Raw genomic sequence first — 55,690 nt, 5'->3', positions numbered from 1 at the left:
CCCTGTGCGGGTACGCCGCCGGATGGGCCTACGAGGGCACGGGGGGACGGGCCGACCTGCCCGAGCCGGCCGACTTCCCCGGCATCCTCGTGCCGTACGCCGCGGCGACGGTCGTCTTCGTGGCCGTCAACTTCGCGCTGACCGCGGTCATCCTGCGACTGGCGTCCGCGGTGCACAAAGACCAGGTCTCGCTCCGCGCGATGGTGCAGTTCCTGAGCTCCTACGTCGGCTTCGCCACCTTCGGCCTGCTGATCGCGGCCCTGTGGTCGACGGTGCAGTCGATCTCGGCCGTGCTCGTGCTGCTGCCGCTGTTCGTGGCCCGGTGGGCCTTGGGGCACTACCACGCCGAGCATCGGGCGTACGACGCGACGATCGCGGCGCTGTGCCAGGCGGTGGAGACGAAGGACTACTACACGCGCGGGCACTGCACGCGGGTCTCCGCGGCCTCGTCCATGATCGCTGAGGAGATCGGGATGGGCACCGAGCGGCTGCGCGCGATCCGGTACGCGGGCATGCTCCACGATGTGGGCAAACTCGGCGTGCCGACCAAGGTGCTGCAGAAGGACGGCCGCCTGACCGAGGAGGAGTACGCCGCGATCCAGCTCCACCCGATGCGCGGGCTGGAGATCGTGCGGGGCATCGACTTCCTCGACGAGGCGTTCGCCGGGATCATGCACCACCATGAACGACATGACGGGAAGGGCTACCCGATGGGCCTGGCCGGCTCGGAGATCCCCGAGTTCGCCCGGATCATCGCGGTGGCCGACGCGTTCGACTCCATGACCTCCGACCGCTCCTACCGCAAGGCCAAGTCGATCGAGTTCGCGGTGGCCGAGCTGCGCAAGAACGCCGGAACCCAGTTCGACCCCGACATGGTGTGCGCGTTCGTCAAGGCGCTCGACCGGCACGGCTGGGACCTGGCGCAGCCGGTGCCCGTCCCGCCGGACGACGCCGCCGTGGAAACCACGGTGAAGGACCACGACGACCCGACGACGCCCATCCAGGTGGTGTCGGAGCGGTGAGGGAGCGTCGGTTGACGGCCAGGCCGGTGGGGCTCGACTCGGGCCAGCTCCTGCTCATCTGCGCCGCCGGGATGCTGACCGTGGCGGGGATCGCCCACACCACGGCGGAGGGCCTGACCGATCCGCGGGTCGCCATCGGGTTCGGCGCGCTCATCGCCGCAGGAGAGCTGGCCCGGCTCACGATGCCCGGCAACCGCGAGGTAGCTCCGATCTCCACCGCCGCCTCCCTCGGGTACGCCCTGCTGCTCGACGTGGGCGGACGGCCGGCGCACCATTCGGCCCTGCAGGTCGTGGCGGTGATGTCGGTCGGCATGATCGCGGGCGGGCTGCCGCACCTGGCGGTCGGCCGGCCGCCGCGTCTCGACGCGATGGCCCGGCGGCTGCTCGCCGGGTCGCTGCTCGCCTTCGCCTACCGGCCGCTCGCCGGCCCGCTGGGGGAGCTCGCACGCGACACGGCCGACCGGCACGGGAACTGGTGGCCGGCGCTCGGCGTGATGGCGGTGCTCGTCACGGTCATGCTCGCGGCCGACGTGGTGATCGCGGCCATGCTCAGGGCCGACCAGGTTAGGACCGCGTTCGTCGTGGCCGTACGGGACGAGATCAGGATGGCCGCGCCGCTCGGCGCCGCCGTCGCGGCGTCCGGCATCCTGCTCGCGCTCGCCTCGCACAGCATGGACATGACCGCGCTGCCCGCGTTCGCCGCGCCGCTGCTCGTCACGCAGGTGGCGTTCCGCAAGTACGCCGGCATCCGGGCGACCTACCTGCAGACCGTGCGCGCGCTGAGCCGGGTCACCGAGGTCGGCGGCTACGTCGAGCCGGGCCACTCGCGCCGCGTCAGCCAGCTGTCGGTCGCCATCGGGCGGGAGCTGGGCATGGCGGAGCCGCAGCTGCTGGAGCTGGAGTACGCCGCGCTCATGCACGACATCGGCCAGCTCTCGCTGCGCGACCCGATCCCCGGCGGCGCGACCGTGCTGGCCGACCCCGCGCAGGCGCGGCGGATCGCCGAGCTGGGCGCCGAGGTGATCAGGAAGACCGGCGTCCTCCACGGCGTCGCGGAGATCGTCCGGCGGCAGTGCGACACGCTCGCCGAGTCCCCGCCGATGGCCAGCCGCATCATCAAGGCCGCCAACGCCTACGACGACCTCGTGGGCGGTTCGACCGACAGGGACCGCGCGGCGGCGGCTCTGGAGCGGCTGCGTCTCGACGGCGGGTCGGCCTACGACCCCGGAGCGGTGGAGGCGATGGCGCGCGTCGTCGACCGGCTCGTGCTCGTAACGCGCTTGTAGCAGACGTAGCATCGGAACGCCTTCAACGGCACGCCGGGTCCGTCGGTGTTGTGGCGACCCTACAGATTCGGCCCCCGCGTTCAGTCGGAACGGGCGGGGGGACGGAGCGGGGGATCATCCTAGAGTTGGGTGCGTGTTCGACTCAGTTCTCGTAGCCAACCGCGGTGAAATCGCCCGCCGGATCATCCGTACGGTGCGGGGCATGGGGCTGCGCGCCGTCGCGGTCCACTCCGAGGCGGACGCCGACCTGCCGTTCGTACGTGAGGCCGACGACGCCGTGCTCCTCGGCCCCGCGAACCCGGCCCAAAGCTACCTCGACATCGACAAGGTCCTCCAGGCCGCCCGTGCGACGGGAGCGCGGGCGGTCCACCCCGGATACGGCTTCCTGGCGGAGAACGCCGCGTTCGCCCGTGCGGTGATCGAGGCCGGGCTCGTCTGGATCGGCCCGAACCCCAAGGCCATCGAGCAGATGGGCGACAAGATCAACGCCCGCAACCTGATGGAGGCCGCGGGCGTGCCGGTCGCCGCCGGGACCAGGGAGCCGGTCTCCGACCTCGCGCAGGCCCGGCGGGCCGCCGAGGAGATCGGGTTCCCCGTGATGGTGAAGGCGGCCGGCGGGGGCGGCGGCATCGGCATGGGCGTGGCGCGCGACGACGAGTCGCTGGCCAAGGCGTTCGAGCAGGCCTGCCGCGCGGCCGCCCGCTTCGGCGGCGAGCCGGCCATCCTGCTCGAGCGCTACATCGAGCGGGCCAGGCACGTCGAGGTGCAGATCCTCGGCCTCGCCGACGGCACCGTGGTCGCCCTGGGCGAGCGCGACTGCTCGGTCCAGCGGCGCCACCAGAAGGTCGTGGAGGAGAGCCCGTCTCCCGGCGTGACCCCGGAGCTGCGCGAGCGGATGCTCGCGGCGGCCGTACGGGCGGGGGAGGCCGTGTCCTATCGCGGCGCGGGCACGGTGGAGTGCCTGGTGGACGCCGACGCCCAGGACTTCGTCTTCCTGGAGATGAACACCCGGCTCCAGGTGGAGCACCCCGTCACCGAACTGGTCACCGGCCTCGACCTCGTGGAGCACCAGATCCGTGTCGCGGCCGGCGAGGTCTACTCCGTCGAGCCGCGGGTGACCGGCCACGCGATCGAGTTCCGCGTTTACGCCGAGGACCCCCGCAGGTTCCTGCCCGGCCCTGGCAAGATCGGTGTATGGGAGGAGCCGGCGGGCGAGGGGGTGCGCATCGATTCGGGGTACGCGGCGGGCAACACCGTCACGCCGTTCTATGATCCGCTGATGGCCAAGCTCTGCGTCACCGGTGCCACCCGCGAGGAGGCGCTGGAGCGGGGCCGGGAGGCCGTCGCCGGGTTCCGCATCGAGGGCCCGAAGCACAACCTGCCGTTCTGCGCCGAGTTGCTCGACCATCCCGAGTTCGTGAGCGGGAACTATGACACCGGGCTGGTCTCCCGGATGAGAAAAGCCTGATCTGCTGGATTATTTGAGGGGAGTTCCCGGGTGGCCGAGGTGCGCGCCGAGATGGTGGCGAACGTCTGGAAGATCGTCGTGAGCGAGGGCGAGGTCGTCGAGGAGGGCGACACCCTTGTGATCCTGGAGTCGATGAAGATGGAGATTCCCGTCCTCGCCGAGGACGCCGGGACCATCTCGAAGCTTCACGTGCAGGAGGGCGACGTCGTCCAGGAGGGAGACGTCATCGCCGTCATCGAGTAGAGCGGGCCGGATGTTCAAAGACGGGAGAGGAACCGTTCCCGGTCGACGACGACCCGCTCGATCGTGCCCGTGGCGACCAGGGCTCCGGTCTTGTCGACGGCCCTGACGGAGAAGACGAGCCGCCTGCCGTCCACCTCCGTGAGCTCGACGCCGATCTCGACGTGCATCCCGACCGGGCTGGGCAGACGGTGCTCGATCAGCACCCTGGTCCCCACCGTGGTCTGCCCCGGCTCCAGGTGATGCTGCACGGCCTTGACCGTGGCTCCCTCGGCGAACGACAGCAGCCGCGGCGTGCCCAGCACCGGCACGTCGCCGCTGCCGACCCGGATCGCCGTGTCCTCGCGCTCCACCATGATGAGGACCTCGGCGCGCAGACCTGGAGCAACACTCATGCGGGTCAGCCTATTGGTTCGTCATTCCCCGACGCCCGTGGAGATTGCCAGGCAACTAAAAGGGGCCGGGAAGCGTCTTAATTGGCAGCGGGGACTCCATGATGCTTTCCAGGCGGCGGAGGCGGGCAGCGGTTAGGGTGGTGCACTGTGGACCTCTACTGCGATCACTGCGGCCGTTCGGCCGGGAACGGTGATCACGCGGCCTGCCTGGCCGCCAGGGTGATGGAGCCACCGCGTTACTGCCCGCACTGCCGCCGCCGCATGGTCGTCCAGATCACGCCCAGGAACTGGACGGCACGGTGCTCGGTGCACGGTAGTACGGGCGGATAACAGGTAGGCTCGACCTTCGATCCCCGAGCCTGGATCCCTTTCGCGTACAGGGTTCCGTTAACTTGTCGTTATCTACCCGCGACACGAACCTGCTTTGTTGGACACCTTCGGGGGTCGATTCACTTAGGGGGTACGGGGCGCAAATGGTGGCCCAAGGCATGACCCTGGCTGGGCGTTACCGGTTGGACGCCCGGCTCGGCGCCGGGGGCATGGGCGAGGTATGGCGCGGCGAGGACACCGTCCTCGCGCGCACCGTCGCCGTCAAGGTGCTTCTCCCCGGTCGTCTCGACGACCCCGGATTCGCCGTCCGCTTCCAGGGCGAGGCCCGGGCGATGGCGACCGTCAACCACCCCGGCGTCGTCGACGTCTACGACTACGGGGTCACCGAGGTCCCCGGCGACGGCTCCACCGCGTACCTGGTCATGCGGTTCGTCGACGGCGAGCCTCTCGACCGCCTGCTGACCCGCCTCGGCCGCATCGGCGCCGAGCCCGCAATGGAGCTCATCGCGCAGGCGGCCTCCGCCCTCCAGGCCGTGCACGAGCGGGGGATCGTGCACCGGGACGTCAAACCGGGCAACCTGCTGGTGCGGTCCGATGGCACGCTGGTGCTGACCGACTTCGGGATCGCCCGCGCCGACCAGGGCAGCCGGCTCACCGACGCCGGAATGGTGCTCGGCACCGCGGCCTACTGCGCGCCGGAGCAGGCCGAGGGCGCTCCGGTCACGCCCGCCGTCGACATCTACGCGCTGGGCGTGGTGGCGTACGAGTGCCTGGCCGGGCAGCGTCCCTTCGACGGCGACTCGCCGGTGACGATCGCGCTCAAGCACATCCGCGAGGAGCCGCCGCCGCTGCCGCCCGACGTGCCGCCCGCCGTCCGGGCCATCGTCGAGCGGGCCATGTCGAAGGACCCGGCCCGCCGCTGGCCGTCCGCCGCCGCGATGAGCCAGGCTGCCCGGCAGTCGGTGCTGCCTCCCGCTCCTGGGGTGCCCGGCACCGTGGCCCTGGACGCCGCGCCCAGCTATGGCCCGCAGGGCCTGGCCGGAGGGGGGTACGGCCCGCAGGGCGCCACCGGGGCCCCGGCCACCATGGGCATGGGATCCCCGCCCGCGCCCACGGGCGCGACCACCCAGGCAGGCCCCTACCAGGGCGGGCCTGAGGCCCTCCCGGCCACCGGCGCCACCTACCGTGTCACACGAGAGTCCTGGAACGACGCCCCGGCCGTGCCGCCGGCGACCGTCGCCTCCCCGCAGCAGGGCTCCCGTACGGCGCGGCGCGCGGCGCAGCGGTCCAAGAGGGGACGGGGGATGCCGGTCGCGGCCGGGGTGGCGGGCTTCGCCGTCGTCGGCGGTCTGGCCGTCCTCGGCATCAACATGGCCTCGGCCGGGTCCACAACCCCCGAGTCGCCTGCTCCGTCCCTGACGTTGATCACTCCGTCGCCGACCCCGTCGCCGACGCGGGCCGTCTCGCGGCCCTCCACGAAGCCCTCCCAGGATGTGTCGGTGTCGCGGCCGAGCCCGACCAAGAGGAAGCCGAGCCCCACGCCGAGCCCGACTCCCAGCCCGTCGCCGAGCCGCACCGCCTCCCCGACGCCCTCGCCGAGCTCGACCGAGGGCATGATCAAGGTGCCCCAGCTCAAGGGCCTGCCCGAGAGCTCCGCGCTGGCGCGGCTCAACATGCTGGGTCTCACCCCGAAACCCGCCTACGAGGGCCCGGAGGAGTGCAAGGGAGTGGTCGTCAGCCAGAAACCGGCGGCGAACACGCTCGTGAAGGAGGGCACGACGGTCACGTTCACGGTGAAGAAGACGTGCCCGTCCCCCTCGCCCAGTCCGTCACCCAGCCCGGCCCTGACCCGCACTCCCGCGACGTCCTGAGGCAGGCGAGGCGGGCCTTCGCGGGTGGACGTCACCGGGCTGTCCGGCGGCTCGTCATGCGTGGCCGTACGGGGCGCGGGGGCGGTAGTGCTCCTCCAGCCTGGATTTCTCCTCCAGGGTGAGCGCCACGTCGACGGCGGCGACGGCATCGTCCACATGACCGGTTCTGGTGGCTCCCACCATCGACGCGGAAACCGCCGGGTGGGCGAGCGTCCACGCCAGCGCGATCTGGGCGGGTGGCAGGCCACGCTCGGCGGCGATCGCGCGCAGCACGCCGATGACGGCGTCGTCGCCGTCGGTCAAGCGGGACCTGCCGCGCTCCGCCGCCGCCCGGTCGGTGTCGCGGGGGCCGGTGGCGGCCAGGACGCCCCGGGCCAGCGGGCTGTAGGGCAGGACACCCACCCGCTGATCCGCGCACAGCGGCAGCATCTCGCGTTCCTCCTCTCGATACAGGAGGTTGAAGCGAGTCTGCATGGACACGAACCGGGTGAGACCGTGACGTTCGGCGGCGTGCTGGGCCTTGGCGAACTGCCAGGCGTACATCAGGGAGGCGCCGGCATAGCGCACCTTGCCCGCTCGGACCAGGTCGTCGAGGGCCGCCATCGTCTCCTCGATCGGGGTTTCCGCGTCCCACCGGTGGACCTGGTAGAGGTCGATATGATCGGTGCCGAGACGGATGAGCGAGGCGTCGACGGCCGACATGATGTGCTTGCGCGACAGCCCGCCGTCGTTGGGGCCCGGCCCCATGGGGTAGTAGACCTTGGTGGCCAGCACGTAGTCGTCGCGCCTGGCGAACAGTGCGCGCAGCAGGCGGCCGGTCACCTCCTCGCTGGCGCCGTCGCCGTACATGTCGGCCGTGTCGAAGAAGGTGACGCCGGCCTCGACCGCGCGCCGGACGATCGGCTCGGCGCGGTCCCGGTCGAGGCTCCACGAGAGTGCCGAGGGGGCGCCGTAGCTCATCATGCCCAGCGCGACTCTCGACACCTTCAGGCCTGAAGATCCCAGGCGCACGTATCGCACTCATCCGTCCTAGCACAATCGGCGGACAGGGTGATCACGATGCGGTCGTCAAGCCGTCTACGGGTTGTACGGGATCGGAGGGATGACCGCCGGGCTCCGCCCGGGTGTCACGGGCGGAGCCGTACGCGCGGTCACACCCCGGTCGTGTTGCGCGGGTAGGCGATGGCCGGGTCGGTGGCGATGTTCACCAGATAGGGCACGCCGGAGTCGAAGGCGCGGCGCAGCGCAGGGCCGATCTCGCCCGGCGACGTGACGAGCTCCCCGCCGCCGCCGAGCGCGGTGACGACCTGGTCGTAGCGGCACTGCGGCTGGAGCTCGGCCGCCACGTCGTAGCCGTACAGCATCTGCATGGGGTGCTTCTCCAGGCCCCACATGCCGTTGTTGCCGCAGATCATGACGACCGGCAGGCGGTGGCGGACCAGCGTGTCGACGTCCATCAGCGAAAAGCCCGCCGCGCCGTCGCCGAGCAGCAGCACGACCTGTGACGACGGCCTCGCCAGACGGGCCGCGATGGAGTAGCCGAGCCCGGTGCCGAGGCAGCCGTACGGGCCGGGGTCGAGCCAGTTGCCGGGCCGGCGCGGCTCGACGTACTTGCCGGCGTAGGAGACGAAGTCGCCGCCGTCGCCGATGACGACCGCGTCGTCGGCGAGCACCTTGTTCAGCTCGCCGTAGATGCGCATCGGGTGGATCGGGTCGGCGTCGGACTCCAGCAGGGCCGCGTCCCCGGCGGTCGCCGCCGCCGCGGCCTCGCTCAGCCCGCTCACCCACGGCTCATACGCCTTGGGGTTCACTCCGGCCGTCCCGCAGGCCGCGGACAGCCCCCAGAAGATGACCGACAGGTCGCCGGCGGCCGACCCGGACAGACCGGTGTGCGTCGCGAGCTGGGAGGGCGCGTCGGCGATGTGGACGACCCTGGCGAGCGGCGCGTCCTCCTTGCCGCCGAACCAGCCGTACGCGAGGCGGAAGTCGAGCGGAGTGCCGACCACGATGACGAGGTCGGCCTGGCCGAAGGCGACGCCCCGGGCGCGGGTGACCAGCAGCTCGTGCCCGGCGGGCAGGATGCCCCGGCCCTGGCCGTTGGGGACGACGGGCAGGCGCCACTCCTCGGCGAAGTCCCGCGCGGCCTCCTCGGCGCGCTCCATCCAGACGTCCGAGCCGAGCACCAGCACCGGGCGCTCGGCCTCGGCGAGCAGCCTCGCGATGCCGGCGAGCGCCTCGGGGTCGGGCTCCAGGGGCGACGGGGTCAGCGTCTCGGAGACGTACTCGGGCGACGGGGAGAACAGATCGTCCATGTGGAAGTCCAGGAACACCGGGCCGCGATGCGGGGCCAGGGCGGTGCGGAAGGCCATCTCGACGTCCTGCCCGATGGAGTCCGCGCCCGACCCGGTGAAGGCGAGCTTGGTGATGGGCTCGAACAGCGGCGGATGGTCCATCTCCTGCAGGGCCCCGGAGCCCCACCGTGAGCGCGGGGCGCGCCCGCCGAGCACGACGACCGGGGAGCCGTTGAAGTGAGCGGTGGCGACCCCCGAGACGCCGTTGGTGACGCCGGGGCCGGCCGTGAGCACGGCGAGGCCGGGCTGCCGGGTCAGCCGGGCCGTCGCCTCGGCCGCGAACACCGCGCTCTGCTCATGGCGCACGTCCAGAATGCGCATGTTCTGATGGACGGCCCCGTCGTACAAGGGGAAGACGTGCCCACCGGACAGCGTGAACATCGTGTCCACGCCGTAGGCCTGGGAGACGGCGACGGCGATGTCGCCTGCGTGTTTGGGGGACTCCATAGGGTGAAACCTACCAGTCGGTCAGTAACCGGAACAGATGGGCGGCCAATGCCCTCCAGCCACAGGAGAACCTCGGTCACTCCCGCTGATGCCCGGTGTCGCCGCGCCTACTCCGCCCTCGCGGACTGGGATTCCATCCGGTCGCCCGCCGACGGCGTCAGAGGGTCTGGGAGAGCGCCTTGACGGGCATCTTGAGGTCGGCGAGCAGCTCCAGGTCACGCTCGGGCGCGCGGCCCAGGGTGGTCAGGTAGTTGCCGACGATGATGGCGTTGACGCCGCCCAGCATGCCGTCCCTCGTGCCGAGGTCGCCCAGGGTCAGCTCGCGGCCCCCGGCGTACCGCAGGATCGTGCGCGGCAGGGCGAGGCGGAACGTGCCGATCGTCTTCAGCGCCTCGGTGCCCTCGACGAGGGGCTGGTCGGCGAACGGCGTGCCCGGCCGGGGGTTGAGGAAGTTGAGCGGCACCTCGTCGGGCTCCAGCTCGCCGAGCTGGGCGGCGAACTCGGCCCGCTGCTCCAGGGTCTCTCCCATGCCGACGATGCCACCGCAGCACAGCTCCATCCCCGCCTCCCGGATCATGAGGCAGGTGTCCCAGCGCTCCTCCCAGGTGTGCGTGGTGACCACGTGGGGGAAGTGCGACCGGGCGGTCTCCAGGTTGTGGTTGTAGCGGTGGACCCCCATCTCGGCCAGTTCGTCCACCTGTGTCTGGGTGAGCATGCCGAGCGAGCAGGCCACGTTGATGTCGACCGCCTCGCGGATCGCCTTCACGCCCTCGCGGACCTGGTCCATCAGCCGCCGGTCGGGCCCGCGTACGGCCGCGACGATGCAGAACTCCGTCGCCCCGGTCGCGGCCGTCTCGACGGCCGCCCGGACGAGCGAGGCGATGTCGAGCCAGGCCGCGCGCACCGGAGAGGAGAACTGGCCGGACTGCGAGCAGAAGTGGCAGTCCTCCGGGCAGCCGCCGGTCTTGAGCGAGACGATCCCCTCCACCTCGACCTCGGGACCGCACCACTTCATCCGCACCTCGTGCGCCAGCGCGAGCAGGTCGGGCAGGCGCTCGTCCGGCAGCGTCAGGCACTCGAGCGCCTGGGCCGCGTCGAGGCCCCTGCCCTCGTCCAGAACCCGAACGCGGGCGATCTCCAGGATGTCGGTCCTCACGCGGCACTCCCGTCGGTCCTCGGCGGCACTCCTGTCACAGGGGCAGCTTAAGGGTCGAGCGGAATCGGGCCGGGTCGAACATGCCGCCGAGGGCGGGAGCGAGTCCGGCGCGGGCGGCCCGGGCGAACGCCTCCCGATCGAGCGCGTCCGCGCCCTCCGGCAGCGCGCCCGACAGCGGCCGGGCGGCGAGCATCTCCAGATCGGCGACGTTCGACCGCTCGGCGAGCCCAGGATCGGCCGGCCACGACCCGATCACCACGCCCGCCAGATCGAGGCCCCGGCCCGCCACGGCCTCGAGCGTCAGCGCCGTGTGGTTGAGCGTGCCCAGCGCGGCGCGCGCCACCACGAGGACGGGGGCGTGCAGCCGCCGCGCCAGGTCCGCGAGGGTGCCGCCCTCCTCGTCGTAGCGGACCAGCAGGCCCCCGGCGCCCTCGACGAGCACCAGCCGGTGCGACTCGGCCAGCTCCTCGATCCGCGCCGCCGCCGATGCGAGCGACAGCGGCGGCATGCCCGAGACGCGGGCAGCCGCGGCGGGCGAGAGCGGATCGGGATACCGCGTCATCTCGAAGGTCGTCGTCACCCCCGACAGGCGGATCACCTCGTCGAGGTCTCCGGGCTCCCCGGCCGCCACCCCGGTCTGCGCCGGCTTCACCACCGCGACCGTCGCGTCCCGCTCCCTGGCCAGAACGGCGAGCGCGGCCGTCACCACCGTCTTGCCGACCCCGGTGTCCGTCCCGGTCACGACGAGAATGCTCACTGTGTTCCCCGCTTCGCTGTCGGGGCGCTCCAACCCGCCAAGTCGTGCCGGAGGCGCGCCATGGGCACTTCCCTCGTCGCGCTCTGGTCGCTGTGTTCCTTCGCCTCGCTCCGCTCGGCTGCTCGGGGCGCCTTCAGGCCGTGTCTTCCCTCGTCGCGCTTGGTCGCTTCGCTCCCGCGCGCTCCTCAGTCCAGATTGGCGGCGCGCACCTCGGCTCGCTCGGTGTTTTTCCGCTTCCTCTCGGAGCCATGGGCCCTCAGGGGCGGCGGAGGCGGGTGACGAACTTGTAGCGGTCGCCGCGGTAGAGCGACTGGGCGTACTCGACGGGGTTGCCGTCGGCGTCGAAGGCGTGCCGGGTCAGCAGCAGCATGGGCAGGCCGACGTCCACTCCCAGCACCTGCGCGTCGTACGGCGTGGCGAGCACGGTCTCGATGACCTCCTCGGCGTCGGTCAGCCGCACGTTGTAGGCGTTGTGCAGGGTCTCATACAGCGAGGAGTGCACCTCCAGCTCGCGCCGCAGGCGGGGGAACCGGCGGGCGGACAGGTGCGTGGTGTCGATGGACATCGGCTCGCCGTTGGCCAGGCGCAGGCGGTGGATCCGCAGGACCCGGCCGCCGGGGTTGATGGCCAGCCGCCGTCCGAGCGCCTCGTCGGCGGTGATGTAGCTGATGTCGAGGATCTTGGTGTCCGGCTCCAGGCCGACCGTGCGCAGATCACCCGTGTAGGAGGTGAGCTGGAGGACCTGGGCGACCTTGGGCTGGGCGACGAACGTGCCCTTGCCCTGGATGCGCAGCAGCCTCCCCTCGACCACGAGCTCCGACAGCGCCTGCCGGACCGTCGTCCGGGAGGTCTCGAAGCGCACCGCCAAGGTGCGCTCGGGCGGGAGCGCGCTGCCCGCGGGCAGGCTCTTGGTGAGCTCAAGAAGACTGCGCTTCACGTCGTAGTACTTCGGAACCCGGGGAGAGTCCTCGCTGTGCTCCGTCACCTGTCCACCCTCAACTCGCCCAACTCAGGCAACATCGTCAACTCGGCCACAGCGGTGAGCGCACCCCGGACCACCGCGAGATCATCGGACCTCAGATCGGCCCTCGCGGTCAACCGCAGACAGGACCGGCCCCGAGGCACCGATGGTGGGCGGAAGCATCCCACGCGGACCCCGAGTTCCGCACACAGGGCTCCCGCTGACAGGGCGAGCCTGGGCGAGCCGAGCACGACCGGCACCACGGCGGCCGCCGGATCGGCCGTCTCCAAGCCGAGCCCGCGGGCCAGCGCGGCCAGCTCCCTGGCTCTCAGCCGAGCGCGTCCGGGCAGGTCAGCGGCGCTTTCCAGGATATCGAGAGCGGCCAGGGCGGCACCGGCACAGGCCGGTGCGAGGCCGGTGTCGAAGATGAACGACCGGCCGGTGTCCACGAGCGTGCCGATCACCTCGGGGGCCCCCAGGACGGCGCCGCCCTGGGAGCCCAGGGACTTCGACAACGTGACGGTTCTCACAATGTCCGCACATCCGGCGAGGCCCGCCGCGTGCACCGCGCCCCTGCCGTGGTCGCCCACCACGCCGAGCGCGTGGGCCTCGTCCACCACCAGCAGCGCGCCGTGCCGTACGGCCGCCTCGTGCAGGGCGCGCAGCGGCGCCAGGTCGCCGTCGACGGAGAAGACGGCGTCGGTGACGACGAGGGCGTGCTCCTCGGCACGCTCGGCGAGGGCCTTGTCCACCGCCTCCGCGTCCCCGTGCGGCGTGACCACGACCCGCGACCGCGACAGCCGGCAGGCGTCCACGATCGAGGCGTGGTTGCCCGCGTCCGAGACGATCAGGCCGCCCCGGCCGAGGGCGGCGACCGCGGCGAGGTTGGCGAGGTAGCCCGAGGAGAACACCAGGGCCCCGGCCGCTCCGGCGAACGCCGCGAGCCGGTTCTCCAGCTCGGCGTGGAGCCGGGTGGAGCCGGTGACCAGACGCGAGCCCGTCGAGCCCGCCCCCCACTCCCGGGTGGCCCGTACGGCCGCCTCGACGAGCCGCTCGTCCCGCGAGAGCCCCAGGTAGTCGTTGGAGGCCAGGTCGAGCAGGCCGTCGTGGTCGGGCGTGCGCGGGCGGAGGGTGCGGCGCAGGCCCGCCGCCTCCCGTTCGGCGGCGGCCGCGCGCAGTCTGTCCAGCGGCCCTGTCATGAGGTGCATCTTGCCAGGTGGCGATGGTCGATTCGCTTTCGACCCGGACGGCGGCGCATCATGCACTCGTGCCGACTCTCAGCGACCTGGTGTCGCGCCACACCGCACTCGATTCCGCCGGCGTCGACTGGATCCACTCACTGGTCTCGGACTGGCAGTTGCTCGCCGATCTGTCGTTCGCCGACCTCATACTGTGGGTTCCCGACCAGAGCGGCACGAGGTGGGTGGCGGTGGCCCAGATGCGGCCTACGACCGGCCCCACCGTCTACCACGACGACGTCGTGGGCATGTCCATCCCCACCGGGGAGCGGCCGCTGATCGACGTGGCCTGGGCCGAGCACCGCATCTGCAGGGAGGGCGATCCCGACTGGTCCAGCGGCGTCCCGGTGCGCGAGGAGACGATCCCGGTGCGGCGGGGCAAGGACGGCCCGATCATCGGGGTCATCCAGCGCTCGACCAACCTGTCGTCGGCGCGCACCCCGTCCCGCCTGGAGCTGACCTACCTGCAGAGCGCGTCCGATCTGGCGCAGATGGTGGCCGAGGGCAGGTTCCCCTTCGCGGAGGAGGAGCCGATCCTGGTCAGGTCGCCCCGGGTGGGCGACGGCCTGCTCCGCCTGGACAAGGCCGGGCGGGTCACCTACGCCTCGCCCAACGCGCTGTCGGCCTACCGCAGGCTCGGCCTGCACGCCGACCTCGTGGGGGCGGACCTGGGGAAGACGACCGCCGACCTGTGCTACTCCGACGAGCCGATCAACGAGGACCTGATGGTCGTCGCCAGCGGGCGGGCCCCCCGGGAGACCGAGGTGGAGAACGGCGGCACGGTCGTGCAGCTACGGGCGATCCCGCTGATCGTCGGCGGTGGCCGCATCGGTGCGCTGGTGCTGATCCGCGACGTGACCGAGCTGCGGCGGCGCGAGCGGGAGTTGCTCACCAAGGACGCGACGATCCGCGAGATCCACCACCGGGTCAAGAACAACCTGCAGACGGTGGCCGCACTGCTGCGGCTCCAGGCGCGCCGGCTGAACAACCCGGAGGGCCAGGAGGCGCTGAACGAGGCCGTACGGCGGGTCGGCTCGATCGCGATCGTCCACGAGATCCTCGCTCAGATGCCGGAGGAGATGGTCGAGTTCGACGACATCGCCGACCGGGTCATCGCGATGACGGCGGAGGTGGCGCTCGCGCAGGTGGCGATCAAGCGGGTCGGCAGCTTCGGCGTGCTGCCCGCCGCGGTCGCGACCCCCATCGCCATGGTGCTGACGGAGTTGCTGCAGAACGCCGTCGAGCACGGGTTCGCCCACTCCTCCGGGAACGTCCAGATCCTCGTCTCCCGCGACGCCGACCGGCTGGAGTTCACGGTGGCCGACGACGGCAAGGGCCTGCCCGAGGACTTCGACCTGGAAGCCACGGGAAGCCTCGGTCTTCAGATCGTCCGTACGCTGGTCGTCGGCGAACTGTCGGGCCGCCTGGGCGTGGCCAGGAGAGACAGCGGCGGCACCGAGGTCAGCCTCAGCATCCCGGTGCAGTCGGGCTGATCTCCCGCAGGGGCCTCGGTCTCCCGCAGGGCCTGTGTTCCCACAGGGCATCGGTCTCCCGCAGGGCCTTGGGCTCGCGGGACGCTCCACAGGGGGTCCCGCTGTGCGAGACCGGTGTGGGGGATGCCATAGTGGACGCGATGCGTTGGTGGACAGACGGCCCTATGGGCGGGAGGCTACGCGGCCGTCCCGGCCTTGCTCCGATGCCCCGCGAATCGGTGAATGCCATGGCAGGCATCCACCGAAGGCGTTCGCGTGCGGCGGGGGAGTCAGACGGCGGCGCGGGCGCGGGCGCGAGCCGTACGGCGCTTGAGGGCGCGACGCTCATCCTCGCTGAGCCCGCCCCAGACTCCGGCGTCCTGGCCCGACTCGAGGGCCCACTTGAGACAGGACTCGACGACCGTGCATCGCCGGCATACCTGCTTGGCCTCTTCGATCTGCATGAGCGCCGGACCAGTGTTCCCGATCGGGAAGAACAGTTCGGGGTCCACGTCACGGCAGGCAGCGCGGTGGCGCCAGTCCATGCGTTCCACTCCTTCGTCAAATGGAGCCTCCGTGGCTCCTCTGGCCGTCAACTTTGTGAACTCTTTCACTAGCTGATGCGAACGATCACCCGGATCCTGGGTGGGGGCCGGGCTCGTCCGCGTGATCGCCGGGGCTCCTTACGGAGGCGGTGGTCTCCGTAAAGGTCCTACGTTCCGACGTCGTGTTCAGCTTTTCAGCCGTTCCAACACCACACAAGAGGTTTGGGACAAGGTTTTGCCCGTCGTGGCTGTCGGATGCGTCACACTATGACTACATGTAACAGGCTAGACGAGGACTTGTAACGCGTCCGGGATTGCACGGAAGATCACCCACTCGTGTTCTCCCAGGTAGTCGCCGTCGAGCTGGAAGGCGACCGGGCGGGAGGAGCGGAGGGTGAACTCGGCCTCGTCATGGATCTGAACGAGGTGTTTACCGCGCGGCAATCCCCGGTGTTCGCCGATGATCTGCCGGACGAACGCGAGCACGGTCGGCAGGGTCATCTTCCGGAGCCCGATCATGTCGAGCCCCGTCTCGAAACCGGCCCACGGCGTCGGGTTGATCGGACGTGTGCCGGCGTATGTCCACGGCGACGTGTTGGACACGATCGCCATGAAGATCCCATCCTCTGTCGGCCGGCCGGGACGCGTCAGCCGGAGCGCCGGCCGTCGGCGGTCCGTCACGAAGAAGTGGCGGACCGTCGTGTTCACGTAGAGAGCGGGCAGCGCGCGATGCCCCGCGCTCCGCAGGCCCTCCACGGCTCGGACGACCTCGGCGTCGTATCCCAGCCCAGCACAAAATGTGAAATATCTAGACCTTTTCTGGTCAGGTGGCGCATCTGCCCCCGGGTCGGGGCCCGAAACCTCGTCGTGCCAAATTGCCTGTCCCAAGCCGATGGTCCGGCGACGTCCTTCACGTAGCGCCTCCAGAACGGCGCCGGTCGCCTCGACCGGGTTGTTGGGCAGCCCGAGGGCGCGGGCGAAGACGTTGGCGCTGCCCCCGGGGATCACGATGAGCGCGGGCCGTTCGCTCGCGCCGCCGGTGGGCCGGGCGTCCAGCAGGCCGTTGACGGTTTCGTTGATCGTGCCGTCGCCGCCGAGGACCGCGACGGCGTCGAAGCCCTTCGCGTGCGCGGTGGCGGCGAGCGCGGTCGCGTGGCCGCGGTAGGCGGTCTCCTCGACCGACAGGTCGACGGCGGCGCCGAGCGCCCGGATCAGCACGTCCCGGGTACGCCGGTGTGTCGAGGTCGCCTTGGGATTGACGAGGAGGAGTGCCCGCATGCCTGAAGGTTAACGAACGGTTTACCGCTCGTGCCGGGTGACGCCTACTCGAGGAGGCGACCGTATCTGCGGGTAGGGTTGGGCGGTGTGATCAGCAGTTCCGTCGGCCGCCCCGGCACACTGACCGTGGCCGCCGCCGTCCTGGCCGCGGAGGGCCTGCTCGCCCTCGTCTTGGGCGGTTATGTCGGCGTCGAGACCGTGATCGGCAAACCCACCGACATGGTCACCAGCATCGCGGTGGCCGGGTTCGGCGTGCTCGGCGGCGCCCTGCTGCTCTGGGTCGCCTGGGGCGTGTGGCAGGTGCTGCGCTGGAGCCGGGGCCCGGCCGTGGTGACGCAGATATTCGCGCTTCCGGTGGCGATCAGCCTCATCCAGTCCGCGCAGTACGCGTTCGGCATCCCGCTCATCGCCGCGGCGGCGGTCGCCCTGGTCGCGCTGCTCGCGCCGGCCTCCACCCACGCCCTGATGGGCGAGGACGGCGCGCGCTGAGCAGAAGGCACCGGGGCAGGCACCGGCCAATGACCGGGCGCCGCCGGGGGGAGCGCGGCGTCGCGGTCGTCCGTCACTGATCGTCCCGCCGTCCGGGCCGGACGATCAGTCCTCGGCGGTGAGGCCCTCGCGGAGCTGGGCCAGGGTCCGGGCGAGCAGCCGGGACACGTGCATCTGCGAGATTCCCAGTTCGGTGGCGATCTGCGACTGCGTCATGTTGCCGAAGAAACGCAGCAGCAGGATCCGCTTCTCACGTGGAGGCAGGCGCTCGAGCAGCGGCTTGAGCGACTCGCGATACTCCACGCCCTCCAGCGACTCGTCCACGATGCCGAGCGAGTCGGACACGGCGGGAGCGTCGTCGTCGCCGGAGTCCGGCGCGTCGAGCGACACGGTGGAGTAGGCGTTGGCCGACTCCAGGCCCTCCAGGACCTCCTCCTCGCTCATGCCCAGGTGGGCGGCGAGCTCGGCGACCGTGGGCGCCCGGCTCTCCCGCTGCGACAGCTCGCTTATCGCCTTGGTGAGCGAGAGCTTCAGCTCCTGCAGCCGGCGCGGCACGCGGACCGCCCAGCCCTTGTCGCGGAAGTGCCGCTTGATCTCGCCGACGATGGTCGGGGTGGCGTACGTGGAGAACTCAACGCCGCGTGCGAGGTCGAAACGGTCGATCGACTTGATCAGCCCGATCGTGGCGACCTGCGTGAGGTCGTCGAGCCACTCGCCCCGGTTGCGGAAGCGGCGGGCCAGGTACTCCACCAGTGGCAGGTGGAGCTCGACCAGCTCGTCGCGGATGCGCTGGCGCCTCGGGTCGTCCGGCGGGAGCTCCGACAGCTCGGCGAAGAGTGTGCGCGCGCGTACGCGGTCCGGCACCGCCGAGTCGCCGGAGGTCATCGCACTCGTCCTTTCCGTCATCACGACGGCCTCGCCGTGCTCCGGCGCTTACGCAGCACGATCGCCAGGTGGTCGGCGTGATCGGAGATGGCGTCCACGTCGTCGGCCAGCGCGGTCAGCACCATCCAGGCGAAGTCCTCCCGGTTGGGCGAGCTGACGCCGAGCGTGTTGACCTCGACGCGAACCGTCATCTCCTGGCCCGTGAGCTCGAACTCCGCGAGGAGGTCCGTTCCGGGCACGGCGTGCCGCAGCAACATGGCGCACGCCTCGTCGACGGCGATGCGCAGGTCCTCGATCTGGTCGAGGGTGAAGTCGAGCCGTGCGGCGAGCCCGGCGGTTGCCGTGCGCAGCACGGACAGGTAGGCGCTCACGGCGGGCAGCCGGACACTCACAGCATCGCGAATCCCGGTCAGATCCACCGCAGGCGTCTCGGTTTCCTCGGTCACGTTCCTCCTCGCCCCTTCAGCTGGCTGAGTGCCGCTGACTGCAACTTACCGCCACTCGCGCGGTGCTGCCCCGGCTGGACGCGCTGATTGTGGCGTTCCTTGGAGGTAACTGCACGTAAATTCCGTACTACCGAATATGGAGTTTGTATGGGCCTTGGGATGATCTGGCCCCGCGCGGCCGTGGAGGCCGTGCGGGGCCCGAGATCCCGAGGCTCAGGCGGCCTTGGTCTCCCAGAAGATCTTGGCGATCTCGTCGATCTTCGCGAGCAGGTCGTCGGCCAGGGAGGGGTCGACGGTGCCCTTGGCGCCGGCGGCGCCGGCGAGCTTCGTTGCGTCCCAGAAGAGCTGGTGGAGCTGCGGGTACTGCTCCAGGTGCGGGGGCTTGAAGTAGTCGGTCCACAGCACCCACAGGTGATGCTTGACCAGCTCGGCCCGCTGTTCCTTGATGATCAGCGCGCGGGTCCTGAAGACCGGGTCGTCGTTGTCGGCGTACTTCTTAATGATCGCCTTCACCGACTCGGCCTCGATGCGGGCCTGCGCCGGGTCGTAGACCCCGCACGGCAGGTCGCAGTGGGCGGACACCTCGTGCCGGGGTCGCAGCAGTCGTGCGAGCATCGGAATCCTTCCTTAGGAATGCTGGTGACAGCACTGTTCCAGGACCGACCTTACTCGTCTCGAAATCACTGTGCGGAGGGGGATGTGCTCACCGCCGTGTGTGTCTCCGGCGACTCGATGCTGCCCGCGTTGCGGCCGGGAGACTGGCTGCTGGTACGGCTCGGCGCCCCCGTCCGCCCGGGTGACGTGGTGGTCGCCAGGCGGCCGCACGGGCTGATCGTCAAGCGGGCCTTCCGGCTCACCGGCGACGGCTGGTGGCTGGAGAGCGACAACCAGTCGGCCCCCGGGCGCCGCGACAGCTGGGACTTCGGCGCCGTGCCCGAGGAGGACGTCGTCGGCAGGGTCGTGCTGCGTTACTGGCCCCGGCCCGCGCTGCGCTTCCCCGCGCCGGCCGCCTGACCGCGCCCCCGCAGGCCGCCCGGCACCGGAATCGGGCGCCCCGCTTGCGCGCCCGGGTCAGGCGCCGCGCTTGCGCGCGCGATAGGCGGCCACGTTGGCCCGGCTGGCGCACCGCTCCGAGCAGTAGCGGCGTGACCGGTTGGAGGAGGTGTCGAGGTAGGCGTTGCGGCACGGCGTCGCCTGGCAGATGCCGAGCCGGTCCACGCCGAGCCGGGTCACGACGCTGGCCAGGCCCATGACCGACCCGACCGCGAGGGCGTCGGCGACCCGGCCGCCCTCGGTCAGGTGCAGGTGCCAGGGCTGCCCGTCGTGCCCCGAGATCTGCGGATGCACGGGATGGCGGACCAGCAGCCCGTTGAGCCGCTCGACCACATCCACGTCGTCGCCCTCGGCGGCGGACGCGAAGACTCCCGCGAGCTCGTCGCGCAGCTCGCACAGCGCGTCGATGTCACGGCGGGTCAGGCGGGCGGCCGCCTCCGTGCGGCCCGTCTCCTCCAGCAGGGCTCGCAGGGAGAAGGGGTTTTTGAGTTCGTCGCCCATGTTGACCAGCTGAACGGCCAGCTCGGCGTAAGACGTCAAGTCCACTGGGGCGCCCAAATAGGTAAGAGATCACCGGCAAAGCCGAGTATTACACGCCCGATGGCCTGGGGGAACACCTGGGCGTGCACCGATATGTGACCCGATCGGGCAGGGGCGGTTGTCACTTCGTGTGGCACAATCAGGGAACGGGTGACCCCCGTACCCCCCTCAAGAGACGACCGTCAACGACGACGGCCTCCGGCGGCTACCGAAGCCAGGGCTCTCGTTCTCTTGACGGCGTCTACCGAAGGAACTCGTCCTTTCGACACTGGGGTCGCTGTGACCGTTACACCTGTCTCCTTGGAATCTCTCGACCTGGATCCCGCTTTCGCGCTGCACCGCGGCGGCAAGCTGGAGGTCCGCTCCACCGTCCCGGTCCGCAACGCCGACGACCTGTCGCTCGCGTACACGCCGGGGGTCGCCCGCGTCTGCACCGCCATCGCCGACAACCCGGACCTGGTCAACGACTACACCTGGGTCTCCAACGTCGTGGCCGTGGTCTCCGACGGCACCGCCGTACTGGGGCTCGGCGACATCGGGCCGGCCGCGGCCATGCCCGTGATGGAGGGCAAGGCCCTGCTGTTCAAGCAGTTCGCCGACGTCGACGCGGTGCCGATCTGCATCGACTGCACCGACGTGGACGCGATCGTCGAGACCGTGGTCAGGCTCGCGCCGTCGTTCGGCGGCATCAACCTGGAGGACATCAGCGCCCCCCGCTGCTTCGAGGTGGAGGAGCGCCTGCGGGCGCTTCTCGACATCCCCGTCTTCCACGACGACCAGCACGGCACCGCGATCGTGGTCCTCGCCGCGCTGCGCAACGCGGCCCGCCTCACCGGGCGGTCCCTCGGCGACCTGCGCGCGGTGGTGGCCGGCGCCGGCGCCTCCGGCGTCGCGGTGTCGCGAATCCTGCTGAACGCCGGGATCGGCGACATCGCGGTCTCCGACTCCAAGGGCGTAATCCACGCCGGCCGCGAGGACCTGAACCCGGTCAAGCGGGCGCTGGCCCGCGACACCAACAAGGCCGGCCTGTCCGGGTCGACCGAGCAGGCGCTCGCCGGCGCCGACGTGTTCGTCGGCCTGTCCGGCTCGACGGTCTCGGAGCGGGCCATCGCGGCGATGGCGGCGGACTCGATCGTGTTCGCGCTGTCCAACCCCACCCCGGAGGTGGACCCCGCGGTGGCGGCCCGGCACGCCCGGGTGGTCGCCACCGGCCGGTCCGACTACCCCAACCAGATCAACAACGTGCTGGCCTTCCCCGGGGTCTTCCGCGGCGCGCTCGACGTCCGCGCCACGACGATCACGGAGAACATGAAGGTGGCGGCGGCGGACGCGCTGGCGGCCGTGGTCGGGGACGACCTCGCCGAGAGCTACGTCATCCCCTCGCCGTTCGACGCCCGGGTCGCGCCCGCGGTGATCTCCGCCGTGGCGCGGCAGGCCCGGGAGGACGGCGTCGCCCGCAAGTAGCCGTCCTGCACGCCCGGACGTAGGCACGGACCCGGAAGGGCCGCGCACCGCGTGACACGCGTGGTGTGCGGCCCTTCGTCTTTCCTCGTCAGCCTCTCCTTGTCAAGACCGTCAAACATTTGGGAATCCCTTTAGGTCCTCACGGTTAGTGCTATAAAGAAAGCTCTCCGTAACCAACTCGGCTATTGCCTGTCCCGGTTGGAGAGCGATGCGACGTGACCCCAACCGCCTGCTCCAGCAGCACCTCACCGAAGCCGGACTGTCCCGCAAGGGCCTGGCCCGGCGGCTCAACGGTCTCGGCTCGGCCCGGGGGCTGCGGGGAATGCGGTACGACCACGGTTCCGTGCTGCGCTGGATCGGCGGACGCCGCCCGCGCGAACCGGTTCCCGGCCTGCTGGCCGAGATCTTCTCGCTGCGGCTGGGGCGGCAGGTGTCCAGGGAGGACATCGGCATGCCGCGCGGAACGGTCCCCGCCGATCTGGGACAGGAGTTCCCCCATTCGTGGGAGGAGGGTGTGGCAAGCGTGACAGCACTGTGGAGGGCCGACGTCGAGCGGCGCAGGTTCCTGCTCGACTCCACCTTCGCCCTGGGAGCGGGCTCGGCGGGCATGTTCCGCTGGCTGGGGGCGCCCGACGGGGAACGGCTCTCCGCGAACGGGCCGCGCCGGGTCGGGCCCTCTGACGTGGCCGCGATCCGTGAGGTCACCCGGTCGTTCAGCGAGCTGGACAACCGGTTCGGCGGCGGCAGCATCCGCGGCCCGGTCGTGCGCTACCTGCACACCGCCGTGACGCCGCTGCTGCGCGAGGGCGCGTACGGCGAGGCCACCGGGCGCTCGCTGGCGACCGCGGCGGCCGAGCTGACCCGGCTGGCGGGATGGATGGCCTACGACCTGGAGCAGCACGGGCTGGCCCAGCGCTACCTGATCCAGGCGCTCGGCCTGGCGCGCGGCGCGGGCGACCACGCCCTGTGCGGTGAGATCCTGGCCGGGATGAGCCATCAGGCCGTCTACATCGGGCATTCCCGGCACGCGCTGGAGCTGGCCAGGGCGGCCGTCGCGGCGGCCCGGCGCTCGGGGGTCGGCACGCTGCTGGCCGAGGCCCGGGTGCTTGAGGCGCACGCCCTGGCCCTGCTCGGGGAGCGCACGGCCTGCGGCGGCGCGCTGCACGAGGCGGAGGTCGCCTTCGACCAGCGCAAACCCCAGAACGAGCCCGGCTGGATCGGCTACTTCGACGAGGCCTACCTGGCCGCGAAGTCGGCCCACTGCCTGCGCGACCTCGGTGACGGGGCGCGGGCCGTACGGCAGGCCCGGCGCTCGCTGGTGATGGACGGGCGCTATGTGCGCGGCAAGATGTTCAACCTGTCGCTGCTCGCCACGGCGCTCATCCAGGAGGGCGAACTGGAGGAGGCGTGCCAGGCGGCGTCGTCGGCTCTCGATCTGGCCGACGGCATCCAGTCGGCGCGCACCCGGACGTACGTGGCGGACATGTGCCGCCGGTTCGCGCCGTACGCCGCGGAGCCGCGGGTGGCGGAGCTGCTGGAGCGCGGCCGGGGCCGCGCGGCGAGTAGGGAAAGCACGGGCGGGGAGAGCGCGGGCAGGCGCAGCGCGAGCAGGGAGGCGGTCGGCGTCTGAACAGGCGCCGGCCGCCTCAGCCGGCGCGCCGGGCCGCGTTGTAGACCTGGAACAGTTCTCCGTCGAAGTACGGCGACAGGCCGGTCGCCGGGCCGGAGAGGCCGATCGTCAGGCCGTTCAGGTACCCCAGGCCGCGTACGCCGCGGTAGGCGGCCAGCCACGGCGACCCGGAGGCGGCGGTGAAGGCCGAGCGCACGGCGACCAGCTCGTTCGCCCTCCTGGACAGGTCCTGGGCCAGGAAGGGCCTGCCGTACGCACGGGTGAGCCGGGTGCGCCCGCTCGCGGGGCCCTCGGCGGTCCGCATCGGGTAGCCGAAGATGGCGAGCGGCCGGTCGACCGGCAGGTTGTAGGCGAGGCCCTGCCCGCCGACCTTGTCGCCGAGACGCCCCGCGGGAAGCAGCCTGACGCCGGTGTAGCCGGAGGCCGTGCGGTACTTCGGCCCGGCGGAGAACGCCGCGTACTGCGCCGCGTCCCGCAGCGTGACGCGCTTGGGCAGCACACCGGCGTGGACGCTGACGAACGCGTAGTCGCGGTCCAGGTCGCCATACCTGGTGAAGTCGCTGTGGGCGAAGGCCCGGTCGCCGGCGTAGACGCCCCACGGCGTGCCGCCGCCGGCGAACCCCGGAATGAAGATCCAGTAGCGGTAGGGCGTCGCGGTGGACTCCGCTGTGGCCTCTGCCGCGGGCCTCGTGGCGTACACGCAGTGCCCGGCCGTCGCCACGAGATTGCGGTGATCGGACTGTACGGACGTGCCCGCGCACCAGTGGGGGCGGCCGTCCGAACCGACGAAGAAGACCTTGCCCGTCGTCCTCGGCAGGTTGACGTTCCTCGACGGGCCGGTGGCCCGCTTGACCCCGGCGGAGGCCGGCACCACACCCCGTACGCCGCCGGGAGCGGTGTCCCCGGCCGTGACGCGGGTGGCGTCGATCCCGGCCGGCGCGGAAGCGGGAGTGGCCCCCGCGAGCGAGCGCCCGCCGTCCCTGAGCCAGTAGGCGATCACCGCCGTCACCTTCGCGCCGGAGACGAGGGGCGTCGTCACGGTGATCTCGTAGGCGTGAGCGGGCACCGCCGTCCCGCCGACGAGCAACGCGGCCGTCGCCGCCGCACCCCACAGCGGGGGGAGGAGGATGCGCTTCAACCGGATCTCCTTGCTGTGGAACGTCTCCCGCGCCCCACGCGTGAATGGGCTGCGAGGAACATACAGCGATGGGGATCAAGTCGGGAAAACAACGCGGACGGAGCGTGGTTCTCCCCGGAGCGCCGAAGTGCCCCGCCGCGGTGCGGCGGGGCACTTCCAGGGGGGTGCTCAGGCCTGTGTGGTGAGACTCGGGGCCTCCTGGGCGAAGGTGATGACGATGTCCCGGCCGTTGGCGTAGCTGACCACCGGCCGCTGCAGCGTCTCACCCACCCTGCGGGCGACCGTCTGCCACAGATCCACCATTTCCGGGCTGTCGGCGGTGATCCTGAACCGCCCCTGCGTGACGAGGTGTCCGGCCACGAGCTGCGAGAAGGTGATCTCGCTACGCGCCCGTTCCTCCGCGTTCAGGGGGGTGCGCCGGAAGGCGGGCTGCGTACCGGAAGGGTGGGTCATCGCTGGTCTCCTCGTGATCGCCGTCCACTCAGCATGCCACTCGCGGACAGGCTCCGAGGCGTCCGCGACTCAGGCGATGGAGCCGGACCAGTTGTTGGCGGCGGCCTTGTAGACGCCGTAGGTCTCGCCGTCGAAGTACGGGGAGACGCTGGTGTCGATCCGCTGGTTGCCGTCGGTGTCGGAGACGCCGCTGGTGACGCCGTTCAGGTAGCCGAGCCGCTTGGCGCTGCTGTACCTCAGCAGCCACGACGAGCCCGAGGAGCCCTCACCGGTGAAGGACGACTTGACGCCCACGAGCTCCTCGCCCTTGACCGAGGGGGCCTTGGCGGCGAAGGTCTTGCCGTACGACCACTTGAGGGTCTGGCCGGTGAAGGCGTGGTTGCCGTCCGGGTGCGACCCGCTCGGGTAGCCGAACACGTAGACCGAGCTGCCGACCTTCTGGTTGTAGGCCAGGCCCTGCGCGCCGACGTTGCTCTCGAGCCGGCCGGCGTCGGTGAACTTGATGACGTAGTACTTGCCGCCCCTGCTCTTGCGGAGGAAGCGGTCGTAGCCGGCGTAGGTCCTCCTGTCGACCTGCTTCCAGCTCCACTCGGCGACGTTGCGCAGGTCGCCGCCGCGCCCCGCCTTGATGCCGTTGTAGACGGTCACGAAGGCGTAGTCGCGGTCGCCGTCCTCGTAGACGTCGAAGTCGTAGTGGGTGTAGGCCGTCTTGCCGACGTAGATGCCCCACGGCGCCTTGCCCTGGTAGTAGCCGGGGATGAAGACCCAGCGGTCCATGGTGGCCCGGTTCGTCTTGGTGTCGTAGACGCAGTGCCCGGCGGTGGCGACCAGGTTGCCGTACTTCGAGTGGACGGAGGTCGCGCTGCACCAGTGCGGCCTGCCGTCGCCGCCGCGGAAGAAGACCTTGCCGGTGGTGCGCGGCAGGTTCACGTTCTTCAGGCTGCCGGCGGACTTCCCGCCGCCGGTGGCGGAGACGGTGCCGGGCCTGCTGTCGGCGGACGGCCCGCCGGTCGAGATGTGCTTGGCGCTGACCTGGCTCTCGTACCCGTACGGGGTGGCGTTGACCAGGTTGGAGGCTCTCTGGTTGAGCCAGTAGGCGATGACGTTCTTCGCGGCGATGCCGCTGCCGGCCAGGGTGTCGTGGGCCGTGTCACCGGCGGCCTGAGCGGGGACCGCCATCGTGGCCCCGACGAGGCCGGCGACGGCCACGCCCCCGATGGGGAGGATCAGGCGCTTGACTCGCGTGTTCATGAATCTCCAGGTGCTGTCGTGGCACGCCACATGCGTCCCACCCGTCAGTAAAGGGCTAGTAAAGACAGTACCTCTCGCCTTTATCCGTGTTTTGCCTGCTTTCGGGCACACCGCCCACGTGACTTTTCCGTGATCGTCAACACCGCTTGTCAAGATTGAGGGCGCGTCGGGCGATCAGTGCAGGTCCACTCGGACGCCTTCCGTGTCAAATCGAGCACTCGGCGCAGCCGGGGAGAGGGGGCCAGTGTGATGGAGATCACATCGGAGGCTCACTGGTCCGCGGAGATCAGCCCGTGCCCTGCTTGCTCGCCTGGGTGTACACCCGCTGAGTCAAGTGGTTGAAGTAGGGCGTGGAGACGGCGTCGAGGCGTCCGCCGCCGTTGAGGTTCCAGGTCAGGCTGGTGATCCCGGTGAGGTAGCCGGTCCGCGTGGTGGCGTTGTAGCCGATCACCCAGGGGCCGCCGCTCGCGCCGGCGGTGAACGGGCAGCCCGGCAGCCGCACCCCGTGTTCGAGCTGCCAGGTCGGCGCGCTGACGAACTTCTTCTCGGTGGTGCCGTCGCAGGACTTCACCGTCTGGCCGGTGTACGGGCGGCTGCCGTCGGGGTTGGCCCCCGCGGGATAGCCGAAAACGTACGTCGGTCGTCCGAGCGGCTTGCCGGAGGCGAAGTGGAAGGCGCTGACCTTGTCCTCCAGCCGGCCCACGTCGACGGACCGGTACTTGAGCCTTCCGCTCTCCACGTACGGCTGCCAGGAGAAGCCCCGGTGCACGGTCACGAAGGCGTAGTCGCGGTCGAAGTCGCCCTGGCCGGCGAAGTCCTCCTGCATGTAGAGCGTGTGGCCGACGAAGATGCCGGAAGGGGCGACGCCGTCGTGATAGCCGGGGATGAAGACCCAGTTCTGCACCGGCTTGTCCTGCGACAGCGCGTACGCGCAGTGCCCGGCGGTGGCGACGAGGTTGCGGCGGGCGGAGTGCACCGCGGAGGCGGAGCACCAGTACTCCTTGTCGCCGACCTTGAAGAACACCTTGCCCACCATCGGCGGGGAGGCCACGGGCGGGGGCGCCACGGCGTGCGGGGCCCCCGTGTGCGTCTTCGCGTCTCCCGGGGCCGCCGTGTGCGTCTTCGCGTCTCCCGGCCCCACCTCCGCCGCGGAGGTCGTGCTCTTGGTCGAGGGCGACGGCTTCGTGCTCGGCACGTAGCTGCTCGCCTGCTTGAGCCGCTCCGGGCTCCAGTAGGCCGCCACCCGCTGCTCGTCCGCCTGGCTGGGAGCGAGAGGAAAGGCGCTGACCCCGTTCTTGTCGACGCCGGAGACGGCGGAGACGGCGGAGACCGGCGTGATGGCCGCGCGGGACGCGGCGGTCGCGGGAACGGCCGGTCCCTGGCTCCACAGCACGGCGACCGCACTCGCGGCGGCGACGACGCCACCGGCGGCGAGTGCGAGCTTCCTGGTCACCGTGAGCCTCTCGGGGCGGAGATATGGACTGTAAGGGGTGATTTTTCCAGATCCATACGGTTGTGGCACACCTTCTTGTCCAGCTCGTTATGAATCGAGCGGAACAGATGTGATCTGTGGTACACCACGTTTCCGGTGGGATCCGGAGTGGACGCTTGCCCTGGAGGTCTCCCGTGAGAACGCTGGTCACCAGCGGAAACGGGGGGATCGCATGAAACCGCTGCTTGTCCTACTGGCCGGTGCGGCGCTGGCCGCCGGCCCCTCTGCCCAGGCCTGGGCCCAACCAGGCGCCTCCGGCGACGCCGGGACGGCCGTCCCGGCGCGGGCGGACACCTTGCCGGCTCCGCCGCCGCCCGAGGTCGCCCTGCGGGCGTCCCGGCCGCCGGCCTCCGGGGTGCGGGCGGTGATCCTGACCGTCGCGGACGGCGAGCAGGCGGAGCCGCCGACTCGGTCGGTCTTCCTGAACTGCGCTCCGGTGGGCGGCTCGCATCCGTCGGCGCAGAAGGCGTGCGCGTGGCTGAACAGGACGGGCCTCGACCCGGGCGCTCTGCGGGTGAACGCGGCCGAGCCCTGCACGATGATCTACGCACCTGTCACGGTCACCGCCAGCGGCATCTGGGACGGGAAGTACTTCCAGTTCCGGCGCACCTTCGGCAACGACTGTGAGCTGCGGTCGGCCGCCGGGGCGCTGTTCGACTTCTGACAGAGACAGTCGACCGTACACGGCGTACAGGGAACGTAAAGGTGAACCGGGGAGCCGTGACACGAGGGGGCCCGGCGGGACGTCCCGCCGGGCCCCCTGCCTGACCGAACGGCCGTGCGGTCAGACGTTCGCGGTCACTGTGTCCACCGGTTGGCGGCCACCCTGTAGACGTCGTAGGTCTCGCCGTTGAAGTACGGCGAGGAGATCCGGTCGTACCGGTCGTTGCCGTCGGTGTCCCACGCCACGCTGCTGATGCCGTTCAGGTAGCCCATGCGGGTCGCGCTCTTGTAGCCCATCAGCCAGGGGCCGCCGCTGGCGCCGGAGGTCATGCCGCAGGAGAACCCGAGGTGCTCCTGGATGTCGTACTTCGGCACGGCCGGCATCGGAGCCGACAGGCCGTAGCACCACTTCATCGTCCGCCCGGTGAAGGGGCGGTCGCCGTCGGGGTGCGGCCCGGCGGGATAGCCGAACGCGAACACCTTGACCTTGGTGCTGCGGTTCCAGGTGAAGCCCTGGCCGCCCACGTTGTCGCCGAGCCGGCCCGCCGGGGTGCGCGCATAGCGGGTGACGTCGCCGTCCCTTGTCTGGGTGAGTTTGAAGCCCGACGACACGTTCACGAACGCGTAGTCGTAGTCGTAGTCCTCTCTGACCACGAAGTCGTCGTGCGTCTGGAACCACTTCGCCGGGTAGATGCCGTACGGCGCCTTTCCCTCCCATGCCTGGTCCCCGTCCCAGTACGACGGGATGAACACCCAGTTGTCGTAGAACTGGTTGGTCACCGGGTCGTAGACGCAGTGCCCGGCCGTCGCGACGACGTTGCGGTAACGGCCCTGTACGGAGGTGCCGGAGCAGTACTTCCAGCTCTTGGGGTCCAGGGGGTTCTTGCCCGGCAGGGTGAAGAACACCCGGCCGACCGTGGGGGGCAGGTTGACCTGCTTGCTGATCTTCTTGGAACCGCCGGCCCCGCTCGTGCCGGCGCCGATCGGCGGGACGGTGCCCGCCTTGCCGTCCGCGGTGGCGTCGCCGGCCCTGCCGAAGCCCTTGACGGAGTTGCCGAGTTCCTCGGTGCGGTCCGTGGCCGCCCGCAACCGTTGCGGCGACCAGAAGGCGGCTGCCTCCGCGGGCGCCTGGGGCGCGGCCTTGGCGGTCACGTCGCCCGGGGCGGCCTGCGCCGCCGCGGTGGACGCGGCCGAGGAGGCCGTCGGGATGGCGCAGGCCACGCCGGCCGCGAGGAGCGCGCCGGTGAGGGGAACGGCCAGACGCCGTGCTCGGGGGATCATGGAGCTCCTTTCCCTGGGACGGTGAGGGTGCGTCCCATTCCTCAGGAAAACGCTCCGAGATTAATGACCGGATCTTGTGGATTGCTGCGGATATAACCAGAACAATCGGCACTTTGCCCTATCTGTTATCCATAGCGAATGGTTATGAGTGACGTAGTCCCAGGTGACGGCGCTTGGACGGCGAGACGTCGCGTCGCGGTGTCGATGGGTTTACGGTCATTCTTGACCGGTCTTGTTTGATTTCTATCGCTCTGTTCACAGTGATGGCCCCGAGTATCAAAGGCGCCGGCGGCGAGCCGTGCGGGGGGCGTCCGGGTCCGGCGCGACGGCCGGAGTAATGTTCTGGCATGTTCGCCGTCACCGCCACACAGACCGATCCGGACGACCCGATCAAGGGCCTGACGCTCGGGGAGCACCCCGAGCCCGCCGTACCGGAGGGATGGACGACCGTCACGGTCCGGGCCGCCGCGCTCAACCACCACGACCTGTGGACACTCAAGGGCGTGGGGATCAGCCAGGAGCGGCTGCCGATCGTGCTCGGCTGCGACGCGGCGGGGGTGGACGAGGACGGCAACGAGGTCATCGTCCACTCCGTCATCGGCACGCCGGTCGGGGGGGACGAGACCCTCGACCCGGCGCGTTCGCTGCTGTCGGAGAAGTACGACGGGACGTTCGCGGAGAAGGTCGCGGTGCCCCGCCGCAATCTGGTGCCCAAGCCCGCGGCGATCTCCTTCGAGGAGGCCGCCTGCCTGCCCACGGCCTGGCTGACGGCCTACCGCATGATCTTCGACAAGGCCGGGCTGGAGCCGGGCTCGACCATCCTCGTCCAGGGGGCCGGCGGCGGCGTGGCGACCGCGCTGATCGCGCTCGGCCGGGCCGGCGGCTTCCGCGTCTGGGCGACCAGCCGCTCGCAGGACAAGCGGGAGCGGGCCCTCGCGCTCGGCGCCGACCGGGTCTTCGAGACGGGCGCGCGGCTGCCCGAGCGGGTGGACGCCGTCATGGAGACGGTCGGCGAGGCCACCTGGAAGCACTCGCTCAGCTCCCTGCGCCCGGGCGGCCGGATCGTCACCTGCGGCGCGACGAGCGGCATGGTCGCCCCGACGCAGCTCGCGCAGGTCTACTTCCTGCAGAAGTCGATCATCGGATCCACGATGGGGACGCGCGAGCAGCTCGCGCGGCTCGCGGTGTTCCTGGAGCAGACGGGCGTCCGGCCGGCGATCGACCGGGTGCTGCCGCTGGCCGAGGCGGAGGAGGGGTTCGCCGCCATGCACCGCGGCGAGGTCTTCGGCAAGGTGGTCTTCACGCTCTGACGGGCGCCCGCGCGGCGAGGGCGGCGTTCTCGTCGCCGCCCTCCCGCTGCCGGTCGTCTTCAGCTCGCCGGTTGTGTTCCGCCCGCCGGCCGCGCCGGAGGGCCGGGTCGGCGTGGAGGTTCCGGCCGTCGCCCGGCCGTTCCGGCTCGCGGACCGGCCGGGCGCACGACGGTGGGAGGGGTGAGCGCAGGAACGGATCGCGCCGGCCGTACGGGCTCAACTCGGCTCCTCGCTGGTCGGTGGTGTTCGTGGGGAAGTGCCGGTCAGGGATGCAGTGCCCGGCGGATGCGCTCGGCGGCCTCGTCGAGGGCGGCCCGGCACTCGGCCAGGGCCCGTTCGTCAGGCACGCCCGCGCCGGAGGACCGGTGGACGTCGGCGACGAAGTCGGCCAGCATCCGGCTGAGCGCGGCGTCGTGACCGCCCTGCCGGCCACCGCCGAACCCCCAGGACTCCTCCCAGATCCGGCGCCACTCGTGCTGCCAGCGCTCGCTCTCCTCCTGCCACTGGCGCTTGTGGTGACGCCACTCCTCCTTCTGCCTGCGCCACTCCTCCCTGGCGTGGTCGCGCTGCCGCCGCCACTCCTCCTTCTGCTCACGCCGAAGGTCACGGTTGTCGTGGCCCATGTCCCTGGCCATCTGGGTGAGCTCCTCGCGCAGGGAACGCACGGTCTGCCGCACGTCCTCCTTCACCTCGCGCGCGATGTCCTGGACCGAGGCGGTGATCTCCTGCTCCAGGTCGGCGAGCTCGTCCATCCGGTCGTTCAGCTCGGCCCGCCCCTTGTCGGTCAGCGTGAAGACCTTCTTGCCGTCCACGACCTCGTGGGTGACCAGGCCCTCGTCCTCCAGCCGGGCCAGCCGGGGGTAGATCGTGCCGGGGGAGGGGGAGTAGACGCCGAGGAAACGGTCCTGCAGGAGCCGGATGACCTCGTAGCCGTGCCGCGGACTCTCCTCCAGCAGCTTCAGCAGGTACAGCCGCAACCGGCCGTGCCCGAACACGGGACTCATGCTCGCTCCTCGCCTTCGGCTCGGAGCGGCATGCGCCAGACGCTGCGTTCCCTGATTCGCTCGCTACGCTCGCTCATGCTCTCTCCTCTTCTCGCCTGCCGGCGGGCTGGCCGCTGAGCAGGGTGACGGCGCCGGACACCGTGGTCGCCGAGAGGGACGCCATGCCGCCGCCCAGCCGGCCGCTGAGCGAACGGGCCCCCGGGGCCGAGGTGACGTACAACTCGGGGAAGGCCGACTCGATCCTGCCTGAGGTCGAGTGAACGGACACGTCGCTGTCCACGTCGTGCGGGAGCCGTACGACGACCGCGCCCGACATGCTGTTCAGCGTGACGTGACCGGTGGGCTCCAGTTCGAGATCGGCGGTGACGCGGCCGGACACCGTGTTCGCGCGCAGCCGCCGCGGCCGGCCCGCGGCCACGGTGAGGTCGCCGGAGACGCTGGAGAAGGACAGGTCACCGGCCAGTCCTCGGCTCTCCACCGAGCCCGAGACCGTCTCGGCCTGCACCTCGCCGCTGACGCCGTCGAGGACGATCTCCCCCGACACGCCCTTCACGCCGGTGATCCCCTCCATGCCCGCCACGACGGCGGAGGCGGAGACGACCCCGGCCTGCACGGGGCACGTCTTCGGCACGGTCAGCGTCAGCGTGGTCCTGCGCGGGCCCGGGCGTAACCACCCCAGAAGCCCGTCCCACGTCAGGTCCTTGTACGCGACGGTCAGGCGGCCGTCGTCGTCGTGGGTCACCACCAGCGGCGAGCCGTCCACCTCCGTCACTTCGAGGGTCGGTGGGCCGTCACTGGCCAGCACGGCCAGCCGACCGGCCACGACGCGCACGTTGAGCGCGGTGACCTCTCCGAACGTGAGCCGTCCAGGAGAGTCGATCGTCCATTGGGGCATCGCTCAGGCCCTTCCACGCGAAGTTCTGCGCCCGCGCGGGTCGGCATCCGCGCGGACGAACCATCCACAAACAAGATATATCTCGTTCGCGCGAAGTCAAGATGTATCGCGTTTGCCGCCTCTGCCCCAGGGTCCGAGTCTCGCCCTGAGCCGTCCTCCTCGGGCGTCCTCCTCGGGCGTCCTCGTCAGTCGTCCTCGTCCAGGCGCGCGAGCCAGGTGGCCAGCCGCTCGACGGGCACCTCGAACTCGGGGTTGAGGTCCACGAACTCGCGCAGCCGCTCCGCGAGCCAGCCCACGCTGACCTCCTCCGCGCCGCGACGCTCGACGAGCTCCTCGATCCCCCTGTCGGTGAAGTACATACCTCGCTCCAGTGAATGTCCTGATCATGGAGAGAGGTCCCCCACGGGCGTGGGGGACCTCCTCAGTGGTGCGGAATCCGCGTTCAGTCGAAGATCTCGCCCAGGATGCCGTGCAGTTCCTCGTCGTGCTTGGCGTGCGAGCCGACGGCCGGCGAGGAGTTCGGCGTACGCGAGACCCGGCGGAAGGTGCGGCCCCCGAGCAGGTCGGGCTTCTCCACCATCTTCAGGCTGAGGTATGGCCACGGGCCCATGTTGACGGGCTCGTCCTGCGCCCAGAGCAGCTCCGCGTCCGCGCCGTAGCGGGCCAGCTCGGCCTTGAGCGGGTTCTCCGGGAACGGGTAGATGCGCTCCAGGCGCACCAGCGCCACGTCCTTCCTGCCGTCCTTCTCGCGCCGCGCGAGCAGGTCGTAGTAGATCCTGCCCGAGCAGACCACGATCTTGCGGACCGCCGACGGGTCCACCGCCGGGTCGCCGATGACCGGACGGAAGGCGCCGGAGGTGAACTCCGAGGTGGCCGAGGCCGCCGCCTTGAGCCGCAGCAGCGACTTGGGCGTGAAGATGACGAGGGGCTTGCGCCGCTCCGACAGCACCTGCCAGCGCAGCAGGTGGAAGTAGTTCGCCGGGGTGCTCGGCTGCGCCACCGTCATGTTGTCCTGCGCGCACAGCTGCAGGTAGCGCTCGATGCGGCCGGAGGAGTGGTCCGGGCCCTGGCCCTCGTAGCCGTGCGGCAGCAGCAGCACGACCGAGGAGCGCTGGCCCCACTTCTGCTCGCCCGACGAGATGAACTCGTCGATGATCGACTGGGCGCCGTTGGCGAAGTCGCCGAACTGCGCCTCCCAGGCGACCAGGGCGTCCGGGCGGACCACGCTGTAGCCGTACTCGAAGCCCATCGCGGCGAACTCGCTGAGCAGCGAGTCGTACACGTAGAACTTCGTGGTGTCGTGGTTGAAGGTCTTGAGCGGGGTGTGCTCCTCGCCGCTGACCCGGTCGACCAGCACGGCGTGACGCTGGCCGAAGGTGCCGCGGCGGGAGTCCTGACCGACCAGGCGGACCGGGTGGTCGTCGATGAGGAGCGAGCCGAACGCGAGCAGCTCACCGGTCGCCCAGTCGATCGCGTCCTCGGAGATCATCGCGCCGCGGCGCTGGATCACCGGGGCGAGACGCGGGTGGACGGTGAAGCCCTCGGGCAGGTTGAGCTGGGTGTCGATGACCCGCTTGACGACCTCCTCCGAGATCGCCGTCTTGGTGTCCTCGTGCGACCACGGGATCACCTCGTCGGGCTCGCGCCGCACGACCGCGCCCGGCTGGAGCGGCTGCCTGGTGGCCTCCCGGGTCTCGGTGAAGGCCCGTTCGAGCTGCTCCTGGTAGTCGCGCAGGGCCTGCTCGGCCTCCTCGACCGTGATGTCGCCGCGGCCGATGAGGGCCTCGGTGTACAGCTTGCGGGTCGAGCGCTTTGCGTCGATGAGGTCGTACATCAGCGGCTGCGTGAACGCCGGGTTGTCGGTCTCGTTGTGGCCGCGCCGCCGGTAGCAGATCAGGTCGATGACGACGTCCTTGAGGAACGTCTGGCGGTATTCGTAGGCCAGCCGGCCGACCCGCACGACCGCCTCGGGGTCGTCGCCGTTCACGTGGAAGATCGGCGCCTGGATCATGCGCGCGACGTCGGTGGCGTACACGCTCGACCGCGAGGAGGCGGGCGAGGTGGTGAAGCCGACCTGGTTGTTCACCACGATGTGGACGGTGCCACCGGTGCGGTAGCCGCGCAGCTGGGACAGGTGCAGGGTCTCGGCGACCACGCCCTGGCCGGCGAACGCCGCGTCGCCGTGGACGAGCACGGGCAGGACGGTGAAGCCCTCCTCGCCGCGCTCAAGCAGGTCCTGCTTGGCCCGGACCACGCCCTCCAGGACCGGGTCGACGGCCTCCAGGTGCGAGGGGTTGGCCACCACCGACGTGCTGATCTTGTTGCCGTCCGGCGCCACGAAGTCGCCGCTCGCGCCGAGGTGGTACTTCACGTCGCCGGAGCCGTGCGCGCTGCGCGGGTCGATGTTGCCCTCGAACTCGCCGAACACCTGGGCGTACGACTTGCCCACGATGTTGGCGAGCACGTTGAGCCGGCCGCGGTGGGCCATGCCGATGACGACCTCGTCGAGGCGCTCGGCCGCCGCGGAGCTGATCACCGAGTCGAGCAGCGGGATCAGCGACTCGCCGCCCTCCAGCGAGAACCGCTTCTGGCCGACGTACTTGGTCTGCAGGAAGGTCTCGAACGCCTCGGCCGTGTTGAGCCGGCGCAGGATGTTCAGCTGCTCCTCGCGATCGGGCTTGGCGTGCGGCCGCTCCACCCGCGCCTGGATCCAGGCCCGCTCCTCGGGGTTCTGGATGTGCATGTACTCGATGCCGATCGTGCGGCAGTACGAGTCACGCAGCACGCCGAGGATGTCGCGCAGCTTCATCAGCGGCTTGCCGCCGAAGCCGCCCGTCGGGAACTCGCGCTCCAGGTCCCACAGCGTCAGGCCGTGCGACTGGATGTCGAGGTCGGGGTGCTTGCGCTGGCGGTACTCCAGCGGGTCGGTGTCGGCCATGAGGTGGCCGCGGACCCGGTAGGCGTGGATGAGCTCCAGCACGCGCGCCGACTTGGCCACGTCGTCATCGTGGGTGGCCGAGATGTCCTTGACCCAGCGGACCGGCTCGTACGGGATGCGCAGCGACTCGAAGATCTCGTCGTAGAAGTCGTCGGCGCCGAGCAGGAGCTGGTGGATGCGGCGCAGGAAGTCGCCCGACTGGGCGCCCTGGATGATCCGGTGGTCGTAGGTGGAGGTGAGCGTCATCACCTTGCTGATGGCCAGGCGGGACAGCGTCTCCTCCGAGGCGCCCTGGTATTCCGCCGGGTATTCCATCGCGCCGACACCGATGATCGTGCCCTGGCCGGGCATCAGCCGCGGCACCGAGTGGACCGTGCCGATCGTGCCGGGGTTCGTCAGGGAGATCGTCGTGTTCTGGAAGTCCTCCACGCCGAGCTTGCCCGCCCGGGCCTTGCGCACGATCTCCTCGTACGCCACCCAGAACTGGCGGAAGTCCATGGTCTCGGCCCGCTTGATCGAGGGCACGAGCAGCTGGCGGGAGCCGTCGCTCTTCTGCACGTCGATCGCGAGGCCGACCCCGACGTGCTCCGGCTTGACGAGGACCGGCTTGCCGTCCACCTCGCCGTACGAGTAGTTCATCTCAGGCATCGACTTGAGTGCCTGGACGATCGCGTAGCCGATGACGTGGGTGAAGGAGATCTTGCCGCCGCGGCCGCGGGACAGGTGGTTGTTGATGACGATGCGGTTGTCGATCAGCAGCTTCGCGGGGACCGCGCGGACGCTCGTGGCCGTGGGAACGACGAGCGAGGCCTCCATGTTGGCGGCGGTGCGCGCGGCGGCGCCGCGCAGCTTCTCCTCGACCGCGCCGACCGGGGCCTGCTGCTTGGCCGGCGCCTTGGCCTCGGGCTTCGCCTGCGGCTTGGGCTGCGGGGGCGCCGTCTGCGGGGCCGGGCTCACCGGGGCGGGAGCCTCGGGGGCAGCCGTCGCGGTCGCGCCGTTCGCGGCGCCTGCGGACTTGGACGGAGCGGGCTTGGCCGTCCCGTTGTAGTCAGCGAAGAAGTGCCACCAGGCCTGGTCAACAGACTCGGGATCTTCGAGATACTTTTGGTACAACTCGTCGACAAGCCACTCATTTTGTCCAAAGCTTGCCAGCGGGTTTGTCCGCGACGACTCAGACGACACGGCGGAAATCGCCCTCTTCCGCAGATCGGCGTTGATGTTTGGTGAACCTGTCCAAGGCTACTCGCCTCGCACACCGACGTGCGCCCCGGCGGGTCGCAGGTCCCGGCCCATCCTCCCAGGATCGATAAAACAGGTCACGCGCGGATAGCCCGTCTGGGTGGTGAGGTGCCCCTTACCCCCTGGTCACATCGACTGGTCAGCCGATGAGCCGCGACTCGATCCGGATATTGGGATTTATATCGGACAGCATACCCGCGAGGTCGTCGCCCGCGGCACGCAACGCGTCCAGAGAGAGCGGTTCGAGGCGTTCCAGGAGGAAGAGCGCGTCCACCGTCTCCTCGGTGATCCTCGTCCTGACGCACTGCCGCCAGTTCCACCGCCGGCAGGTGACGCCCGCGTCGTCGCGCCACACCACCTCGCCGATCTCCGGGTCGCCCAGCGCCTCCTCCGAGGGCTCGTCGCCCGCGGCCCGCACCAGCCGGGCGGCGCCCTGGTAGCGGCGCAGGTCCTCGCCGCCGATCGGCAGGCCGTGCCGTACGGACACGCTGTTGTAGGCGTCCACCACCAGGTTGATCTCGGGGAGCGGCATCCGGCGGACCAGTGCGTCGACCGACGGCCGGGTGCGCTGGGGCTTGGCGCCGAAGGCGCGGTAGGCCGCCCGCCAGGCCTCGATCCTCTCGTCGTCCAGCGGCACGGCGTGAACCGCCGCGTCGGCGAGCCAGGCCCGCGAACGGTCGTCGGACGGCCCGTTGCGCAGGCCGTGGGCGCAGACCACCAGGACGGCGAAGTCCGGACGCAGCGCCGTGACGGCGTCGTCCACCCAGATGTCGTCGATCACGCCACTCACTTTATGGCCAGGCGCGCAGCGCCAGCGTCGCCACCGCGTCGAGGTCGGCCCGGGTCGCGCCATCCCTGGCCTGGGTGGACATGCCCTGGATGACGGCGGCGAAGAACGTCGCGAGCGCGGGGGCGTCGGTCTCCGGCGGAAGGAGGCCGGCCTCGACGTCCCGCTCGATCCGGCGGCGGATCGCCGCCTTGCCCGCCTCGCGGTGCCCGCGCAGTTCCTCGATCACACCGGCGTCGCTCGTGTTGATCCCGGCCGAGATGACCATGCAGCCGGGTGGGTGCGCCGGGTCGGTGTAGACCTCCGCCGCCTCGTGGAGCAGGCGCTCGACGGCGGCCCGCGCGGTCGGCTCCCCGGCCAGGGCGCGGGAGCTGAACGCGCCGTGGGTCTCCTGGTAGCGGCGCACGGCCTCGCCGAACAGCCGGCGCTTGTCCCCGAAGGCGGCGTAGAGGCTGGGCGGGTTGATTCCCATCGCCGCGGTCAGGCCGGAGACCGAGGTCGCCTCGTAGCCGTGCCGCCAGAACTCCTCGAGCGCCCGTTCCAGCGCGACGTCCCGGTCGAACGCCCTGGTCCTTCCCATGCGCCGATTTTATAGCGATCGCTACAAGGCGTGCTATTTTGTATCGGTCACTACAAAAAGGGGACGGACATGACCGCGTTGGACGGCAAGACGGCGCTGGTGACGGGTGCGAGCAGGGGTATTGGACGCGGAATCGCCGAACGACTGGCGGCCGACGGGGCGCTTGTGGCGGTGAACTACGCCAGGGACGAGGCCGCGGCCAAGGACACGGTGGCGGCGATCGAGGCCCGGGGCGGCCGGGCCTTCGCGGTCAGGGCCGAGCTGGGTGCGCCGGGCGACGTGGACGAGCTGTTCGCCGGGCTGGACCGGGAGCTGGGGCCGCAGGCGCCGATCGACATCCTCGTCAACAACACGGGGATCACCGTGCGGGGATCGATCGAGGAGGTGACGCCGGAGCTCTACGACAGAGGGTTCGCCGTCAACACGCGGGCGGCCTTCTTCGTCACGCGGCGGGCGCTGCCGCGCATCCCCGACGGCGGGCGGATCGTGACCGTCACCTCGGGAGTGACCAGGATCGCGTTCCCCGAGGCGATCGCGTACGCGATGACCAAGGGTGCGCTGGAGACCTTCACGCTGGCGCTGGCCAAGCACCTCGGACCGCGGGGGATCACCGTCAACAACGTGGCGCCGGGGATCGTCGACACCGACACGAACGCGGACTGGCTGCGCGGCGACGAGGCGGCCTGGGCGGCGTCGGCCGGCCGGGCGGCGCTGGGCCGGGTGGGGACACCGCGGGATGTGGCCGGAGTGGTGGCCTTCCTCGCCTCCGACGACGCCCGCTGGGTCACCGGCACCACGGTCGACGCCACCGGCGGCAGCGACCTGTGACCCCGGCGGGCGATGGCGGAGCGGCCACGGTCCCACGTCGATCGTGCGGCGGACGGCCGCGATCGCAGGCCGGGCGGGGGCGGTAGAGTCCGGCCTCATGCCGGAAACACCACGTGTGCTCGCCGTACAGAACGGAGCGAACGGGGGTCCTGGGCGGTTCGGAGAATGGCTGGACGCCGCCGGGATCGCCGTCGACGTGGTCACCGCCTTCGACGGGTCCGCCCTCCCGCCGCGGCTGGAGCACGACGGCCTGATCGTGCTCGGCGGCGGTTACCTGCCGGACGACGACGACAAGGCGCCCTGGCTGCCGTCCGCCCGCGCCCTCGTCGAGCAGGCCCTCGCCCGGTCGGTGCCGTTTTTCGGCATCTGTCTGGGCGGGCAGATGCTGGCCTCGGTCGGCGGCGGGAAGGTCCAGGGCGACGCCGGAGCGCCCGAGCACGGCAGCACGTCCGTCACGATGAGAGCCGAGGCGGCGGACGACCCGGTCTTCGGCGGGCTGCCCGCCGCCGTCCCGGCGATCGAGAACCACATCGACGCCATCACGGCCCTGCCGCCGGGCGCGGTCTGGCTCGCCGAGACCGAACGCTGCCCCTACCAGGCCTTCCGGCTGGGCGACCGCGCCTGGGGCGTGCAGTTCCACCCCGAGGTCGGGCCCGAACGCATCCGGCAGTGGGACGTCGAGCACACCCGCAGGCGGGGTCTCGACCTCGACGAGCTGTACGCCGCCGCCGTGACCGACGATCCGCTTTCGCGGGCCGCCTGGGGTGAGGTGGCCTTCCGTTTCGCCACCTTGGTCAAGGAGGCACGGCCCTACCCCTCCAGGTCCTGACCGGCCAGTCGCCGGAGGAGGCCCTCCAGATCGCGTTCGCCGTCGGGGGTCTGGGCGCCGTGGGCCAGTCCGTCGCGAATCAGCTCTGTGGCCGCAGGGCGAATTATCTGTCCCATCCAGGCGTCGTTCTCCCGCAGCAGCCCCTCGGCCAGGTTCTCCGGCAGGATGGCGCGCTTGGCCGCTGCGATCACGCCCTCGGGCAAGGCGGCGATGTCGCGGGCGAGCCGGTCGACGACGGCGTCGAGTTCATCGGCGGGGACGGCCCGGTTGACCCAGCCGTAGCGCTCCGCGGTCTCGGCGTCGTACAGGTCGGCACTCAGCACCGCCTCCAGCGCGCGGTTGCGGCCGACCCTGGTGGCGAGATACTGCGTGCCCCCTCCGCCGGGCACGATGCCCATGAGGGCTTCGATCTGGCCGATCCCGGCACGGCCGATCGCCGCGAACGTCATGTCCGCGGCGGCGACGAACTCCGCCCCGCCGCCCCGCGCCATCCCGGCGAGCTTGATGACGGTCACCTGGGGCTGGTGCCGCAGCAGTTCCCCCAGAGCCTGGAAAACGTTGACACCGTCCGGAAGGTCTTGCGCGAACTTGTCGAGCGCGTCCGGTGTGTCACCAAGCGACATGTCGACGTGGGCGATGAAGAACTCGGGATCGGCGCTGTCGAACACGATGACCCGGACCGAGTCGTCGTCCCGCAGCGCGGTCAGCAGGTGCCGGAGGTCGCCCATCAGGGCGACGTCCAAGACATTGACGGGTGGATTGTCAATGGTGACGCGGGCGATACCGGCTTCGCGGCTCACCCGCAGGGTCGTGTAGGCGTCGTTCATGGAGATACCCGATCCGTATCTGGTGTGCATCTAGGTTCCCGATGCATACTTACGATGCGGCGGCGGGCGACGAGCCGTCAATAACGCACTTTCGGCATCTCAAGGATCGCGAAGGATACCGATATGGCCATTCCCGAAGCCGGCACCTCAGCGGAAATCGTCTACCGGGCCGACTGCCCCAGCCGCCCCATCCTCGACCAGATCGCCGACAAGTGGTCGATGATGGTGCTGGCGGTCCTCAACGAGCCCAGGCGGTTCAACGAGATCAAGCGCCGCCTTGAGGGCGTCACCCAGCGCGTCCTGACCCAGACCCTGCGCCGCCTGGAGCGCAACGGGATGATCGTGCGCCGCGTGCTCCCCACCTCGCCGGTCGGGGTCCAGTACTCACTCACGCCGCTCGGCGAGTCGCTGCGCGAGCCGTTCGGCCGGTTGTACGACTGGACGGTCGACAACGCGGACGAAATCCAACGGCATCAAATGGAGTACGACCGGCGCGATCAGAGCTGAGAACCTGATGCGCATGCCCTGCACGCGCGAGTTCCGGGGCATCACGGGTGGCGAGCGCGGCCGTTCTGGTCCGGGCACTCCCGGAGGACGTGGAAGACGACATGGAACCGGCCGCCGCCCCTGCTGGGGCGGCGGCCGGGGTCTTCATGATCCGGGTGCGGATCGGGTCAGGCGCAGGCGGCGCCGTTCAGCGTGAACAGGTCGGGCGTCGGGTTGGCCCCCGGTGCGGCCTGGCCGTTGAAGCCGAAGGTGACCGACTGGTCCGGGTTGATGGTCTTGTTCCACGCCTCGTTCGCCGCGGTCACGGTCGCCGCGTCCTGCGTGAACTTGGCGCTCCAGCTAGTGGCGACCTTCTGGCCGCCCAGGAACGACCACTTCAGCGACCAGCCGTCGATCGCCTTCGTGCCGGTGTTCTTGAGGGTGATCTGGGTGGTGAAGCCCGTCGTCCACGAGCCGTGCGTGGTGTAGGTGACCTTGCACGCGCCCGGGGCCTTGACCGTGCCGTCGCCCTGGTCGGCGACGAACGCCGACACCCACGACAACGCGGAGTTCCAGTTGATGGCCTCCTCGTTCGTGGCGTACGAGTTGATGTCGTCGATGTAGCAGAACTGCGGCTTGCAGCCCTTCAGCTTCGCCTGGGCCACCGGGTCCTGGATGCCGGAGTTCGCGCCGCCCGCGAGCGTGCCGTGCGGCGGGTTCGGCAGCGAGGTGTCCAGCTGGTGGGCGTACCAGCGGCTGTGCTCGTTCTTCGACGCCACCTCGCCGTAACCGGTCACGTACGACTGGTTGAGGGCGTTGCGGCCCAGCAGGTAGTCGACGGCCTCGAGGGCGGCGTCGCGGTACTTCACCGTGCCGGTGATGTCGTAGGCCGCGCCGAGGACGACCGTGTTGTTGAGGATCGCACTGTTGGAGCCCCAGACATAGTCGCCCGGGTCGTACGGGAGGCCGTACGGGTGGGCCTCGACGATGCCGAGGTAGCGCTCCGCGCCGTCGACGATCGACTGGCGTACGGCGTCACGGCCGGGCAGGTCGTTGGGCACGGTCGCCAGGTCGAGGCGGCCGAGCGCGGCCACGTTGCCCCAGTCGAACGAGCCGCCCTTGCCCCACAGGTCGGCCGTGTGGTGCGGCGAGGCGAGGACGAAGTCCTTGTACTCCTTGTCACCGGTGGTGATGTAGAGCTCGGCCGCGGCCCAGTAGAACTCGTCGCTGACGTTGGCGTCGTCGTAGGTGCCGCCGCCGGTGCCGTCGGAGGGGGAGGCGAGCACGTTCGGGTTCGCCTTGGCCGCCGTCCACGCCTTTTTGGCCGCCGCCAGGTTCTCGGCCGCGAACGCGGCGTCGTAGGGCGCGAAGATCCGGGCCGCCTGGGCGGCGGTCGCGGCGAGGTTGAGCGTCGCGGCGGTGGAGACCGGGTGCAGCTGGCGCTTCTGCGCGTCCTGGTGGGGCAGCAGCGGCAGGCCGGTCCAGTTCTCGTCGTGGATCTTGTGGTGGACCATGCCGTCGGACCGCTGCATCTTCAGCAGGAACTCCTGCTCCCAGCGGGCCTCGTCGAGCACGTCGGGAACGGCGTCGCCGCTCTCGGGGATGTTCAGGCTGCCGATCGGCTTGGCCGTCGCGGCGTTCTTGGTGCGCTCGAACTCGCTCATGAGCTGGGCGACCGAGATGCCGCCGTTGACCACGTACTTGCCGTGGTCGCCCGCGTCGTACCAGCCGCCGGACACGTCGAGGGAGTAGTCGCAGACGCCCGGCTGGCACGGGACGTTCGTGTCGCCCTGGTTGGGGGCGACGCCCACGTGACCGGCGGGCCGGCCGTAGCCGGGACGCAGGGCGTCGTCGATCGCGATCCCGCTGCGCTGCGTGTAGTAGAACTTCAGCGCGTCGAGCTTGAGGGCGGCGTACGCGTCGGGCTTGATGTCGAACGGCCGGCTGGTCTCGCCGTCCGCGGTCAGCGTGTAGCCGGTTCCGGCCTTCTTGTACGCGCCGAAGTCGATCGAGTGGACGTTATGCCCGGAGCTGGCGTCGTCGCCGCGCGGGGTGGTCGTGCCGTGCGCGACCACGGTCCCGGCGGAGTCCTTGAGCTGCCACGGCAGCGCCTCGGTGGCGTCGGTGACCAAGGTGGCGTTCTTGGGGCCCTTGGGCAGGTAGGCCACCTGGTTCACGCGGACCCGGGGGCCGGTGTCGGGCGTGTAGACCTCCGGCGGCGCGCCGCCCTTGAGCGAGACGTTGTCCACGCAGAATCGCCACGCCGTCGCGCTGCCGCCGAGCTGGAAGACGACCTGCGCGTTGGGCAGGTCGACCGGCGAGGTGAACGTGTAGCTGTAGGTGTTGCCCGAGACGCTCAGCTCGGGGGCGGCCGACACGTACTGCGTGTAGGGGTCGGTCGGGAGCTGGACGTACGCCCTGGCGACCTTCCCGGGGTCCGCGGTGGCGAAGAAGCTGAACGCGTAGGTCTCGTCCTTCACCAGCGGGATGTCGTTGACGCCGACGATCGCGTCCCAGGGGTTGGTCGTGCCCGCGGGGACGTCGGAGCAGAGCCGGCCGTCGGACAGCTCGAAGTTCAGGTTCGCGGTGTGCCACCACGGGTCGGTGGTGGTGTCGAACGTGCCGTTGGGGATCTGTTCCGGGCCCTCCTCCGCCGTGGCGGGAGGTGCGCCGGTCAGGCAGGCCGTGGCCAGTGCCGCCACAGCGAGGATGCCGATTCGTCTGAGCACAGTGGTCCTCGGGGGGAGTGGGAGCGCTCCCAAAGCGGTGCGCGACTCGCATGTTTCCTTTGGGTTTCTGCGGGCGTCAACGATCCCGGCGGCGAGAGGCGCCTGACCGGCCATTGCGAAGGGGTGCGGCTGAAAATTTCATTTCTGCAAAGAGATTTTTGCAAAGCTATCTTTGCGATGTTAGCGTCGGCCGCATGGATCACGAGGTCTTCCACGTCCACGATCCCCGCACGCTGAAGGCGGTCGCCCACCCGCTGCGGGTGCGGCTGCTGGGGGAGCTGCGCACGAACGGCCCGGCGACCGCGACCGAGCTGGCCGGGCGCCTCGGCGAGAGCTCCGGCTCCACCAGCTATCACCTGCGCCAGCTCGCCAGGTATGGCTTCGTGGAGGTCGATCCCGGCCAGCGCGACCGGCGCGAGCGGCGGTGGCGGGCGATCCACCGCTTCACCTCCTGGAGCGACGTGGAGATGGCCGCGACCGCCGAGGGCCGGGAGGCCGCGGCGTTCCTGCGGCGGCGCCAGCTCGAAAAGCTCACCGCCGACGTCGAGAACTTCGAGCGCGAGCGCGACCTGTGGAGCGAGGCGTGGGTCGAGGCCGCCGGCATGTCCGACCTGGTGGTACGGCTGTCGGCGGCGACGGTGGCGTCCCTCTACGAGCGGGTGTCGGCCATGTTCCTGGAGGCCGCCGAGCGGGATCGGGGCGACCCGGACGCGCGTCCGGTCGCGGTCCTGCTGGCGGCCCATCCGCGCCGCGACCCGGCGGCCGGTCATGGGTGAGGTGGTCATGCGTGAGCCCGGGCGGTCGCCCGCCGACACCCCACGGCCGGGCAGGCGTGAGCACGGGCGCTACGCCGCGATCGAGTTCCTCACCTGGCTGCCGACCGGCCTGATGCTGGCGCCGATGGTGCTGCTGATGTCCGCCAGGGGGCTGGACATCGCCGAGGTCGGCCTGGTCGGCGGGGCCTACTCGATCACGATCGTCGTGCTCGAACTGCCGACGGGCGGGCTCGCCGACGTCCTCGGGAGACGCCCGGTGCTCGCCGCGTCGGCCGTCGTCAGCGTGGCCGCGCTGGTCGTGATGGCCCTGGCGCACTCGGTGTGGCCGTTCCTGGTCGCGTCCGTGCTCAAGGGCGTCGCGCGTGCGCTGTCGAGCGGGCCGGCCCAGGCGTGGTACGTCGACACCCTCCACGCCCAGTATGGCCCGGCCGTCGACTTGAAGCCCGGGCTCGCGGCCGGCAACGTCGCGGGCGCGGCCGCCCTCGCGCTCGGCACGCTCGCCGGCGGCCTGCTCCCGCTCGCCGTACGCCGGGACCCGCTGGCCGCGCCGGTCTGGGCGGGAGCGGGGGCCGCGCTCGTCCTCCTCGTGGCCGTGCTCGTGCTCATGCGCGAGCCGAGCCGTGCGGGGAGGGGGCCCGTCCGGGCGGCGGCGCGGCTGGCCGAGGTGGTCCGCGACGTGCCGGTCACGATCGTCGCCGGGATCCGGCTCGGCCTGGCCGACCGCGCCCTCGGACGGCTGCTCCTGCTCGCCGCCGGGGCCGGCGTGATGCTGAACAGCATCGAGATGCTGACCCCCGGACGCCTCGCCGCCCTGACCGGAGAATCCGCGAAAGGCGGCGCGGCCTACGCCTTCGTGACCTTCGCCGGCTTCGCCGTCAACGCGCTCGGCAGTTCCCTCGCGCCGCCGGTCGCCAGGCTCGTCCGCGGCTCGGTCCGCGCGGCCGCCTCGGCCACGGTCGTCACGGCGTCGGCGGTCGTCGCGCTGGCCGCCTCGACGGCCCTGCGAGGCGCGGCCGGGGTCGTCGCGACCGCGGCGGCCTACGTGCTGCTGTTCACCGCGCTCGCGGTCGCCTCCCTGCTCAGGACCGAACTGCTCCATCAGCGCGTCGCCGCCGACCGGCGGGCCACCGTGATGTCGGTGGACTCCCTGCAGCTCCAGTTCGGCGGCCTGCTCTCCTCGCTCTGCCTGGTGCCGCTGTCGGGGATCGCCGGCGTCGGTCCCGTCTGGGCGCTCACCGCCGTGGTGGTTCTCGCCTCCGCCCTCCTGTACGTACGACTCCCCGTCAGTCCCACCCTGAGGTACCCCCGGTAGAACCAGATTCGGTAAGACGGCACAATCAAGCGGGCAGGGCTGCGAGAGGGGCGGGGAGCCGATGAGCAAGGTGATTGTGACCGCGGCGAACGAGGCGCAGCGCGCGGCGTGGCTGGGCGGGGGACTGCCCGAGGTCGAGCGGGTGCGGCCGGGGCTGTGGTCGATTCCCGTCCCGATCCCGATCAACCCGCTGCGCTACGTCCTGGTCTACGCCCTGGAGGTCCCGGACGGGGTCGTGATCATCGACGCCGGATGGAACACCGAGGAGGCGTACGACGCGCTCGTCGCGGGGCTCGCCACGGCCGGGTACGAGATCACCGACGTGAAGGCCGTGCTGGTCACGCACATCCATCCGGACCACTACGGCCTGGCCGGGCGGATCCGGGAGGTCTCCGGCGCCTGGATCGGGCTGCATCCGGCCGACGCCCGCATCGTGCACGACCGCTACGACGAGTCGGCGATCGAGTCGCTCGTGCAGCGGGAGCGCTCCCTGCTGGTCAGGTGCGGGGTGCCGGACATGACGGCACAGGAGCTCGCCGGGGCGTCGGTCATGCTGCGCCAGTTCGTCACGATGGCGACGCCCGACCGGCTCATCGAGGACGGCGACCGGCTCGACCTGCCCGGCTGGGACCTGCGGGCGATGTGGACCCCCGGCCACTCGCCCGGTCACCTGTGCTTCGTGGAGCCGGAGCGTCGCCTGCTGTTCTCCGGCGACCACGTGCTCGCCCGGATCACGTCGATGGTCGCCGTACACCCCCAGTCGGCGGCCAACCCGCTCGCCGACTACCTCGACGCGCTGCGCGCGGTGGGCAAGCTCGACGTCGAGGAGGTGCTGCCCGCCCACGAGTACCGCTTCCTGGAGCTGACGAAGCGGGTGGACTACGTCATCGGGCACCACGAGGAGCGGCTGGCGGAGGTGCGGCGAGTCGTGGCGGACGGCGACGGCTCCACCTGCTGGGACATCGCCACCCGGCTCACCTGGTCGCGCAGCTGGGAGGAGATCCCCGCGCACATGCGGCGGGCGGCCAACAACGAGACGCTCGCCCACCTGGTGTGGCTGGAGCAGCGGGACATGGTCACCCGCGTGCCGGGCGAGCCCGACCTCTGGCACGCGCCGTCCGCCTGACGCGGCCGCAGGCGGCCGTATCAGCCGCCGCGCGGTCCGGTGCTCATCGCGACGCTCCGTTCGCGGCGGGGATCGCGTGCTGCCGCGGGCTCGCGGACGCGGTGAGGCCGAGGTGGGTTTCGAGGTAGGCCTCGATGACGTTCACGTCGGCGGTCACGGCGGCGACGTAGCCGTCGGGGCGTACCAGGACCCACTGCCCGGGGGCGAGCCCGTAGCCGTCGCGCACGTGCCGGCCGGTGTCGACGATGTCACCGCGTTCGCCGATCGTGTGCACGTGCACGTCGCGCCGGGCGGCGGGGGCGTCCCCGGCGGGCACGTCGTAGCCGATCAACGTCCAGTGGGTGCCCTGGAACAGGGAGAACAGCCGCGTGGGCACGCCGCCGGCGCCGGTGACGGGCGCGTCGGGTGCGCGGTCGCCGGCGAGCACGCCCGTGGTGCGCTGGGGGTCGATGAGGGTGAGCGGCGAGTCGGGGTATCCGAGGTCGAGCTGGCTGACTGCCCGGTTACGGCTCATGTCGCGGTTCTTGGCCGCCTCCAGCAGCCGCTTCGACAGGCCGAGCACGGCCTCCGCGATCGGGCGGCGCTCCCTCTCGTACGACGTCAGCAGCCGGTCCGGGGCGCCGCCGAGCGCGGCGGCGAGCTTCCAGCCGAGGTTGTAGGCGTCCTGCACGCTGGTGTTCAGTCCCTGCCCACCGGTCGGCGGGTGGACGTGTGCCGCGTCTCCGGTCAGGAAGACGCGTCCGACCTGGTAGGTCCCGGCCAGGCGGGCGTTCATCTCGAACACCGAGGCCCACGAGACCGACTTGATCAGCACGTCGTCGCGGCCGGTGCGCTCGCGTAACAGCGCCGTCAGACCACGCGCGGACAGATCGACGTCCACGTCGAAAGGGACCGGTCCCATGAGCTGGAACATCTCGGTGCCGTAGAGCGGGCACAGCATGATCTGGTCCGCGGCTCCCCGGCCCCAGCGGTGCCATACCTCGAACGAGACCCCCTCGACGATCACGTCGGCGACCACGGCACGCACCCCGAGGGTCTCACCGTCGAAGGCCACGCCCAGGGCCTTGCGCACGAAACTCGACCCGCCGTCGGCGCCCACGAGGTAGCGCGCGCGCACCGTACGCGCACCGCCGGGGGTGACGATGCGGGCGCTCACCCCGTCCTCGTCCTGGTCGAAGCCGACGAGCTCGTGGTCGTAGTGCGGGGCGTGGCCGAGCTCGGCCAGCCGCTCGCGCAGTCTGCGCTCGGTGAGGAACTGCGGGACCAGCAGTGCGATGTGGTAGGGCTCGTCCGGTGTCGGGCCGGGCATGTCGATCACGTTTATGTCGACCGGGCCGTCGTCGGTGTAGGAGCGCTGGAGCGGATACTCGCCGCCAGAAGCGATGATCTTGTCGATCACTCCGAGGTCCTCGAACACCTCCTGGGTGCGCGACTGGATGCCCTTGCCGCGTGACCCGACGAACGGGTGCGCGGCCTTGTCTATCAGCAGGAAGCTCACGCCCCGGCGGGCCAGTTCGATCGCGAGGGTCTCCCCGGCCGCCCCGGATCCGCAGATGACCACCTCGACATCGATGTCGGTCATGTTCGGCTCCTCCTTCGTGTGGGTCCGGACAGTCCGGCTGTCCGGCAATTAAGTGCAATATACACATATCTTGTGAGGAGTCGCGCGGAATCGCCTTGCCCCGGACTGGCGCGTCCAACAGCACATTCTGGGGGAAGTAGAAGGTCGGACGCCTACCGCTTGGGCGGAAATATAGGTGCTATGTGCACCTATCTGCCGACGGTGTGCCGGGCGCCGCGGGTAGACCTCCTAGAATTGCCCTCCACATCCGATCCTCAGGAAGGCCGGATACTCGGGAAGGCTCGGTGCCAAGGAAGGACGGTGCGGCCGCCTTGACCACACGGCGACGCCAGACCACGTTGCGCCGTCTCCACGGGGCCATCGTCGATCTGGTCGTGCTGATGAACCTGCCCGGCCGCGAGGATCTCCTGTTGGCCGAAGCGGGTGTCTCCCTCGACCGCGCCCTGTTCCACCTGCTCGTGGGCGTCGAGCGGTTCGGGCCTATCGGTGTCGGCGAACTGGCCGAACGAGCCGGACGCGACTACACCACCATCAGCCGGCAAGTCGCGAAACTCGCCACCCTCGGGCTGGTCGAACGGCGCCCCAGTCCTGCCGACGCCCGGGTGAAAGAGGCCATCATCACCGCCGACGGCCGCCGCGTCACCGACGCTCTCGACGCCGCCCGCCAGCGCCTGGCCGGTCCCGTTCTCGCCCAATGGAGCGATCGCGACCTCATGGAACTCGAACGCCTCATGCGCCGCTATGTCGACGACATGTTCGGCGCGATGGCAAAGACCACCGGCGGCGACTGACGAACGACCAGGGCGGGCGGCTCTCGGGAGCAGGCCTTCGCCCACGCTCTGAAGCGTGCCGCCCAGCGCCTGTCGCAGCATCGGGTGGCTTCCTCGGCCTGAGCGGTTGGGGATATCGTTCGGAGGTACTAGAACGATGTTCTCTTTCAGGGGAAGGGCGGCGCCATGCCTGCTGGTGAGGATTCCGAGCTCAGGTTCGACGGGAGGGTGGCGGTCGTCACCGGAGCCGGCCACGGGCTGGGCCGGTCGCACGCGCTGCTGCTCGGCCGGCGCGGGGCGAAGGTCGTCGTCAACGACCTCGGCGGCGCCCTCGACGGCTCCGGCGCGTCCTCCGGCCCCGCGGCGGAGGTCGCCGAACTGATCGTGAAGGACGGCGGAGAGGCGGTGGCCAGCACCGACAACGTCGCCACCCCGGAGGGCGCGGAGGCGATCGTGCGGACGGCGCTCGACGCGTTCGGCCGCGTCGACGTCGTCGTCAACAACGCCGGCATCCTGCGCGACCGTTCGTTCGGGAAGATGACGGTCGAGGAGTTCGACGCCGTGATCGCCGTGCACGTGCGCGGCTCGTTCCTGGTCAGCCGCGCGGCGTTCCCGCACATGAAGGAGCAGGCGTACGGGCGGATCGTGAACACCTCCTCGCCCGCCGGGCTGTTCGGCAACTTCGGCCAGGCCAACTACTCGACGGCCAAGATGGGCCTGGTGGGCCTGACCAAGACGCTCGGCATCGAGGGCGCGCGGGCGAACATCAAGGCCAACGCGATCGCCCCGGTCGCGTGGACGCGGATGACCGAGACGCTGCTGCCCGCGGAGTTCGAGAGCAGGTTCACCCCCGAGCGGGTCAGCCCGCTGGTGGCGTACCTGGCCCATGAGAGCTGCGAGACCAGCGGCGAGGTGTTCTCGGTCGGGGCCGGGCGGATCGCCCGGGTCTTCGTGGCAGAGGGGCCGGGCTGGCGGACCGACGCCCTCACCGTCGAGGCGATCCGCGACAACTGGGAGGCCGTCATGGCCGAGCAGCCCTATCTCCCGACGAAGCTGGGCGAGCAGGCCGGCGCCTCCCTGCAGGCGATGCTCTGACCCCCTCTCGCCGCGCCCGGCCGGGCCGTCAGAGCTCCTCGGCCTGCTCGGCCGGGCCGATGAGATCGCGGGACAGGTCCCCCGGCCACCGGGGCGCGGGCGCGCGGCCGGGCGGCTGCCTGACCCGCAGGTCCGGGAAGGGCGGCGGTGCGTTGCGCCGGGCCTGCGGCTGCGCGCCGAGCGTCACCTCCTCGCCGTGGTGCGACAGCGTGAGGGGCGGGCCGTGCAGGAGCCGGTACGTCGTGCCGGCCGGGGTGACGTCGATCCGCAGCAGGCGGCCCCGGTAGCGGACGCGGAAGGTGAGCCTGGTGATGCCCGAGGGCAGGCGGGGGGCGAAGCAGATCCGCCCCTCGCGTGCCCGCATGCCGCCGAACCCCGCCACCAGCGCGATCCACGCCCCGGCCAGCGAGGCCATGTGGACGCCGTCGCGGGTGTTGTGCTCCAGGTCGCGCAGGTCCATCAGTGCGGCCTCGCCGAGATAGGCGTAGGCGAGGTCGAGCTGCCCCACCTCGGCGGCGAGCACGGCCTGGGTGCAGGACGACAGCGAGGAGTCCCGCACGGTCAGCGCCTCGTAGTAGGCGAAGTTGCGCGCCTTCTGCCCCGGCGTGAACGCCTCGCCGCACAGGTGCATGGCCAGCACGAGGTCGGCCTGCTTGACGACCTGCTTGCGGTACAGGTCGAAGTAGGGGAAGTGGAGCAGCAGCGGATACCGCTCGGGTTCGGTGCCCGCGAAGTCCCAGACCGCGTGCCCGGTGAACCCCTCGCTCTGCTCGTGGACCCCCAGCCGCTCGTCGTACGGCAGGTGCATGGCCGCGGCGGCGTCGCGCCACATGGCCGTCTCCTCCAGCGTGACCCCGAGCCGCTCGGCCCGGTCGCGGTGGCGTACGGCCACCGCGGCGGCGGCCCGCAGGTTCCGCTGGGCCATGAGGTTGGTGTAGACGTTGTTGTCCGCGACGGCGCTGTACTCGTCCGGGCCGGTCACGCCGTCGATGCGGTAGCGGCCCTCGGCGTCGTGGTGGCCGAGCGCGCACCACAGCCGGGAGGTCGCGACGAGCAGCGGCAGGCCGATGTCCCGCTCGAAGTCGGTGTCCTCTGTCGCGTCGACGTACCGGGTGACCGCGGCGGCGATGTCGGCGTTGACGTGGAAGGCCGCCGTGCCCGCCGGCCAGTATCCCGAGCACTCCTCGCCGTTGATCGTCCGCCAGGGGAAGGCGGCCCCGGCCAGCCCGAGCTGCTCGGCCCGCGCCTGGGCGAGGGGCAGGATCGAGGCGCGCCACGTCAGGGCGTCGGCGGCGGCTCGGGGGTAGGTGTAGGTGGCCACCGGCAGCACGAAGCTCTCGGTGTCCCAGAACGCGTGCCCGTCGTAGCCCGAGCCGGTCAGCCCCTTGCCGGGGATGGGCCGCCGCTCCAGCCGGGCGCCCGCCTGGAGCAGGTGGAACAGCCCGAAGCGCACAGCCTGCTGCACCTCGGCGTCGCCCTCGACCTCGACGTCCGCACCCGCCCAGAAGTCGTCGAGGAAGGCACGCTGCTCGGCGCACAGACCGTCCCACCCGGTGAGCCGGGCCGCCGCCAGCGCCGCCACGACCTGGTCGTGCATCGCGGGCCGGGACCGCTTGGCCGACCAGCCGTAGGCGAAGAACTTGTCCAATCGCAGCCGCTCGCCCGGCACGAGCCGGGTGGCGATCGTGACCCGGCTGACGTTGCCGCCGCCGTCGCACTCGACGCGGGTGCCGTCCGGGCCGTCGATCTCGTGACGCATCGCCGCCGCGACCCGCAGCCGGCTGGCCCTGGTGGAGTGGACCATGACGCACACGTTGTTGCGCGCGGCGACGTTCTCCTCCAGCACCAGCGGCGCCTCCAACGCGGCGGCGGCGCGGGGATCGGCGGTCGGCGGCGGCACGGTCTCGTTGGCCACCAGCTCCGACTGGACGACCACGTTGAGCGGCTGGTCCACCGGCTCCACCTCGTAGCGGACCGCGGCCACGGCCCGGTGGGTGAAGGACACGAGCCGGGTCGAGGTGACGCGCACCTGCGCCCCGGTCGGCGAACTCCAGCAGACCTTCCGGGTGAGCGTGCCCGCCCGCAGGTCGAGGACCCGCTCGTGTGAGTGCAGCGTGCCGTACCGGACGTCGAACGGCTCGTCGTCCACGAGCAGCCGGATCAGTTTGCCGTTGGTGACGTTGACGACGGTCTGGCCGGACTCCGGGTATCCGTAGCCCGCCTCGGCGTACGGCAGCGGGCGCAGCTCGTAGAAGGAGTTGAGGTAGGTGCCCGGCAGCCCGTACGGCTCGCCCTCGTCGAGGTTGCCGCGCAGCCCGATGTGCCCGTTGGACAGCGCGAACACCGACTCGGTCTGGGCGAGCACGTCGGTGTGCAGGTGGCACTCCCGCACCGACCACGGCTCGACGATGAAGGCGGGATGCTTGATCATTTGACGTCCAGCAGTTCGGAGAGGTCCGTCACCACCACGTCGGCGCCGTTGTCCCGCAGGGCTTCGGCCTGATGACCGCGGTCCACGCCCACCACCACGGCGAAGCCGCCCGCGCGCCCGGCGGCGACCCCCGCGAGCGCGTCCTCGAACACCGCGGCCTCGGCCGGCGCGAGCCCGAGCGTCTCGGCGGCGGCGAGGAACATGTCGGGGGCGGGCTTGCCGGCCAGGCCGCGCTCCCTGGCCACCTCGCCGTCGATCCGCGCGTCGAACATGTCTTCAAGACCGGCCGCGGCGAGCACGCGCTGGGTGTTGGCGCTGCTGGAGACGACCGCGCGGCGCAGCCCGGCGTCGCGGACGGCGCGCAGGTAGCGCACCGAGCCCTCGAAGACCTCCACGCCCTGCCGGTCGAGGATCGCCTGGACCAGCTCGTTCTTGCGGTTGCTCAGGCCGTTGACGGTGGGCATGCCCGGCGGGTCGCCCGGCTTGCCCTCGGGCAGGTCGATGCCCCTGGCCCGCAGGAACCCCCGCGTGCCGTCCAGTCGCTTCTTGCCGTCGACATACCGCTCGTAGTCGCCGGTCTCGTCGAAGGGCGCGAAGGGCGTGCCGGTGGCGACCGCCCGGTCGCGCAGGTACTCGTCGAACATCTCCTTCCACGCCGCGGCGTGGATTCGCGCCGTGCGCGTGAGCACCCCGTCCATGTCGAACAGGCAGCCGCGCACCTCGTCAGGCAACCCCAGCATGCGCCCTCCAACCATCCTCCTGCACTCCTACCCCGTATGCAGTGGACGTGACTTTTGTTGATTTCAGCGAAAGATTGCATCACATCGATAAAAGGTCTTCCCTGATCAGCAGAAAAGAGGTACGTTTCCAGCCAATCACCGGGACGCGGAGGCGTACGTGAAGAGGACGACCATCAGGCCGGAGAACGTCCACCAGGCCGCGCTCCTGCGGTTGCTGAGGGACGGCGGGCGTTCCCGCGCCGAACTCGGCGACGTGGTGGACCTGTCACGGTCGAAGCTCAACGTCGAGCTGGACCGGCTGGTCGAGCTGGGCCTCGCCGAGCCCGACGGACTGGCCGCCTCGCGAGGTGGCAGGCGCTCGGGACGCGTACGTCTGGCCCGTGACATCCGGTTCGCCGGTATCGACATCGGCGCCACCTCGATCGACGTCGCGGTCACCGACGGAGAGCTCGAGGTGCTCGGTCACCTGAGCGAGCCCTGCGACATCAGAGAGGGGCCCGCCGTCGTGCTCGACCGGGCCATCGAACTGCTCGGCAAGCTGAGCAGGGACGGGCTGTTCACCGATCTCAGCGGCGCCGGCATCGGCGTCCCCGGGCCGGTGAGCTTCGCAGAAGGCGTTCCGGTGGTGCCGCCGATCATGCCGGGCTGGGACCGCTACCCGGTCAGGGAGACGGTCGGGCAGGCATTGTGCTGCCCCACGGTGGTCGACAACGACGTCAACATCATGGCCCTCGGGGAGCTGCACGCCGGTCTCGCGCGGCACGTCGACGACTTCCTGCTCGTCAAGATCGGCACCGGTATCGGCTGCGGCATCGTGGTGGACAGCAAGATCTACCGCGGGGTCTCCGGCAGCGCCGGCGACATCGGCCACATCCGGGTGGACGACCTCGGGCCGGTCTGCTCCTGCGGCAACTCCGGATGTCTTGAGGCGTACTTCGGCGGCGCCGCGCTGGCGCGCGAGGCCGTCGCGGTGGCCCGCGCGGGCGGCTCGCCTTACCTGGCCGAGCGGCTCGCGGTCGCGGGCACGCTGACGGCCGAGGACGTCGCCGCCGCGGCGGCGCAGGGCGACGCGGGCGCGATCGGGCTGATCCGCGACGGCGGGCGCCGGGTGGGCCAGGTGCTGGCGAGCCTGGTCAGCTTCTTCAACCCCGGCCTCGTGATCATCGCGGGTGGCGTGGCCAAGCTCGGCCACGTGCTGCTCGCGGAGATCAGAAGCGTCGTCTACCGCAGGTCGCTGCCGCTCGCCACCGGAAACCTGCCGATCGTGCTGTCCGAACTCGGCGACACCGCGGGTGTCATCGGCGCCACCCGCCTTATCAGCGATCACGTCTACTCCGCCAACTGATCATCTTTGGGAGACCCCCATGGGAGACGAAAACCCCCTGCTCCAAATGAGGGGGATCGTCAAGCAGTTCCCCGGCGTACGCGCGCTGGACGGCGTGGACCTTGAGGTCAGGGCCGGCGAGGTGCACTGCCTGCTCGGCCAGAACGGTGCCGGGAAGTCCACGCTCATCAAGATCTTGTCTGGTGCTCATGCGCCGGATGAGGGGGAGGTGTTGCTGGACGGTTCGCCGGTGCGGCTGGCGCCGCCGACCGCGGCGATGGGCCACGGCATCGCCACCATTTATCAGGAGCTCGACCTGGTCGACGGGTTGAGCGTGACGGAGAACATCTTCTTGGGTCATGAGCGGGCGAGCTTCGGGTTCTCCCGGCGGGCCGAGGCCGATCGGGCGACGGCTGAGTTGCTCAAGCGGCTGGGGCATGGGGAGATCCGGCCTCGTACCGAGGTGGGCCGGTTGTCTCC

General features: G+C 70.8%; 53 protein-coding genes (1 of these 53 cut by a window edge). 23 read left to right on the top strand and 30 right to left on the bottom strand.

What is annotated here, in order from left to right; all coding sequences use genetic code 11:
* The 4 genes from FH610_RS39640 to FH610_RS44920 form a co-directional block, all read left to right on the top strand.
* On the top strand, positions 1-1,022 hold the 3' portion of the coding sequence (locus FH610_RS39640) for an HD-GYP domain-containing protein (RefSeq protein WP_139580384.1). Its footprint begins 334 nt before the window's first position; only the last 1,022 of its 1,356 coding nucleotides appear in the window; its start codon lies off the left edge, out of view; it ends in the stop codon at positions 1,020-1,022.
* An 11-nt stretch (positions 1,023-1,033) separates the two neighbouring features.
* The gene (locus tag FH610_RS39635) at positions 1,034-2,308 is read left to right on the top strand and encodes an HD-GYP domain-containing protein (protein ID WP_420813772.1); all 1,275 of its coding nucleotides are present in this window, start codon (positions 1,034-1,036) and stop codon (positions 2,306-2,308) included.
* A 133-nt stretch (positions 2,309-2,441) separates the two neighbouring features.
* Positions 2,442-3,776 (top strand): acetyl-CoA carboxylase biotin carboxylase subunit, encoded by a 1,335-nt coding sequence (locus FH610_RS39630; RefSeq protein ID WP_139580383.1) that lies wholly within the window; start codon positions 2,442-2,444, stop codon positions 3,774-3,776.
* Positions 3,777-3,806: 30 nt separating this feature from the next.
* Positions 3,807-4,019 (top strand): biotin/lipoyl-binding carrier protein, encoded by a 213-nt coding sequence (locus FH610_RS44920; protein ID WP_139580382.1) that lies wholly within the window; start codon positions 3,807-3,809, stop codon positions 4,017-4,019.
* A 14-nt stretch (positions 4,020-4,033) separates the two neighbouring features.
* Here FH610_RS44920 and FH610_RS39620 read toward each other — a convergent pair whose 3' ends face one another.
* The gene (locus FH610_RS39620; protein ID WP_079316282.1) at positions 4,034-4,411 is read right to left on the bottom strand and encodes a thioesterase family protein; all 378 of its coding nucleotides are present in this window, start codon (positions 4,409-4,411) and stop codon (positions 4,034-4,036) included.
* A gap of 147 nt (positions 4,412-4,558) precedes the next feature.
* Between FH610_RS39620 and bsaP the strand changes: the two genes are divergently transcribed.
* Both bsaP and FH610_RS39610 read left to right on the top strand, forming a co-directional pair.
* The gene (bsaP, locus tag FH610_RS45870; RefSeq protein WP_139580381.1) at positions 4,559-4,741 is read left to right on the top strand and encodes a biotin synthase auxiliary protein BsaP; all 183 of its coding nucleotides are present in this window, start codon (positions 4,559-4,561) and stop codon (positions 4,739-4,741) included.
* A 158-nt stretch (positions 4,742-4,899) separates the two neighbouring features.
* Positions 4,900-6,612, top strand: a complete 1,713-nt coding sequence (locus FH610_RS39610; protein ID WP_240809469.1) for a serine/threonine-protein kinase — start codon at positions 4,900-4,902, stop codon at positions 6,610-6,612.
* Positions 6,613-6,666: 54 nt separating this feature from the next.
* On the opposite strand, the gene FH610_RS39600 is transcribed toward FH610_RS39610, so the two are convergent.
* The 6 genes from FH610_RS39600 to FH610_RS39575 form a co-directional block, all read right to left on the bottom strand.
* Entirely contained in the window at positions 6,667-7,632 is a 966-nt protein-coding gene (locus FH610_RS39600) for an aldo/keto reductase (protein WP_139580379.1), read from the bottom strand.
* A 131-nt stretch (positions 7,633-7,763) separates the two neighbouring features.
* A complete protein-coding gene (locus tag FH610_RS39595) occupies positions 7,764-9,410 on the bottom strand; it encodes an acetolactate synthase (RefSeq protein ID WP_139580378.1) in 1,647 nt (548 codons plus the stop codon).
* A 157-nt stretch (positions 9,411-9,567) separates the two neighbouring features.
* Positions 9,568-10,566, bottom strand: coding sequence for a biotin synthase BioB (bioB, locus tag FH610_RS39590; RefSeq protein WP_139580377.1), 999 nt, complete (start codon positions 10,564-10,566; stop codon positions 9,568-9,570).
* A gap of 34 nt (positions 10,567-10,600) precedes the next feature.
* Positions 10,601-11,323 carry a dethiobiotin synthase gene (gene bioD, locus FH610_RS39585; protein WP_139580376.1) on the bottom strand — a complete coding sequence of 241 codons (723 nt, stop codon included), beginning with the start codon at positions 11,321-11,323 and terminating at the stop codon, positions 10,601-10,603.
* A gap of 256 nt (positions 11,324-11,579) precedes the next feature.
* A complete protein-coding gene (locus FH610_RS39580) occupies positions 11,580-12,308 on the bottom strand; it encodes a GntR family transcriptional regulator (RefSeq protein WP_079316286.1) in 729 nt (242 codons plus the stop codon).
* Positions 12,305-13,483 (bottom strand): 8-amino-7-oxononanoate synthase, encoded by a 1,179-nt coding sequence (locus FH610_RS39575; RefSeq protein WP_139580375.1) that lies wholly within the window; start codon positions 13,481-13,483, stop codon positions 12,305-12,307. The genes FH610_RS39580 and FH610_RS39575 overlap by 4 nt, the downstream gene beginning before the upstream one ends.
* A gap of 68 nt (positions 13,484-13,551) precedes the next feature.
* On the opposite strand from FH610_RS39575, the gene FH610_RS39570 reads away from it, so the two are divergent.
* Positions 13,552-15,015 (top strand): sensor histidine kinase, encoded by a 1,464-nt coding sequence (locus FH610_RS39570; protein ID WP_139580374.1) that lies wholly within the window; start codon positions 13,552-13,554, stop codon positions 15,013-15,015.
* Between the two features lie 269 nt (positions 15,016-15,284).
* On the opposite strand, the gene FH610_RS39565 is transcribed toward FH610_RS39570, so the two are convergent.
* Positions 15,285-15,539, bottom strand: coding sequence for a WhiB family transcriptional regulator (locus FH610_RS39565; RefSeq protein WP_139580373.1), 255 nt, complete (start codon positions 15,537-15,539; stop codon positions 15,285-15,287).
* A 285-nt stretch (positions 15,540-15,824) separates the two neighbouring features.
* Positions 15,825-16,817, bottom strand: a complete 993-nt coding sequence (locus tag FH610_RS39560; protein ID WP_139580372.1) for a diacylglycerol/lipid kinase family protein — start codon at positions 16,815-16,817, stop codon at positions 15,825-15,827.
* A gap of 87 nt (positions 16,818-16,904) precedes the next feature.
* Here FH610_RS39560 and FH610_RS39555 point away from each other — a divergent pair, with 87 nt between their 5' ends.
* Complete coding sequence (locus FH610_RS39555) at positions 16,905-17,306, top strand: hypothetical protein (protein ID WP_240809468.1); 402 nt, start codon at positions 16,905-16,907, stop codon at positions 17,304-17,306.
* A 105-nt stretch (positions 17,307-17,411) separates the two neighbouring features.
* Here FH610_RS39555 and FH610_RS39550 read toward each other — a convergent pair whose 3' ends face one another.
* From FH610_RS39550 to sodN, 3 genes are all read right to left on the bottom strand, one after another.
* Positions 17,412-18,212, bottom strand: a complete 801-nt coding sequence (locus FH610_RS39550; RefSeq protein ID WP_139580371.1) for an RNA polymerase sigma factor SigF — start codon at positions 18,210-18,212, stop codon at positions 17,412-17,414.
* On the bottom strand, positions 18,212-18,637 hold the full coding sequence (locus FH610_RS39545) for an ATP-binding protein (protein WP_079316287.1): 426 nt from the start codon (positions 18,635-18,637) through the stop codon (positions 18,212-18,214). Before FH610_RS39545 ends, FH610_RS39550 begins: the two co-directional genes overlap by 1 nt.
* Positions 18,638-18,850: 213 nt before the next feature.
* Complete coding sequence (sodN, locus tag FH610_RS39540; protein WP_139580370.1) at positions 18,851-19,252, bottom strand: superoxide dismutase, Ni; 402 nt, start codon at positions 19,250-19,252, stop codon at positions 18,851-18,853.
* An 84-nt stretch (positions 19,253-19,336) separates the two neighbouring features.
* Here sodN and FH610_RS39535 point away from each other — a divergent pair, with 84 nt between their 5' ends.
* On the top strand, positions 19,337-19,651 hold the full coding sequence (locus tag FH610_RS39535) for a S24 family peptidase (protein ID WP_240809467.1): 315 nt from the start codon (positions 19,337-19,339) through the stop codon (positions 19,649-19,651).
* A 57-nt stretch (positions 19,652-19,708) separates the two neighbouring features.
* Here the strand turns inward: FH610_RS39535 and FH610_RS39530 are convergent, their stop codons facing one another.
* A complete protein-coding gene (locus FH610_RS39530; RefSeq protein ID WP_139580369.1) occupies positions 19,709-20,236 on the bottom strand; it encodes a CGNR zinc finger domain-containing protein in 528 nt (175 codons plus the stop codon).
* 294 nt (positions 20,237-20,530) lie between these two features.
* Between FH610_RS39530 and FH610_RS39525 the strand changes: the two genes are divergently transcribed.
* Both FH610_RS39525 and FH610_RS39520 read left to right on the top strand, forming a co-directional pair.
* Entirely contained in the window at positions 20,531-21,694 is a 1,164-nt protein-coding gene (locus FH610_RS39525; RefSeq protein WP_240809466.1) for an NAD(P)-dependent malic enzyme, read from the top strand.
* A gap of 208 nt (positions 21,695-21,902) precedes the next feature.
* Positions 21,903-23,324 (top strand): NsdA family TPR-like regulatory protein, encoded by a 1,422-nt coding sequence (locus tag FH610_RS39520; RefSeq protein ID WP_139580367.1) that lies wholly within the window; start codon positions 21,903-21,905, stop codon positions 23,322-23,324.
* Between the two features lie 16 nt (positions 23,325-23,340).
* Here FH610_RS39520 and FH610_RS39515 read toward each other — a convergent pair whose 3' ends face one another.
* From FH610_RS39515 to FH610_RS39500, 4 genes are all read right to left on the bottom strand, one after another.
* Positions 23,341-24,462: a trypsin-like serine peptidase gene (locus FH610_RS39515; RefSeq protein ID WP_240809465.1), complete on the bottom strand. Its 1,122-nt coding sequence runs from the start codon at positions 24,460-24,462 to the stop codon at positions 23,341-23,343.
* 168 nt (positions 24,463-24,630) lie between these two features.
* The gene (locus FH610_RS39510) at positions 24,631-24,915 is read right to left on the bottom strand and encodes a hypothetical protein (RefSeq protein WP_139580366.1); all 285 of its coding nucleotides are present in this window, start codon (positions 24,913-24,915) and stop codon (positions 24,631-24,633) included.
* 69 nt (positions 24,916-24,984) lie between these two features.
* Positions 24,985-26,166, bottom strand: coding sequence for a trypsin-like serine peptidase (locus FH610_RS39505; protein ID WP_139580365.1), 1,182 nt, complete (start codon positions 26,164-26,166; stop codon positions 24,985-24,987).
* Between the two features lie 286 nt (positions 26,167-26,452).
* Entirely contained in the window at positions 26,453-27,619 is a 1,167-nt protein-coding gene (locus FH610_RS39500) for a trypsin-like serine peptidase (protein WP_139580364.1), read from the bottom strand.
* A 211-nt stretch (positions 27,620-27,830) separates the two neighbouring features.
* On the opposite strand from FH610_RS39500, the gene FH610_RS39495 reads away from it, so the two are divergent.
* Positions 27,831-28,322: an SSI family serine proteinase inhibitor gene (locus FH610_RS39495; RefSeq protein WP_139580363.1), complete on the top strand. Its 492-nt coding sequence runs from the start codon at positions 27,831-27,833 to the stop codon at positions 28,320-28,322.
* Between the two features lie 134 nt (positions 28,323-28,456).
* Here the strand turns inward: FH610_RS39495 and FH610_RS39490 are convergent, their stop codons facing one another.
* Positions 28,457-29,602, bottom strand: a complete 1,146-nt coding sequence (locus FH610_RS39490) for a trypsin-like serine peptidase (RefSeq protein ID WP_139580362.1) — start codon at positions 29,600-29,602, stop codon at positions 28,457-28,459.
* A 347-nt stretch (positions 29,603-29,949) separates the two neighbouring features.
* On the opposite strand from FH610_RS39490, the gene FH610_RS39485 reads away from it, so the two are divergent.
* Positions 29,950-30,912, top strand: coding sequence for a zinc-binding dehydrogenase (locus FH610_RS39485; protein WP_139580361.1), 963 nt, complete (start codon positions 29,950-29,952; stop codon positions 30,910-30,912).
* Here FH610_RS39485 and FH610_RS39480 read toward each other — a convergent pair.
* The 7 genes from FH610_RS39480 to FH610_RS39455 all read right to left on the bottom strand — a co-directional run bounded on the left by FH610_RS39480 (position 30,902) and on the right by FH610_RS39455 (position 38,355).
* Positions 30,902-31,132 (bottom strand): hypothetical protein, encoded by a 231-nt coding sequence (locus tag FH610_RS39480; protein ID WP_139580360.1) that lies wholly within the window; start codon positions 31,130-31,132, stop codon positions 30,902-30,904. The genes FH610_RS39485 and FH610_RS39480 overlap by 11 nt on opposite strands.
* Positions 31,133-31,175: 43 nt before the next feature.
* Complete coding sequence (locus tag FH610_RS39475) at positions 31,176-31,916, bottom strand: helix-turn-helix transcriptional regulator (RefSeq protein WP_139580359.1); 741 nt, start codon at positions 31,914-31,916, stop codon at positions 31,176-31,178.
* 73 nt (positions 31,917-31,989) lie between these two features.
* On the bottom strand, positions 31,990-32,811 hold the full coding sequence (locus FH610_RS39470; protein ID WP_139580358.1) for a DUF4097 family beta strand repeat-containing protein: 822 nt from the start codon (positions 32,809-32,811) through the stop codon (positions 31,990-31,992).
* A 185-nt stretch (positions 32,812-32,996) separates the two neighbouring features.
* A complete protein-coding gene (locus FH610_RS43390) occupies positions 32,997-33,170 on the bottom strand; it encodes a DUF6104 family protein (protein ID WP_167538827.1) in 174 nt (57 codons plus the stop codon).
* Positions 33,171-33,253: 83 nt separating this feature from the next.
* Positions 33,254-36,931 carry a multifunctional oxoglutarate decarboxylase/oxoglutarate dehydrogenase thiamine pyrophosphate-binding subunit/dihydrolipoyllysine-residue succinyltransferase subunit gene (locus tag FH610_RS39465; protein ID WP_139580357.1) on the bottom strand — a complete coding sequence of 1,226 codons (3,678 nt, stop codon included), beginning with the start codon at positions 36,929-36,931 and terminating at the stop codon, positions 33,254-33,256.
* Between the two features lie 196 nt (positions 36,932-37,127).
* Complete coding sequence (locus FH610_RS39460) at positions 37,128-37,769, bottom strand: B3/B4 domain-containing protein (RefSeq protein ID WP_139580356.1); 642 nt, start codon at positions 37,767-37,769, stop codon at positions 37,128-37,130.
* Positions 37,770-37,779: 10 nt separating this feature from the next.
* Positions 37,780-38,355 carry a TetR/AcrR family transcriptional regulator gene (locus FH610_RS39455; protein WP_139580355.1) on the bottom strand — a complete coding sequence of 192 codons (576 nt, stop codon included), beginning with the start codon at positions 38,353-38,355 and terminating at the stop codon, positions 37,780-37,782.
* 69 nt (positions 38,356-38,424) lie between these two features.
* On the opposite strand from FH610_RS39455, the gene FH610_RS39450 reads away from it, so the two are divergent.
* The gene (locus tag FH610_RS39450; protein WP_139580354.1) at positions 38,425-39,183 is read left to right on the top strand and encodes an SDR family oxidoreductase; all 759 of its coding nucleotides are present in this window, start codon (positions 38,425-38,427) and stop codon (positions 39,181-39,183) included.
* A gap of 97 nt (positions 39,184-39,280) precedes the next feature.
* Positions 39,281-40,012 carry a type 1 glutamine amidotransferase gene (locus FH610_RS39445; RefSeq protein WP_139580353.1) on the top strand — a complete coding sequence of 244 codons (732 nt, stop codon included), beginning with the start codon at positions 39,281-39,283 and terminating at the stop codon, positions 40,010-40,012.
* On the opposite strand, the gene FH610_RS39440 is transcribed toward FH610_RS39445, so the two are convergent.
* On the bottom strand, positions 39,994-40,839 hold the full coding sequence (locus tag FH610_RS39440; protein WP_139580352.1) for an enoyl-CoA hydratase/isomerase family protein: 846 nt from the start codon (positions 40,837-40,839) through the stop codon (positions 39,994-39,996). The two genes, FH610_RS39445 and FH610_RS39440, sit on opposite strands and share 19 nt — an antisense overlap.
* Before the next feature lie 123 nt (positions 40,840-40,962).
* Between FH610_RS39440 and FH610_RS39435 the strand changes: the two genes are divergently transcribed.
* A complete protein-coding gene (locus tag FH610_RS39435; RefSeq protein WP_139580351.1) occupies positions 40,963-41,346 on the top strand; it encodes a winged helix-turn-helix transcriptional regulator in 384 nt (127 codons plus the stop codon).
* A gap of 167 nt (positions 41,347-41,513) precedes the next feature.
* On the opposite strand, the gene FH610_RS39430 is transcribed toward FH610_RS39435, so the two are convergent.
* Positions 41,514-44,054: a glycoside hydrolase family 9 protein gene (locus FH610_RS39430; protein WP_240809464.1), complete on the bottom strand. Its 2,541-nt coding sequence runs from the start codon at positions 44,052-44,054 to the stop codon at positions 41,514-41,516.
* A 194-nt stretch (positions 44,055-44,248) separates the two neighbouring features.
* On the opposite strand from FH610_RS39430, the gene FH610_RS39425 reads away from it, so the two are divergent.
* From FH610_RS39425 to FH610_RS39415, 3 genes are all read left to right on the top strand, one after another.
* Positions 44,249-44,830 carry a helix-turn-helix domain-containing protein gene (locus FH610_RS39425; protein ID WP_139580349.1) on the top strand — a complete coding sequence of 194 codons (582 nt, stop codon included), beginning with the start codon at positions 44,249-44,251 and terminating at the stop codon, positions 44,828-44,830.
* A 7-nt stretch (positions 44,831-44,837) separates the two neighbouring features.
* Positions 44,838-46,142, top strand: a complete 1,305-nt coding sequence (locus tag FH610_RS39420) for an MFS transporter (RefSeq protein ID WP_161628194.1) — start codon at positions 44,838-44,840, stop codon at positions 46,140-46,142.
* 61 nt (positions 46,143-46,203) lie between these two features.
* Positions 46,204-47,268, top strand: a complete 1,065-nt coding sequence (locus tag FH610_RS39415; protein WP_139580347.1) for an MBL fold metallo-hydrolase — start codon at positions 46,204-46,206, stop codon at positions 47,266-47,268.
* 43 nt (positions 47,269-47,311) lie between these two features.
* Here FH610_RS39415 and FH610_RS39410 read toward each other — a convergent pair whose 3' ends face one another.
* Positions 47,312-48,850, bottom strand: a complete 1,539-nt coding sequence (locus FH610_RS39410) for an FAD-dependent oxidoreductase (RefSeq protein WP_139580346.1) — start codon at positions 48,848-48,850, stop codon at positions 47,312-47,314.
* A 380-nt stretch (positions 48,851-49,230) separates the two neighbouring features.
* Here FH610_RS39410 and FH610_RS39405 point away from each other — a divergent pair, with 380 nt between their 5' ends.
* Entirely contained in the window at positions 49,231-49,641 is a 411-nt protein-coding gene (locus FH610_RS39405; protein ID WP_139580394.1) for a MarR family winged helix-turn-helix transcriptional regulator, read from the top strand.
* A 165-nt stretch (positions 49,642-49,806) separates the two neighbouring features.
* On the top strand, positions 49,807-50,715 hold the full coding sequence (locus tag FH610_RS39400; protein WP_139580345.1) for an SDR family oxidoreductase: 909 nt from the start codon (positions 49,807-49,809) through the stop codon (positions 50,713-50,715).
* A 28-nt stretch (positions 50,716-50,743) separates the two neighbouring features.
* Here FH610_RS39400 and FH610_RS39395 read toward each other — a convergent pair whose 3' ends face one another.
* Positions 50,744-53,146, bottom strand: a complete 2,403-nt coding sequence (locus FH610_RS39395; RefSeq protein WP_139580344.1) for a glycoside hydrolase family 65 protein — start codon at positions 53,144-53,146, stop codon at positions 50,744-50,746.
* Positions 53,143-53,886: a beta-phosphoglucomutase family hydrolase gene (locus tag FH610_RS39390; RefSeq protein ID WP_139580343.1), complete on the bottom strand. Its 744-nt coding sequence runs from the start codon at positions 53,884-53,886 to the stop codon at positions 53,143-53,145. Before FH610_RS39390 ends, FH610_RS39395 begins: the two co-directional genes overlap by 4 nt.
* Before the next feature lie 157 nt (positions 53,887-54,043).
* On the opposite strand from FH610_RS39390, the gene FH610_RS39385 reads away from it, so the two are divergent.
* A complete protein-coding gene (locus tag FH610_RS39385) occupies positions 54,044-55,231 on the top strand; it encodes an ROK family transcriptional regulator (RefSeq protein WP_139580342.1) in 1,188 nt (395 codons plus the stop codon).
* A 19-nt stretch (positions 55,232-55,250) separates the two neighbouring features.
* The coding region (locus FH610_RS39380) for an ATP-binding cassette domain-containing protein (RefSeq protein WP_139580341.1) at positions 55,251-55,690 on the top strand (440 nt) is incomplete at its 3' end.

The sequence above is a fragment of the Microbispora catharanthi genome, from assembly GCF_006334915.2.
GTDB lineage: Bacteria > Actinomycetota > Actinomycetes > Streptosporangiales > Streptosporangiaceae > Microbispora > Microbispora catharanthi.
Note: the sequence above shows the minus strand (reverse complement) of the source record. Positions and strands in the feature narration are given on the sequence as shown.

Coding starts and splice junctions, on each gene's coding strand:
- FH610_RS39490 (WP_139580362.1), bottom strand. CDS start 29,602: ATGATCCCCCGAGCACGGCGTCTGGCCGTTCCCCTCACCGGCGCGCTC.
- FH610_RS39565 (WP_139580373.1), bottom strand. CDS start 15,539: ATGGACTGGCGCCACCGCGCTGCCTGCCGTGACGTGGACCCCGAACTG.
- FH610_RS39440 (WP_139580352.1), bottom strand. CDS start 40,839: ATGAACGACGCCTACACGACCCTGCGGGTGAGCCGCGAAGCCGGTATC.
- FH610_RS39550 (WP_139580371.1), bottom strand. CDS start 18,212: ATGACGGAAAGGACGAGTGCGATGACCTCCGGCGACTCGGCGGTGCCG.
- FH610_RS39410 (WP_139580346.1), bottom strand. CDS start 48,850: ATGACCGACATCGATGTCGAGGTGGTCATCTGCGGATCCGGGGCGGCC.
- FH610_RS39610 (WP_240809469.1), top strand. CDS start 4,900: ATGACCCTGGCTGGGCGTTACCGGTTGGACGCCCGGCTCGGCGCCGGG.
- FH610_RS39475 (WP_139580359.1), bottom strand. CDS start 31,916: ATGAGTCCCGTGTTCGGGCACGGCCGGTTGCGGCTGTACCTGCTGAAG.
- FH610_RS39435 (WP_139580351.1), top strand. CDS start 40,963: ATGGCCATTCCCGAAGCCGGCACCTCAGCGGAAATCGTCTACCGGGCC.
- FH610_RS39595 (WP_139580378.1), bottom strand. CDS start 9,410: ATGGAGTCCCCCAAACACGCAGGCGACATCGCCGTCGCCGTCTCCCAG.
- FH610_RS39495 (WP_139580363.1), top strand. CDS start 27,831: ATGAAACCGCTGCTTGTCCTACTGGCCGGTGCGGCGCTGGCCGCCGGC.
- FH610_RS39485 (WP_139580361.1), top strand. CDS start 29,950: ATGTTCGCCGTCACCGCCACACAGACCGATCCGGACGACCCGATCAAG.
- FH610_RS39400 (WP_139580345.1), top strand. CDS start 49,807: ATGCCTGCTGGTGAGGATTCCGAGCTCAGGTTCGACGGGAGGGTGGCG.
- FH610_RS39395 (WP_139580344.1), bottom strand. CDS start 53,146: ATGATCAAGCATCCCGCCTTCATCGTCGAGCCGTGGTCGGTGCGGGAG.
- FH610_RS39510 (WP_139580366.1), bottom strand. CDS start 24,915: ATGACCCACCCTTCCGGTACGCAGCCCGCCTTCCGGCGCACCCCCCTG.
- FH610_RS39620 (WP_079316282.1), bottom strand. CDS start 4,411: ATGAGTGTTGCTCCAGGTCTGCGCGCCGAGGTCCTCATCATGGTGGAG.
- FH610_RS39520 (WP_139580367.1), top strand. CDS start 21,903: ATGCGACGTGACCCCAACCGCCTGCTCCAGCAGCACCTCACCGAAGCC.
- FH610_RS39425 (WP_139580349.1), top strand. CDS start 44,249: ATGGATCACGAGGTCTTCCACGTCCACGATCCCCGCACGCTGAAGGCG.
- FH610_RS39505 (WP_139580365.1), bottom strand. CDS start 26,166: ATGAACACGCGAGTCAAGCGCCTGATCCTCCCCATCGGGGGCGTGGCC.
- FH610_RS39445 (WP_139580353.1), top strand. CDS start 39,281: ATGCCGGAAACACCACGTGTGCTCGCCGTACAGAACGGAGCGAACGGG.
- FH610_RS39455 (WP_139580355.1), bottom strand. CDS start 38,355: ATGGGAAGGACCAGGGCGTTCGACCGGGACGTCGCGCTGGAACGGGCG.
- FH610_RS39575 (WP_139580375.1), bottom strand. CDS start 13,483: ATGACAGGGCCGCTGGACAGACTGCGCGCGGCCGCCGCCGAACGGGAG.
- FH610_RS39420 (WP_161628194.1), top strand. CDS start 44,838: ATGCGTGAGCCCGGGCGGTCGCCCGCCGACACCCCACGGCCGGGCAGG.
- FH610_RS39560 (WP_139580372.1), bottom strand. CDS start 16,817: ATGCGGGCACTCCTCCTCGTCAATCCCAAGGCGACCTCGACACACCGG.
- sodN (WP_139580370.1), bottom strand. CDS start 19,252: ATGCTCGCACGACTGCTGCGACCCCGGCACGAGGTGTCCGCCCACTGC.
- FH610_RS39450 (WP_139580354.1), top strand. CDS start 38,425: ATGACCGCGTTGGACGGCAAGACGGCGCTGGTGACGGGTGCGAGCAGG.
- FH610_RS39470 (WP_139580358.1), bottom strand. CDS start 32,811: ATGCCCCAATGGACGATCGACTCTCCTGGACGGCTCACGTTCGGAGAG.
- FH610_RS39405 (WP_139580394.1), top strand. CDS start 49,231: ATGAACCTGCCCGGCCGCGAGGATCTCCTGTTGGCCGAAGCGGGTGTC.
- FH610_RS39390 (WP_139580343.1), bottom strand. CDS start 53,886: ATGCTGGGGTTGCCTGACGAGGTGCGCGGCTGCCTGTTCGACATGGAC.
- FH610_RS43390 (WP_167538827.1), bottom strand. CDS start 33,170: ATGTACTTCACCGACAGGGGGATCGAGGAGCTCGTCGAGCGTCGCGGC.
- FH610_RS39415 (WP_139580347.1), top strand. CDS start 46,204: ATGAGCAAGGTGATTGTGACCGCGGCGAACGAGGCGCAGCGCGCGGCG.